Source organism: Streptomyces sp. NPDC086989, assembly GCF_044745505.1.
In the GTDB taxonomy this organism is placed as follows: Bacteria; Actinomycetota; Actinomycetes; order Streptomycetales; family Streptomycetaceae; genus Streptomyces.
This window is the reverse complement of sequence record NZ_JBIVAL010000004.1, coordinates 1-50,167: the sequence shown is the minus strand read 5'-3', so window position 1 is coordinate 50,167 and position 50,167 is coordinate 1. Positions and strand designations below refer to the sequence as shown.

Annotated in this window: 49 protein-coding genes, 1 other RNA gene and 1 riboswitch; of the genes, 26 read left to right on the top strand and 24 right to left on the bottom strand. The window is 74.1% G+C overall.

What is annotated here, in order from left to right:
- Positions 1-151 precede the first annotated feature (151 nt).
- The 3 genes from ACIPK4_RS09960 to ACIPK4_RS09950 form a co-directional block, all read right to left on the bottom strand.
- Positions 152-712, bottom strand: coding sequence for a GNAT family N-acetyltransferase (locus ACIPK4_RS09960; protein ID WP_402310747.1), 561 nt, complete (start codon positions 710-712; stop codon positions 152-154).
- A gap of 28 nt (positions 713-740) precedes the next feature.
- Positions 741-1,598, bottom strand: coding sequence for a PhzF family phenazine biosynthesis protein (locus ACIPK4_RS09955; protein ID WP_402310744.1), 858 nt, complete (start codon positions 1,596-1,598; stop codon positions 741-743).
- Between the two features lie 133 nt (positions 1,599-1,731).
- Positions 1,732-2,493 carry an SDR family oxidoreductase gene (locus tag ACIPK4_RS09950; RefSeq protein ID WP_402310741.1) on the bottom strand — a complete coding sequence of 254 codons (762 nt, stop codon included), beginning with the start codon at positions 2,491-2,493 and terminating at the stop codon, positions 1,732-1,734.
- Between the two features lie 108 nt (positions 2,494-2,601).
- On the opposite strand from ACIPK4_RS09950, the gene ACIPK4_RS09945 reads away from it, so the two are divergent.
- Positions 2,602-3,906 carry a multidrug effflux MFS transporter gene (locus tag ACIPK4_RS09945; RefSeq protein ID WP_402310738.1) on the top strand — a complete coding sequence of 435 codons (1,305 nt, stop codon included), beginning with the start codon at positions 2,602-2,604 and terminating at the stop codon, positions 3,904-3,906.
- Between the two features lie 175 nt (positions 3,907-4,081).
- A complete protein-coding gene (locus ACIPK4_RS09940; RefSeq protein WP_402310735.1) occupies positions 4,082-5,089 on the top strand; it encodes a small ribosomal subunit Rsm22 family protein in 1,008 nt (335 codons plus the stop codon).
- Between the two features lie 14 nt (positions 5,090-5,103).
- On the opposite strand, the gene ddaH is transcribed toward ACIPK4_RS09940, so the two are convergent.
- Positions 5,104-5,913, bottom strand: a complete 810-nt coding sequence (gene ddaH, locus ACIPK4_RS09935) for a dimethylargininase (protein WP_402310733.1) — start codon at positions 5,911-5,913, stop codon at positions 5,104-5,106.
- Positions 5,914-6,044: 131 nt separating this feature from the next.
- On the opposite strand from ddaH, the gene ACIPK4_RS09930 reads away from it, so the two are divergent.
- Both ACIPK4_RS09930 and ACIPK4_RS09925 read left to right on the top strand, forming a co-directional pair.
- The gene (locus ACIPK4_RS09930; RefSeq protein ID WP_402310731.1) at positions 6,045-6,674 is read left to right on the top strand and encodes a TetR/AcrR family transcriptional regulator; all 630 of its coding nucleotides are present in this window, start codon (positions 6,045-6,047) and stop codon (positions 6,672-6,674) included.
- Between the two features lie 183 nt (positions 6,675-6,857).
- A complete protein-coding gene (locus ACIPK4_RS09925) occupies positions 6,858-7,604 on the top strand; it encodes a bifunctional DNA primase/polymerase (RefSeq protein ID WP_402310728.1) in 747 nt (248 codons plus the stop codon).
- 97 nt (positions 7,605-7,701) lie between these two features.
- Here ACIPK4_RS09925 and yaaA read toward each other — a convergent pair whose 3' ends face one another.
- Positions 7,702-8,502: a peroxide stress protein YaaA gene (yaaA, locus tag ACIPK4_RS09920; protein WP_402310725.1), complete on the bottom strand. Its 801-nt coding sequence runs from the start codon at positions 8,500-8,502 to the stop codon at positions 7,702-7,704.
- A gap of 102 nt (positions 8,503-8,604) precedes the next feature.
- Between yaaA and ACIPK4_RS09915 the strand changes: the two genes are divergently transcribed.
- The 3 genes from ACIPK4_RS09915 (at position 8,605) to rnpB (ending at position 11,036) form a co-directional block, all read left to right on the top strand.
- Entirely contained in the window at positions 8,605-10,047 is a 1,443-nt protein-coding gene (locus ACIPK4_RS09915; protein ID WP_402310722.1) for an RNB domain-containing ribonuclease, read from the top strand.
- A gap of 152 nt (positions 10,048-10,199) precedes the next feature.
- Entirely contained in the window at positions 10,200-10,466 is a 267-nt protein-coding gene (locus tag ACIPK4_RS09910) for a hypothetical protein (RefSeq protein WP_402310720.1), read from the top strand.
- A 169-nt stretch (positions 10,467-10,635) separates the two neighbouring features.
- Positions 10,636-11,036: RNase P RNA component class A (gene rnpB, locus ACIPK4_RS09905), an RNA gene on the top strand.
- Between the two features lie 86 nt (positions 11,037-11,122).
- Here rnpB and ACIPK4_RS09900 read toward each other — a convergent pair.
- Genes ACIPK4_RS09900 through ACIPK4_RS09890 form a run of 3 tightly spaced genes read right to left on the bottom strand, consistent with a single transcriptional unit; the run spans position 11,123 to position 14,084 of the window.
- Entirely contained in the window at positions 11,123-12,487 is a 1,365-nt protein-coding gene (locus tag ACIPK4_RS09900; protein ID WP_402310717.1) for a bifunctional RNase H/acid phosphatase, read from the bottom strand.
- Positions 12,487-13,230 carry a zinc ribbon domain-containing protein gene (locus ACIPK4_RS09895; RefSeq protein ID WP_402311765.1) on the bottom strand — a complete coding sequence of 248 codons (744 nt, stop codon included), beginning with the start codon at positions 13,228-13,230 and terminating at the stop codon, positions 12,487-12,489. The genes ACIPK4_RS09900 and ACIPK4_RS09895 overlap by 1 nt, the downstream gene beginning before the upstream one ends.
- Positions 13,227-14,084 carry a Nif3-like dinuclear metal center hexameric protein gene (locus ACIPK4_RS09890; protein ID WP_402310715.1) on the bottom strand — a complete coding sequence of 286 codons (858 nt, stop codon included), beginning with the start codon at positions 14,082-14,084 and terminating at the stop codon, positions 13,227-13,229. Before ACIPK4_RS09890 ends, ACIPK4_RS09895 begins: the two co-directional genes overlap by 4 nt.
- 255 nt (positions 14,085-14,339) lie before the next feature.
- Between ACIPK4_RS09890 and ACIPK4_RS09885 the strand changes: the two genes are divergently transcribed.
- Positions 14,340-15,434 carry a hypothetical protein gene (locus tag ACIPK4_RS09885; RefSeq protein ID WP_402310713.1) on the top strand — a complete coding sequence of 365 codons (1,095 nt, stop codon included), beginning with the start codon at positions 14,340-14,342 and terminating at the stop codon, positions 15,432-15,434.
- Here the strand turns inward: ACIPK4_RS09885 and ACIPK4_RS09880 are convergent.
- Positions 15,328-16,665: an ROK family protein gene (locus tag ACIPK4_RS09880; RefSeq protein WP_402310711.1), complete on the bottom strand. Its 1,338-nt coding sequence runs from the start codon at positions 16,663-16,665 to the stop codon at positions 15,328-15,330. The two genes, ACIPK4_RS09885 and ACIPK4_RS09880, sit on opposite strands and share 107 nt — an antisense overlap.
- A gap of 125 nt (positions 16,666-16,790) precedes the next feature.
- Between ACIPK4_RS09880 and ACIPK4_RS09875 the strand changes: the two genes are divergently transcribed.
- Complete coding sequence (locus tag ACIPK4_RS09875) at positions 16,791-17,072, top strand: hypothetical protein (RefSeq protein WP_402310709.1); 282 nt, start codon at positions 16,791-16,793, stop codon at positions 17,070-17,072.
- On the top strand, positions 17,069-17,662 hold the full coding sequence (locus tag ACIPK4_RS09870) for a hypothetical protein (RefSeq protein WP_402310708.1): 594 nt from the start codon (positions 17,069-17,071) through the stop codon (positions 17,660-17,662). Before ACIPK4_RS09875 ends, ACIPK4_RS09870 begins: the two co-directional genes overlap by 4 nt.
- Positions 17,663-17,783: 121 nt before the next feature.
- On the opposite strand, the gene ACIPK4_RS09865 is transcribed toward ACIPK4_RS09870, so the two are convergent.
- The 3 genes from ACIPK4_RS09865 to ACIPK4_RS09855 are packed head-to-tail and all read right to left on the bottom strand — an operon-like array spanning position 17,784 to position 20,726.
- The gene (locus ACIPK4_RS09865; RefSeq protein WP_402310706.1) at positions 17,784-18,725 is read right to left on the bottom strand and encodes a 3-oxoacyl-ACP reductase; all 942 of its coding nucleotides are present in this window, start codon (positions 18,723-18,725) and stop codon (positions 17,784-17,786) included.
- Between the two features lie 14 nt (positions 18,726-18,739).
- On the bottom strand, positions 18,740-19,819 hold the full coding sequence (locus ACIPK4_RS09860; RefSeq protein ID WP_402310704.1) for a Zn-dependent alcohol dehydrogenase: 1,080 nt from the start codon (positions 19,817-19,819) through the stop codon (positions 18,740-18,742).
- 34 nt (positions 19,820-19,853) lie between these two features.
- Positions 19,854-20,726, bottom strand: a complete 873-nt coding sequence (locus ACIPK4_RS09855; protein WP_402310702.1) for a MaoC/PaaZ C-terminal domain-containing protein — start codon at positions 20,724-20,726, stop codon at positions 19,854-19,856.
- Between the two features lie 291 nt (positions 20,727-21,017).
- On the opposite strand from ACIPK4_RS09855, the gene ACIPK4_RS09850 reads away from it, so the two are divergent.
- Positions 21,018-21,434, top strand: a complete 417-nt coding sequence (locus ACIPK4_RS09850) for a DNA-binding response regulator (RefSeq protein WP_402311763.1) — start codon at positions 21,018-21,020, stop codon at positions 21,432-21,434.
- Between the two features lie 162 nt (positions 21,435-21,596).
- On the opposite strand, the gene ACIPK4_RS09845 is transcribed toward ACIPK4_RS09850, so the two are convergent.
- The 3 genes from ACIPK4_RS09845 to ACIPK4_RS09835 are packed head-to-tail and all read right to left on the bottom strand — an operon-like array spanning position 21,597 to position 25,503.
- The gene (locus ACIPK4_RS09845) at positions 21,597-22,112 is read right to left on the bottom strand and encodes a YcxB family protein (protein WP_402310700.1); all 516 of its coding nucleotides are present in this window, start codon (positions 22,110-22,112) and stop codon (positions 21,597-21,599) included.
- 43 nt (positions 22,113-22,155) lie between these two features.
- Entirely contained in the window at positions 22,156-23,349 is a 1,194-nt protein-coding gene (locus ACIPK4_RS09840; protein ID WP_402310698.1) for a lipid-transfer protein, read from the bottom strand.
- Between the two features lie 12 nt (positions 23,350-23,361).
- Positions 23,362-25,503, bottom strand: a complete 2,142-nt coding sequence (locus ACIPK4_RS09835; protein WP_402310696.1) for an acyl-CoA dehydrogenase — start codon at positions 25,501-25,503, stop codon at positions 23,362-23,364.
- A gap of 161 nt (positions 25,504-25,664) precedes the next feature.
- Here ACIPK4_RS09835 and ACIPK4_RS09830 point away from each other — a divergent pair, with 161 nt between their 5' ends.
- On the top strand, positions 25,665-26,063 hold the full coding sequence (locus ACIPK4_RS09830; protein ID WP_402310695.1) for a hypothetical protein: 399 nt from the start codon (positions 25,665-25,667) through the stop codon (positions 26,061-26,063).
- A gap of 68 nt (positions 26,064-26,131) precedes the next feature.
- On the opposite strand, the gene ACIPK4_RS09825 is transcribed toward ACIPK4_RS09830, so the two are convergent.
- Both ACIPK4_RS09825 and ACIPK4_RS09820 read right to left on the bottom strand, forming a co-directional pair.
- On the bottom strand, positions 26,132-26,392 hold the full coding sequence (locus tag ACIPK4_RS09825; RefSeq protein WP_402310692.1) for a DUF397 domain-containing protein: 261 nt from the start codon (positions 26,390-26,392) through the stop codon (positions 26,132-26,134).
- Positions 26,352-27,200 (bottom strand): helix-turn-helix domain-containing protein, encoded by an 849-nt coding sequence (locus ACIPK4_RS09820; protein WP_402310690.1) that lies wholly within the window; start codon positions 27,198-27,200, stop codon positions 26,352-26,354. The genes ACIPK4_RS09825 and ACIPK4_RS09820 overlap by 41 nt, the downstream gene beginning before the upstream one ends.
- A 135-nt stretch (positions 27,201-27,335) precedes the next feature.
- Between ACIPK4_RS09820 and ACIPK4_RS09815 the strand changes: the two genes are divergently transcribed.
- The 6 genes from ACIPK4_RS09815 to ACIPK4_RS09790 all read left to right on the top strand — a co-directional run bounded on the left by ACIPK4_RS09815 (position 27,336) and on the right by ACIPK4_RS09790 (position 32,976).
- On the top strand, positions 27,336-27,752 hold the full coding sequence (locus tag ACIPK4_RS09815; RefSeq protein WP_402311761.1) for an ATP-binding protein: 417 nt from the start codon (positions 27,336-27,338) through the stop codon (positions 27,750-27,752).
- Positions 27,753-27,826: 74 nt separating this feature from the next.
- Positions 27,827-28,840, top strand: coding sequence for a polyprenyl synthetase family protein (locus ACIPK4_RS09810; RefSeq protein ID WP_402310688.1), 1,014 nt, complete (start codon positions 27,827-27,829; stop codon positions 28,838-28,840).
- A 277-nt stretch (positions 28,841-29,117) separates the two neighbouring features.
- Entirely contained in the window at positions 29,118-29,759 is a 642-nt protein-coding gene (locus ACIPK4_RS09805) for a class I SAM-dependent methyltransferase (RefSeq protein WP_402310687.1), read from the top strand.
- 179 nt (positions 29,760-29,938) lie between these two features.
- Positions 29,939-30,922, top strand: a complete 984-nt coding sequence (locus tag ACIPK4_RS09800) for an N-acetylmuramoyl-L-alanine amidase (RefSeq protein WP_402310685.1) — start codon at positions 29,939-29,941, stop codon at positions 30,920-30,922.
- A 136-nt stretch (positions 30,923-31,058) separates the two neighbouring features.
- Complete coding sequence (locus ACIPK4_RS09795; RefSeq protein WP_402310682.1) at positions 31,059-31,862, top strand: hypothetical protein; 804 nt, start codon at positions 31,059-31,061, stop codon at positions 31,860-31,862.
- A gap of 103 nt (positions 31,863-31,965) precedes the next feature.
- Positions 31,966-32,976, top strand: a complete 1,011-nt coding sequence (locus tag ACIPK4_RS09790) for an LLM class F420-dependent oxidoreductase (protein ID WP_402310680.1) — start codon at positions 31,966-31,968, stop codon at positions 32,974-32,976.
- Here the strand turns inward: ACIPK4_RS09790 and ACIPK4_RS09785 are convergent.
- Together ACIPK4_RS09785 and ACIPK4_RS09780 are read right to left on the bottom strand one after the other, a co-directional pair.
- A complete protein-coding gene (locus tag ACIPK4_RS09785; protein WP_402310677.1) occupies positions 32,973-33,401 on the bottom strand; it encodes a hypothetical protein in 429 nt (142 codons plus the stop codon). The genes ACIPK4_RS09790 and ACIPK4_RS09785 overlap by 4 nt on opposite strands.
- A gap of 150 nt (positions 33,402-33,551) precedes the next feature.
- Complete coding sequence (locus ACIPK4_RS09780) at positions 33,552-34,199, bottom strand: hypothetical protein (protein ID WP_402311759.1); 648 nt, start codon at positions 34,197-34,199, stop codon at positions 33,552-33,554.
- Between the two features lie 133 nt (positions 34,200-34,332).
- Here ACIPK4_RS09780 and ACIPK4_RS09775 point away from each other — a divergent pair, with 133 nt between their 5' ends.
- On the top strand, positions 34,333-34,635 hold the full coding sequence (locus ACIPK4_RS09775; RefSeq protein WP_054223238.1) for a hypothetical protein: 303 nt from the start codon (positions 34,333-34,335) through the stop codon (positions 34,633-34,635).
- A 73-nt stretch (positions 34,636-34,708) separates the two neighbouring features.
- Here the strand turns inward: ACIPK4_RS09775 and ACIPK4_RS09770 are convergent, their stop codons facing one another.
- The 3 genes from ACIPK4_RS09770 to ACIPK4_RS09760 form a co-directional block, all read right to left on the bottom strand.
- Positions 34,709-35,791 carry a prenyltransferase gene (locus ACIPK4_RS09770; RefSeq protein WP_054223237.1) on the bottom strand — a complete coding sequence of 361 codons (1,083 nt, stop codon included), beginning with the start codon at positions 35,789-35,791 and terminating at the stop codon, positions 34,709-34,711.
- Positions 35,788-36,522: a class I SAM-dependent methyltransferase gene (locus ACIPK4_RS09765; protein ID WP_054223236.1), complete on the bottom strand. Its 735-nt coding sequence runs from the start codon at positions 36,520-36,522 to the stop codon at positions 35,788-35,790. Before ACIPK4_RS09765 ends, ACIPK4_RS09770 begins: the two co-directional genes overlap by 4 nt.
- Before the next feature lie 123 nt (positions 36,523-36,645).
- A complete protein-coding gene (locus ACIPK4_RS09760) occupies positions 36,646-37,962 on the bottom strand; it encodes a glycosyltransferase family 4 protein (protein WP_376205024.1) in 1,317 nt (438 codons plus the stop codon).
- Positions 37,963-38,235: 273 nt separating this feature from the next.
- On the opposite strand from ACIPK4_RS09760, the gene ACIPK4_RS09755 reads away from it, so the two are divergent.
- Complete coding sequence (locus ACIPK4_RS09755; protein ID WP_402310673.1) at positions 38,236-38,880, top strand: TetR family transcriptional regulator; 645 nt, start codon at positions 38,236-38,238, stop codon at positions 38,878-38,880.
- A 1,334-nt stretch (positions 38,881-40,214) separates the two neighbouring features.
- Here ACIPK4_RS09755 and ACIPK4_RS09750 read toward each other — a convergent pair.
- Complete coding sequence (locus ACIPK4_RS09750) at positions 40,215-40,448, bottom strand: ferredoxin (RefSeq protein ID WP_054223178.1); 234 nt, start codon at positions 40,446-40,448, stop codon at positions 40,215-40,217.
- A complete protein-coding gene (locus ACIPK4_RS09745) occupies positions 40,448-41,911 on the bottom strand; it encodes an aldehyde dehydrogenase (RefSeq protein WP_402310670.1) in 1,464 nt (487 codons plus the stop codon). Before ACIPK4_RS09745 ends, ACIPK4_RS09750 begins: the two co-directional genes overlap by 1 nt.
- Positions 41,912-42,128: 217 nt before the next feature.
- Between ACIPK4_RS09745 and ACIPK4_RS09740 the strand changes: the two genes are divergently transcribed.
- The 6 genes from ACIPK4_RS09740 to ACIPK4_RS09715 all read left to right on the top strand — a co-directional run bounded on the left by ACIPK4_RS09740 (position 42,129) and on the right by ACIPK4_RS09715 (position 50,121).
- Positions 42,129-43,268 carry an MBL fold metallo-hydrolase gene (locus tag ACIPK4_RS09740; RefSeq protein WP_402310668.1) on the top strand — a complete coding sequence of 380 codons (1,140 nt, stop codon included), beginning with the start codon at positions 42,129-42,131 and terminating at the stop codon, positions 43,266-43,268.
- Between the two features lie 97 nt (positions 43,269-43,365).
- Positions 43,366-43,445: riboswitch (cobalamin riboswitch) on the top strand.
- Between the two features lie 131 nt (positions 43,446-43,576).
- Positions 43,577-44,851: a prenyltransferase/squalene oxidase repeat-containing protein gene (locus tag ACIPK4_RS09735; RefSeq protein WP_402310665.1), complete on the top strand. Its 1,275-nt coding sequence runs from the start codon at positions 43,577-43,579 to the stop codon at positions 44,849-44,851.
- A complete protein-coding gene (locus ACIPK4_RS09730; protein ID WP_402310662.1) occupies positions 44,851-45,510 on the top strand; it encodes an SCO2322 family protein in 660 nt (219 codons plus the stop codon). The genes ACIPK4_RS09735 and ACIPK4_RS09730 overlap by 1 nt, the downstream gene beginning before the upstream one ends.
- Positions 45,511-45,953: 443 nt before the next feature.
- The gene (locus ACIPK4_RS09725; RefSeq protein ID WP_402310660.1) at positions 45,954-47,078 is read left to right on the top strand and encodes a CbiQ family ECF transporter T component; all 1,125 of its coding nucleotides are present in this window, start codon (positions 45,954-45,956) and stop codon (positions 47,076-47,078) included.
- Positions 47,075-49,321, top strand: a complete 2,247-nt coding sequence (locus ACIPK4_RS09720; protein WP_402310657.1) for an ATP-binding cassette domain-containing protein — start codon at positions 47,075-47,077, stop codon at positions 49,319-49,321. Before ACIPK4_RS09725 ends, ACIPK4_RS09720 begins: the two co-directional genes overlap by 4 nt.
- The gene (locus ACIPK4_RS09715; protein WP_402310656.1) at positions 49,318-50,121 is read left to right on the top strand and encodes an ECF transporter S component; all 804 of its coding nucleotides are present in this window, start codon (positions 49,318-49,320) and stop codon (positions 50,119-50,121) included. The genes ACIPK4_RS09720 and ACIPK4_RS09715 overlap by 4 nt, the downstream gene beginning before the upstream one ends.
- The last annotated feature ends 46 nt before the right edge of the window (positions 50,122-50,167 follow it).

Here is a 50,167-nt window from a genome sequence, read left to right as displayed (position 1 = left end):
CGCGATGCGCTCGGCCACGGTCTTCGAGGAGGACCTCCTCCAGGGGCGGGGGGGGGGGGGGGGGGGGGGGGGGGGGGCGGCCGCCCCCCCCCCCCCCCGCCCCGCCCCGCCCCCCCCCCCCCCCCCCCCCCCCCCCCCCCCCACGTCCGGGTCACCAGAGCCGGTCGACGGCCCCCGGGTACAGGGCGATCCGTACGCCCGTGAACGCCCGGGCACCGGTGTCCGGGCCGGGGAAGTCGGCGAGGACCTCCTTGTCGAAGCCGGGCGCGTCCGTGGCCAGCGGCTGCTGCGGCGTCCCGCCGACCAGGACCGTCCCGGGCAGCCGGGTGAAGCCGGCCGCCTCGTAGAAGGGGACGAGCGGACGGTCACAGCTGAACAGGACGAGGTCCACGGCCGGATCGGCGGCCAGGGCCGCACGGGCCGCCGCCACCAGTCGCCCGCCGTGCCCGCGGCCCCGGGCGGTGTCCCGGGTGACCACCGCGCTGAGCCCGGCGGCGCGGTGGGTGCGCCCCGCGTGCCGGATCTCCTTGAACAGCAGGGCGAGGGAGGCGGCCACCGCGCCGTCCTCGTCCAGCAGCACCATCACCCGGGGCGCCAGTGCCGGGTCGTGCCCGCTGCGGGCGCCCGGCCAGGCCTGCGCCTCGAGGGCCGCGACCTGCTCGGCGAGCCCGGCCGGAAGCTCGGCCTCCGCGTACGTCAGCACCCTCGTCACGCGCGGGCCTCCCCCGGCAGGCCGTGGCTCATCCGATCCGGACCCCGCTGCCGCCCACCCGCACCCGCGGGTCGCCGGCCTGCAGTTCGACCGTCAGCACTCCGGGCCGGCCCATGTCCTCGCCCTGGCGCAGGGTCAGCACGGCGTCCGCGGGGACCAGGCCGAGCTCGCGCGCGTACGCCCCGAAGGCCGCCGCGGCGGCTCCGGTCGCCGGGTCCTCGACGACACCGCCGACCGGGAACGGGTCCCGGACGTCGAACAGCGCCGGACCCGCCCGGTGCACCAGCTGGACCGTGGTCAGGTCCAGGCGCCGCATCAGCGCCTCCAGCCGGGGGAAGTCGTACGCGAGGTCCGCGAGGCGGGCCCGGGTGCCGGCGCCGAGCACCAGGTGGCGGTTCCCGGCGTAGGCGATCCTGGGCGGGACGGCCGGGTCCAGGTCGGCGGCCGGCCAGTCCAGTGCGGCCAGGGCCTCGGCGAGGTCGGCCGGGTCGATGTCCTCGACGTGCGGCTCGACGCTGGTCAGGACGGCCCGCAGGCCCGTCTCGGTCGCGGTGACCGAGACGGGCACCGTCCCGGCCGGGGTGGCGAACACGAGCTCGCCCGGGCCGATCCGCTCCGCCAGCGCCACCGCGGTGGCCACGGTGGCGTGCCCGCAGAAGGAGACCTCCGCCTTCGGGCTGAAGAACCGCAGGGTGAAGGCCCGTCCCGGCTCCCCGCCGAGTCCCTCCGGCGGCGCCGTCAGGAAGGCCGTTTCGCTGTAGCCCAGTCCGGCGGCGATCTCCAGCATCCGGGAGTCGTCCAGGCCGGCGGCGTCGAGCACGACCCCGGCGGGGTTGCCTCCCGCCGGGTCCTCCGAGAAGGCGGTGTAACGCAGCACGTCAGTCATGATCAGCCCAACTCCCCGCCCGCCGCCCGCATTCCCGCGGCTCCGGCACGCTCCCCGGCGCTCCGGGCCCGGCCTCCGAGGCGCTCCCCCGGGCCTGGGCCGCCTGCCGGATCCGTCGAGCCCCGGCCCGGGGTCAGCCGCGTCCGATGTACGGCATCGCCGTCGCCATCACCGTCGCGAACTGCACGTTCGCCTCCAGCGGCAGCTCCGCCATGTGCAGCACCGTGCGCGCCACGTCGGCGGCGTCCATCACCGGCTCCACCGCCAGCTGCCCGTTCGCCTGGAGGATCCCGGTCTGCATCCGCTCGGTCATCTCGGTGGCCGCGTTGCCGATGTCGATCTGCCCGCAGGCGATCCGGTACGGGCGCCCGTCCAGCGAGAGCGACTTCGTCAGGCCCGTCATCGCGTGCTTGGTCGCCGTGTAGGCGACCGAGTTCGGCCGGGGCACGTGCGCGGAGATCGAGCCGTTGTTGATGATCCGGCCGCCCTGCGGGTCCTGCGCCTTCATCTGCCGGAAGGCCGCCTGCGCGCACAGGAAGGACCCGGTGAGGTTGACGTCCACCACCTGCCGCCAGGCCTCGTACGTGAGGTCCTCCAGCGGGACCCCGCCCGGGCCGAAGGTGCCGGCGTTGTTGAAGAGGAGGTCGAGGCGCCCGTACTGCTCGCGTACGGCGGCGAACAGGGCGGCCACGTCGTCCGGGGCGCTCACGTCCGCCGGTACGCACAGCACGTCCGCGTCGGCACCGGCCGCCTTCGCCGTCTCCCGGAGCGGTTCGCTGCGGCGGCCGGCCGCCGCCACCGACCAGCCGGCGGCGGCCAGGGTCAGGGCCACGGAGCGGCCGATGCCGGAGCCCGCACCGGTGACGAGGGCGATCTTCTTCCCACTTGCGTTCATGGGGCCGCAGGGTACGTCACATGTCGCGCTGCTCCACGGACGTTCCGACAGCTGAGAGCATGGGTCGGTCGGGGGTGTGAAAAGACGACGAAAAGACTGGAGTTCCGCATGCCGGAGAGAGGCCCCGCGACGGCCCCCTCGCACGAGCCGTCACCCGAGACGCCCTCCGCACCGCAGACCGCTTCCACGACGAAGATCACGTCCGCCCGCCGTACCGGACTGCTCGTCACCTTCATACTGGGCGGGCTCAGCGCCCTCCCCCCGCTGTCCATGGACATGTACCTGCCGGCCCTGCCGGAGGTCACCAGCGCCCTGGACAGCCCGGCCGCCACCATCCAGATCACCCTCACCGCCTGCCTCGCCGGCATGGCACTGGGCCAGGTCGTCATCGGTCCGATGAGCGACAAGTGGGGCCGCCGCCGTCCCCTGCTCTTCGGCATGGTCGTCTACGTCCTCGCCACCGCGATCTGCGCCCTCGCCCCGACCGCCGAGCTGCTGATCGGTTTCCGCCTGCTCCAGGGGCTGGCCGGATCGGCCGCGGTCGTCATCGCCCGGGCCGTCGTGCGCGACCTGTACGACGGGGTCGAGATGGCCCGGTTCTTCTCCACGCTGATGCTCATCTCGGGCGCCGCCCCGATCATCGCCCCGCTCATCGGCGGCCAGATCCTCCGCTTCGCCGACTGGCGCGGGGTGTTCGTCGTCCTCACCGGCGTCGGCGCCGTGCTCACCCTCGTCGTGTGGCGCAGCCTCGGTGAGACCCTGCCGCCCGAGCGGCGCCAGACCGGCGGGGTCGCCGCCGCGCTGCGGACCATGCGCGGGCTGCTCGCCGACCGCGTGTTCGCCGGGTACACCCTGACCGGCGGCTTCGCGTTCGCCGTGCTCTTCTCGTACATCTCCGCCTCGCCGTTCGTCGTGCAGGAGATCTACGGGGCCTCGCCGCAGGCCTTCAGCCTGCTGTTCGGCCTCAACTCGGTCGGCCTGATAGCCGCCGGACAGGTCAACGGCAAGCTGCTGGTCGGCCGGGTCCGCCTGGACAAGGTGCTGGCGGGCGGGCTCGCCGTCATCACCACGGCCTCGGTGTCACTGCTGCTGATGTCCTCGGGGGTGTTCGGGGAGGTCGGCCTGGTCCCGGTCGCGGCCGCGCTGTTCGTGCTGATGTCGGCGATGGGCGTGGTCCTGCCGAACACCAACGCGCTGGCGCTGATGCGCACCCCGCACGCGGCCGGTTCGGCCTCCGCGCTGCTGGGGACCTCCTCGTTCCTGGTCGGGGCGGTCGCCTCGCCGCTGGTCGGGATCGCGGGCGAGGGCACGGCGGTGCCGATGGCGGTGGTCCAGCTGGTGTGCTCGCTGCTGGCCGTGGGCTGCTTCACCGCGATGTGCCGGCCGTGGCAGAACCGGGAGTCCGCGGTCTGAGCCAGCCGGGACCGGGCGGAGCCCGGGTCCGGACCGGGCCGGACCCGGCGGCCGGCCCGGGCCGTCGGCGGGCGGAGTCGGCGGCGGGGCGGAGTCGGCGGCCGGCCCGGGCCGTCGGCGGCGGGGCAGGGGGCGCTCGGTGCTCGGGGTGCGCCGGGCGCCGTAAACTTCGCTGGTGAACGCCTCCGCCTCCGTCCCCGCCTCCGCCGAAACCCTCCGGTCCGCGCTGGGCGGGCTGCTCGACGGGCTCCCGCCGAAGCAGGCCGCCTCCGCCGTAGAGCGGCTGATCGCCAACTACCGCGGCCGGACCCCGACCGACGCCCCCGTCCTGCGCGACCGCTCCGACGTGGCGGCGTACGCGGCGTACCGGATGCCGGCCACCTTCGAGGCCGTGCGGTCCGCCCTGGACGCCCTGGCCGAGGCCGCCCCGCAGTGGTCCCCGGGCTCCCACGTCGACGTGGGCGGCGGCACGGGCGCGGCGACCTGGGCGGTGGACGCGACCTGGGACGGCCCGCGCGGCACCACGGTGCTGGACTGGGCGGAGCCGGCGCTTGCGCTCGGCAGGGAGCTCGCGGCGTCCTCCGGCTCGGAGGTGCTGCGCGCCGCCGAGTGGCGGCGGGCCGTGATCGGATCCGGGCTCGCGCTCCCGGAGGCGGACCTGGTGACGGTGTCGTACGTCCTCGGCGAGCTGACGCCGGAGGCCCGCCGGGCCGTGGTCGCCGAGGCGGCCCGCGCCGGGCAGGCGGTGGTGCTGATCGAGCCGGGCACGCCCGAGGGGTACCTGCGCATCCGCGAGGCCCGCGACCAGCTGATCGCGGCGGGGCTGAAGGTCGCCGCGCCGTGCCCGCACGACGGCACCTGCCCGATCGAGGTCGGACAGGACTGGTGCCACTTCTCGGCGCGGGTCAGCCGGTCCTCCCTGCACCGGAAGGTCAAGGGCGGCTCCCTCCCGTACGAGGACGAGAAGTTCAGCTACGTGGCCGCGACCCGTTTCCCGGTGGAGCCGGTCCCCTCCCGGATCACGCGGAAGCCGCAGATCCGGAAGGGGCTCGTCCTGCTGGAGCTGTGCGGTCCGGAGGGCGAGGGCCTGACCCGGGCCACCGTGACCAAGCGCCACGGTGACCTGTACAAGGCGGCGCGGGACGCCGACTGGGGCCAGGAGTGGCCGCCGGCCACCCGATAGGGATCCCGTGGCCGTTACATCCGCAGCTCCTGGGTGCAGCACTTCACGCTGCCGCCGCCCTTGAGCAGTTCGCCCAGGTCCATCGGGACCGGTTCGAAGCCCCGGTCCCGCAGCGGAGCGAACAGTCCGGCCGCCCCCTGCGGGAGCAGGACGTGCCGGCCGTCCGAGACCGCGTTCAGGCCGAGGGCCGCCGCGTCCTCGTCACCGGCGATCAGTGCGTCCGGGAAGAGCCTGCGGAGCACGGACTGGCTGCCGGGCGAGAAGGCGGGCGGGTAGTACATGACCTCGTCGCCGTCGAGCACGCAGAGCGCCGTGTCCAGGTGGTAGTAGCGCGGGTCCACCAGGTCGAGGCCGATGACGGGCCGTCCGAAGAACTCCTGGGCCTCGTCGTGCGAGAGCGGGCTGGAGCGGAAGCCCCGGCCGGCCAGGATGTAGGTGGCGGTGACGGCGAAGTCGCCCTCGCCCTCGTTGACATGGGACGGCTCGTGGAGGTCCGCGAAGCCGTGGGAGCGGAACCAGTCGAGGTGGATGGCGGCCTCGGCGGCGCGTTCGGGGTGGGCGAACCGGGCGCCGAGCACCCGGCCGTCGACGACGAGGGCGCCGTTCGCGGCGAAGACCATGTCGGGGAGCCCGGGGTCCGGTACGAGCGTCTCGACCGTGTGGCCGAGCGAGCGGTAGCGGTCCCGGAGGTCTTCCCACTGGGCCAGGGCGAGGGGCAGGTCCACCGGTTTCGTGGGATCCATCCACGGGTTGATGGAGTACGTGACCTTGAAGTGTGCGGGTGGGCACATCAGGTAGCGCCGGGGTGTGGCGTCTCTGCGCAAAGAAGGCTCCTCACGACTCACGGAGATGTGGAGAGAATCGTCTCTCCTCGAGGGAAACCGCGCAGTGAACTGAGCGGGTGGTTTATGGAATGACACGAAGACGAGACATCTCTCGTTGATAATTTGTCCGAATGAGCAGCAGAACCCCCGTGGGGAAGGCCCCCGACCCCGCCCGCCGCAGCGACCGGTCCCGGCGGGCCATCTTCGACGCGGCCCTCGCGCTGGTCGGTGAGGTCGGCTACAACAAGCTGACGATCGAGGCGATCGCCGCCCGTGCGGGCGTCGGCAAGCAGACGATCTACCGGTGGTGGCCGTCGAAGGCCGCGGTCCTGCTCGACGCCTCGCTCGCGCTCTTCGGCGAGGTGGAGGAGGAGGTCGGCTGGAGCGGCTTCCCGGACACCGGGGACCTCGCGGCGGACCTCAAGCTGGTGCTGCGGGCGACGGTCGACCAGTTCAACGACGCGAAGTACGAGGCCCCCACGCGCGCCCTGACCGCCGCCGGGGCCACCGACCCCGAGCTGAGCGCCCGCTTCACCGAGCAGCTCCTGATGCCGCAGCTCGCCCTGTACGAGGCGCGGCTGCGGACGGCCCGGGAGGCCGGCCAGCTCGATCCGGAGGTGGACCTGCGTCTGCTGGTGGAGATGCTGGTCGGGCCGCTGACGTACCGCTGGCTGATGCGGACGGCGCCGCTGACGCACGCCTACACGGACGCGCTGGTGGACCGGGTGCTGGGCGGGGTGGCGAAGGTCACCGACGTCTGACGGCGGTCGCCGGGCGGGGACAATTGGCCGAATTTCAGCGGTATGTGACGGTATTCCGCCTCCCCTTCCGCACGCTCCGTGCACCGCTTCCCCACCCCCGGTTGGGGAGTGCGGTCACCCGGACCGCAGGATGGTGGGACCATGTGAAGGTCTGCCGGGGAAAACGGTGAGGTGAGGGGATAGATGGGGTCTGAGTCCGGCCGCGTCAAACGCGGCGAGCAGAGCAGGATTTCCCAGTGGCTGCGTCGGCGGCCCAAACCCTCCCCCGAAGACCCCGAGCGCGTACGCGAGGACCTCCTGCTGGCCGTGGCCGCCGCGGGCCTGCCGCTCGCCCCCGCCGCCCACCCCGCCGGCTACCGGTGCTCGTGCGAGCGGATCGGCTGTCCCACCCCCGCGCGCCACCCCCTCTCCTTCGCCTGGCAGACACAGTCGACGACCGACCGCGCGCAGATCGAACGCTGGGCGCGCAACCAGCCGCAGGCGAACTTCATCACCGCGACCGGCATGGTCCACGACGTACTGGACGTCCCCCTCGAAGCCGGGGAGAGCGCGCTGGCCCGCCTGCTGGCGGCGGGCGTCGAGGTCGGCCCCGTCGCCGCATCGGGCGGAACGGGCGACCAGGCCCGGATGCTCTTCTTCACGGCGACCCGCGGAACCCCCGAGGACGAGGACGAGTGGTGGCCGTGCGAGCTGGACTGCCACCCCGAGACGATGGACGAGCACCCGGGTCTGCGGTGGCACTGCCGCGGCAGCTACGTACTGGTGCCGCCGGCGGCCCTCCCGGGTGACCTGGCCGTGACGTGGATCCGCGGCATGGAGCACGCGCTGCCGGACCCCCTCACCCTCCTCGAAACCCTGACGGACGCCTGCGCCACGTACGCGGTCGCGGCCACCGAATCCCCCACGGCGGCCTGGCCCCTGAGCCGCTGACCGGCCCCCGGGGCCCGGCCCCGGGGTCGGAAACGGACCTGCGCCTCATACGCCGGCGGGCCGGGGAACGCTCCCGCCGGCGTCCGCACCGCGGCCGTCAGTGGATCTGGGTGACCACCACGTCCAGGGACCATGCCTTCGCCGGCTTCGCCGGGGCCTGCGCCTCGACCGTGTAGCCCAGGTCGCGCAGCGCCACCACCAGATCGGCGGGGGTCGCCGGCTCCGCGCCCGCCACCAGCAGGTCCCGGACCAGCCGCCCCTTCGTCGCCTTGTTGAAGTGGCTCACCACCGAACGCTTCTCCACGCCGTCCACGACCTGCGCGTGCAGCACCCGCACCGTCGCCGTCCGCCCCGCCACCTCACCCTTGGGCTTCCACGCGGACGCGTACGCCGAGGACCGCAGGTCCAGCACCAGCCCGTCGCCCGCCGCATCCGGCAGCACCGCGGCCATCGGCTCCCGCCAGTACGCGCCCAGCGCGCCCAGCCCCGGCAGCTTCACCCCCATCGAGCAGCGGTACGAGGGGATCCGGTCCGTCACCCGGACCGCCCCCCACAGGCCCGAGAACACCAGCAGCGACCGCTCCGCCCGCGCCCGCGCCGCCTCCGGGAGGTCCGCCAGACCCAGCGCGTCGTACAGCACGCCGGTGTAGGTCTCCCCCGCCGGCCGGGCCGGCGCCGACCGCAGCCCGGCGTTCTTCGCCACCTCGCCGCGCAGCCCCTCGCTCAGCCCGAGCACCTCTCGGGCCTTGTCCTCGTCCCCCGCGCACAGCTCGACCAGTTCCTCCAGCACGGCCGCCCGCGCCTCGGCCAGTCCCGGCAGCGACAGCGTCTGCGGCTCCAGGGGCGCGCCAGAGCCGCCGGCGGCCTTTCCCTCGGACGGCGGCAGCAGCACGAGCACGGTGGTTCTCCTTCGGTACGACACGGCGCAGGGGGTGCGGCCCCCGGCCCAGGGTAAGGCTCTCACCGCGCCCCCCGGACCCACCCGCTCTACGCTCGATCCATGCCACGCCGTCATATGCACATGACCGGCGCAGACGGGGCTGCCCTGCGGGCCGCGCTGCGTGAACTGCGGACCGGCCTGGGCGTGCCCGGGGAGTTTCCGGCGCCGGTGCTCTCCGAGGCCGAGGAGGCGGCCCGCAGTCCTCGGCTCCCGGACCTGGACGCCACCGACCTCCCCCTGTTCACCGTCGACCCGCCGGACGCGCGCGATCTGGACCAGGCCATGCACCTGGCGAAGCGGCCGGGCTGCGGCTACCGCGTGCACTACGCCATCGCCGACGTCGCCGCCTTCGTCACCCCCGGCGGCGCCCTCGACGCCGAGGCGCACCGCCGCGTCACCACCCTGTACTTCCCCGACGGCAAAGTCCCCCTGCATCCGCCCGTGCTCTCGGAGGGCGCGGCCAGCCTGCTGCCCGGCCAGACCCGCCCGGCGCTGCTGTGGCGGTTCGACCTGGACTCCGCAGGCCGGGTGGAGACCACCGAGGTCCGCCGGGCCCTGGTCCGCAGCCGGGCCAAGCTCGACTACGACGGCCTCCAGCGGAGCATCGACTCCGGGACCGCCGACGAGCCCCGGGCCCTCCTGCGGGACATCGGCCGGCTCCGCGAAACCCTGGAGCAGGAGCGCGGCGGCGTCTCCCTCAACGTGCCCGAGCAGGAGATCGTCGCGCAGAACGGCTCGTACACCCTCGCCTACCGGGCCCCGCTCCCCGTGGACGGCTGGAACGCCCAGATCTCCCTCATGACCGGCATGGCCGCCGCGGACCTGATGCTCGCGGCCGGCGCCGGCATCCTGCGCACCCTGCCCAGCGCCCCCGACGGGGCGGTCGGCCGGCTCCGGCGGACCGCCACCGCCCTGCGGATCGACTGGCCGCACCACATGCCGTACGCCGAACTCGTCCGCACCCTCGACCCGCACCTGCCGGCCCACGCGGCGTTCCTCCAGGAGTGCACGGCCCTGCTGCGCGGCGCCGGCTACACGGTGTTCACCGGCGGCGCGACCCCGGACCCGGTGCTGCACGCCGCGGTGGCGGCCCCGTACGCGCACTGCACCGCGCCCCTGCGCCGGCTCGTCGACCGGTACGCCGGCGAGCTGTGCGTGGCGGCGGTGGCGGGGGCCGAGCCCCCGCGGTGGGCGCTGGACGCGCTGGAGGCGCTCCCGGAGCGGATGGCGGAGGGCGGCAGGCTGGCCAACACGGCCGAGCGGGAGTGCGTGGACCTCGTCGAGGCGGCCCTGCTGAAGGACCACGTCGGCGAGACCTTCGAGGCGACCGTGATCGACGTGAAGGACCACGAGCCGCTGGTGGGCACGGTCCACCTGGAGGAGCCCGCGGTGGTCGGCCGGGTCGAGTCGCGGTCCGCGCGGCTGCCGCTCGGGGACCGGATCCGGGTCCGGCTGACGCAGGCCGACCCGGGCCGGGCGAAGGTCCTCTTCGCCCCCGCCTGAGCGGCGTCCGGCGCCGCGGGGGTCGCCGGGGTGCGGGCGGCGGCGGGCCGTCCTAGCGTCGGAAGGAGAGGGGCCGTCGTCCGGCGCCCCGAACGGGTCCGTGCATGAGCGGATCCGCGAGTCCCCGACCGCCCGGAGAGCAGGTGCCTCCCATGCGCACGTCGGTCCGTATCGCCGGTGTCCTCACCGGCCTGACCCTCGCACTCGGCGGCGGGTCCTTCGCCGCCCACGCGGACATCCCGGCCTGCACGAACCTGGTCGAGCAGTCGGGCGTCACCGTCACCGAGGCCGTCACCTCGGCCTGCACCCGGGGTGTGCACGGCGACCTGCAGGGCTGTGCGAGCGCCCTGGCGGCAGCCGGAGTGGCGGGCGGCGCCGCCAACGGCGCCTGCCGGATGGCGGCCAACCCTCCCGCCTGACCGGCCGCCCCACGGCGGCGCGGGCCCCGGCGCCACCGCGCCGCAGCGGCCCGGTGCGGCCACGACGGCGCGGCGATCTCTCCGCTCCGCACGCAGCCCCGGGGAAACCCTGTCGCTGCGTCAAGGTCGAGCGTGCTGCCCGGCGCGGGTAGCATGGTCACTCGCAGAACAACCGGAGCGGGCGGCCGCGTCGGGATCCCCGGATCCCGCCGAGGAACGTCCGGGCTCCACAGGGCAGGGTGGTGGCTAACGGCCACCCGGGGTGACCCGCGGGACAGTGCCACAGAAAACAGACCGCCGGGGCTTCGGCCCACGGTAAGGGTGAAACGGTGGTGTAAGAGACCACCAGCGCCTGGGGTGACCCAGGCGGCTAGGTAAACCCCACCCGGAGCAAGGTCAAGAGGATCCGTCCCCGGACGGGTCTGCGCGAACGATTGAGGGCTGCCCGCCCGAGTTCGCGGGTAGACCGCATGAGGCCGGCGGCAACGCCGGTCCTAGATGGATGGCCGTCTCCCCGGCGATCGCGAGGTCACCGGGCGACAGAACCCGGCGTACAGCTCCGGTTGTTCTGCACTCGACGAAGCCGAAGGGCCCGTCCCCGTCAGGGGGCGGGCCCTTCGCCGTACGTCCTTGCGGTGCGCCCTGGCACCGGCCCGCTAGCGCAGGTGCGAGGTGTCGTTCAGGAGGCGGACCGAGGCGTTGCCGTCGGCGTAGTAGGCCACCGCGGAGAGGGAGGCCGCGGAGAGCTCCATCCGGAACAGCGATTCCGGCGGGGCGCCCAGTGCGAGGCGCACCAGGATCTTGACCGGGGTCACGTGGGTGACCAGCAGCACCGTGCGGCCCGCGTGCGCGGCCAGCAGCCGGTCCCGGGTCGCGGAGATGCGGCGGGTGGCGGCCGTGAAGCTTTCGCCGCCGCCCGTCGGGGACGCCTTCGGGGAGTCCAGCCAGGCCTGGAGGTCGTCCGGGAACCGCTCCTGCACCTCGGCGAAGGTCAGGCCCTCCCAGGCGCCGAAGTCCACCTCGCGCAGGCCCTCCTCGACGGTGACCGTCAGCCCGAGGCGGTCCGCGACGGCCTGTGCGGTCTCCCGGCAGCGGCGCAGCGGGGAGCTGACGATCGTCTGGACGGTGCCGCGCGCGGCCAGTGCCTCGGCCACGGCGGAGGCCTGACGGCGGCCGGCCGGGGACAGCTCGGGGTCGGTGCCGCCGCTGCCGGAGAAGCGCTTCTGCGGGGTGAGGGCGGTTTCGCCGTGACGCAGCAGGACGAGGGTCGCCGGGGCGCCCATGTCGGGGCCCCAGCCCTGGCCTGCGGCGGGGGGCTGCGGCGCCTCCTGCGCGGCGGGCTCCGCGACCAGGGTGGCGGAGCCGGCGGGTGCCTCGAACAGCGCGCCGTCGGCCGCCGGCCCGGGGGCTTCGGCCGGGCGGGCTCCGGCTGCGCTGCCGGTCGCTGCGGTGGACGCCGCCGCGGCCCTGCCGGTGGCCAGGGCGGCCCGGGCGGCCGCGGCTCCGGCCGCGGCGTCGCCGGGCGGGCCCGAGGGGGCGGGCGCGGCCGCCGCCGAGCGGGCCGCGGACCGGTCCAGTGCCGCCGTGGAAGCCGAGGGCTCCCACTGCCTGCCGTGCCTGCCCGCGTCCATCGCCTCGTTGGCGAGCCGGTCCGCGTGCTTGTTCCGCTCGCGCGGGATCCACTCGTACGTCACCTGCGCGCGGGGCAGGATCGTCGCCGCCTCCGCCGCGAGGGGCTTCATGTCCGGGTGCTTGATCTTCCAGCGGCCCGACATCTGCTCGACGACGAGCTTGGAGTCCATGCGGACCTGGACCTGGGCGTCGGCGGCCAGTTCGCGGGCGGCCTTGAGGCCGGCGATCAGGCCCTTGTACTCGGCCACGTTGTTCGTCGCGACGCCGATGTACTCGGCGCGCTCGGCCAGCGTTTCGCCCGTCGCCGGGTCGAGGACGACGGCGCCGTAGCCGGCGGGCCCCGGGTTGCCCCGGGAGCCGCCGTCGGCCTCCACGACAAACCGGGGCATCAGATGCCCGAGTCGGCCGTACGAACCAGGATGCGGCCGCAGTTCTCGTGGCGTACGACCTGGTCGCGGGCCGCGGCCTTGATCTCGTTCACCTCGGCCATGTCCAGCTCCAGGCGGCAGCCCTCGCAGCGGCGCTGGTACAGGCGGGCGGCGCCGACGCCGCCCTGCTTGACGCGGATCTTCTCGTACAGGGTCATCAGGTCGGCCGGCATCGAGGCGACGATGACCTCGCGGTCCTTGGTGACCCTGGCGGCCTCGGCGTCGAGTTCACCGGTGGCCGCGTCGCGGCGGGAGGTGGCGTCGGCCAGCTTGGCTTCGAGGGCGGAGACCCGCTCGGTGAGCTCGGTGACCCGCTCCTGTGCGCCCTCCAGGCGCTCCATGACCTCCAGGACGACGTCCTCCAGGTCGGCCTGGCGCTTGGCGAGGGAGACGACCTCGCTCTGCAGGTTCGCCAGGTCGCGGGCCGAGATGCCCGCGCCGGAGTCGAGCCGCTGCTGGTCGCGGGCCGCGCGCTGGCGCACCTGGTCGACGTCCTGCTCCGCCTTGGTCTGCTCGCGGGCGGCGTCGCTCGCCTGGGTCTGGGCCGCCACGAGCAGGTCGCGCTGCTGCGTCAGGTCCTTGGTGAGGGACTCGACCTCGGTGTGCTCCGGCAGGGACTTGCGCTTGTGGGCGAGCTGAGACAGCCGGACGTCCAGGGCCTGGACGTCGAGGAGTCGGATCTGGTCGGCGGGCTCGGCGTTCAGTTGGGGGCTCCAGAGATAGAAGGGGGTGTGACGGACGGCGCGTGCGCCGTCCACGGGTCGGTGACCGTGCGCGAGACGTGGGTGCGCAGACCCCAGCCGTGGCGCTCGGAGATCGCGTCGAGTTGCGCGGCGGCCTGCTCGCACCAGGGCCACTCGGTGGCCCAGTGCGCGGCGTCGACGAGGGCGAGCGGGCTCTTCTCGCGGGCCTCGGACACCGGGTGGTGGCGCAGGTCGGCGGTGAGGTAGGCGTCCACGCCGCAGGCGCGGACCTGCTCGAAGAGGCTGTCGCCGGAGCCGCCGCTGACGGCGACGGTGCGGACGAGCGCGTCGGGGTCGCCGGCGACGCGGATGCCCTGGGCGGTCCGCGGCAGCCGGGCGGCGGCGCGGGCGGTGAACTCCCGCAGGGTCTCGGGGTGGTCCAGCTCGCAGATCCGGCCGAGACCGCGGCGGCCCGCGGGGTCGCTCGCGTCGGGGACCAGCGGTCCGGTGATGCGCAGGCCGAGGGCGCCGGCGAGGGCGTCAGAGACGCCCGGGTCGGCGGTGTCCGCGTTGGTGTGGGCGACGTGCAGCGCGATGTCGTTCTTGATCAGCGTGTGCACGACGCGGCCCTTGAAGGTGCCGGCCTCGACGGTGGTGGTGCCGCGCAGATAGAGGGGGTGGTGGGTGACGACCAGGTCGGCGCCCAGCTTCACCGCCTCGTCGACGATCTCCTGGACGGGGTCGACGGCGAACAGCACGCGGCCGACCTCGGCGTCGGGATCGCCGCAGACGGTTCCGACGGCGTCCCACTGCTCGGCCCGCGAGGGGGGCCAGAGGACGTCCAGCGCGGCGATGACTTCGGAGAGACGGGGCACAGGCCAAGGCTACCGTCCGTACGGGAGCGGCAGAGTCCGCGCGGGGCCCCGGGCAGCCGGGGCCGTCCGTCGGGAACGCCCGGACCGGACGGACCGCCCGGAAGGGCCCCGTGCGCTCCTGGTACCGCACAGCACAACCGTCCCCGTCGTCACGGCCGAACCGCCCGGCGGCCACCCGTACGTGTGAAGCCCGGAAGGTCGCGCCGTTCGGGCCGACGTGCGAAAACTAGCTTCCTCACCGGAGGTGACGCACGGATGACTGTCTGTGCCATCGAGATCACGATGACGGCCCGGTTCACCATCGCGGCGGACGGGTCGTACGCGGCCCGGCTGGCCGGGGACGGCGAGGCCCGCTACCCCGAGCGCTGGACCCTGGCGGGGCCCGAGCCGTACGCGGTGCCGCTGCCGCTCGGGCAGCCCGAGGAGGCCGACAGCGAGGTGCTGGCCCTGGCCGACGGGCGGGTGCTGATCCACCGGCGGGTCGCCGAGCGGCACGCCTTCGCGCTGCTGTACCCGACGGGCGGCGCCGCGGCCGGCCCGCGCACCGGGGAACTCCCGCTGGGCTCGGTGACGCCGGAGGACGACCGCGTACGGGTGTCCCTGCTGCCCCCGTCGCCGGACGGATGCAGTGCCTTCGCCCTGGCCTCCTCGGACACCGGGACCACCGTCTGGCAGGTCGCCGGCGGCCCCTTCGGGCAGGTCGCCCGCGTCCCCGGCCGGTGCACGGGCGGCGTCTGGCTGGACCGGACCGGCCGGATGCTCTCCCTGGACCGCGAGCTCGGCGGCACCACCAAGGCCGTCGCCGTGGACCTGGGCCGCGGCGGCGAGGTCTCCCCGCTGCTCCAGATCGCGGACGGCAGCGACGACCGGCTGCTCCTCGCCGACCCCGACAGCGGCCTGCTGCTGATCCGCTCGGACGCCCCGGGCGAACCGCGCCTGGGCTGGGGGGTGCTGGGCAGCTCCCGCCCGGTGCGCTTCCCCGAGTGCCTGCGCGGGGCGGCGGGGGTCCCGTTCGCGGTGCAGCCCGGCCAGGCCCTGATGCCCGAGACCTGCGGGGTCGCGATCCGGCTGGAGGACGGTGGGGGCACCCCCGGCGGCAGCTGGGGGAGGATCGGCCTGTGGCGCCCCGCCGACCGGCACGTCTTCCGGCTCCCCGCGCCCGAGGGCTGGCTCGGCACGGGCCTGTGGAGCCGGGAAGGCCGCCTGCACCTCCCGTACGCCACCCCGGAGGTCCCCTGCGGGATCACCGGGCTGACCCTGCCGGTGTCCCCGCCGCCCCCGGTCCGGCTGGACCCTCCGGCTCCTGCCGTGCCCCGGCCCGTACCGCTCCAGCAGGCTCCGCTGCGCTGACGCGGGGCGCGCCGTCCGGCCGGGCGGCGGGCCCCTCCTGCGGGCGGCGGCCTTCGAAGGCCAGGTCGCGGGCCGCGCCGAGCGCCGTGGCGACCGCGCCCAGCAGGACCGCGTCCTCCCCCAGGGCGCCGGCCGCCACCTTGGGCCGCAGCGGTGTGAGCGTGCGCAGCGACCGGCGGACCGTGCGGAGCAGCAGGTCGGCGCCCCGGCCGATGCCGCCGCCGAGGACGACGAGGTCCGGGTCGAGGACCGCGGTGACCGCCGCGACGGTGTGGGCGAGGCGCTCGCCCTCCTGCTCGACGGCCCGGGCGGCGGCCGTGTCCCCCGCCCGGGCGGCGTCGAAGACGTCCTTGGCGGTGAGCGGCCCGGTCATGCCGTGCCCGCGGGCCGCCCGGACCACGGCCTGCGCGCAGACGGCGTCCTCCATGCCGCCGGGCGGGCCGTCGGTCCGGGCGGGCTCCCGGCGGCCCGGCCACGGCAGGAAGCCGATCTCGCCGGCTCCGCCGTGCGCCCCGGTGAACAGCCGGCCCTCGCTGACGATGCCCATGCCGAGGCCGGTCCCGATCGAGACGTAGACGAAGAGCCTGCTGCCCGCGCCGACGCCGTACGCGTACTCGCCGAGCGCGGCGAGGTTGGCGTCGTTCTGGACGGCGACGGGCAGGCCGAGCCCGTCGCGGATCCGGTCGATCAGGCCGGGGCGGCCCCAGCCGGGCAGTTGCCGCGCGTGCCGGACCCGGCGCTCGTCCTCGTCGTAGACGCCGGGCGTGCCGACCACGGCCCGGGTGACCTTGTGCGCGTCCACCGCGCTGTCGGCGACGAGCCCGCGGGCGGCGGACACGGCGAGATCGGCCACGGCGTTGGCGGTCCGGGCCCGGTTGCGGACGTCGGAGCGGGCCACGACGGTGCCGTCGAGGTCGGCCAGCGCCACCCGCACCCAGCTGCGTCCGATGTCGAGCCCGAGGGCGTACCCGGCCGTCGGATCGGGGGCGTACAGCACGGCGGCGCGGCCCCGCTCGGGTGCGTGCGTACCGGCCTCCCGGACCAGGCCGGCCTGTTCGAGGGCGGCGAGGGCGCTGGAGACGGTGGGCTTGGAGAGCCCCGTCTCCCGGGCGAGCTGGGCCCGCGACGCGGCCCCTGCGGACCGCAGCCGGTCCCACAGCAGCCGCTCGTTGGCACTGCGCTGCCGCTGGGGCCTCCAGGGCTGCTCACTCCCGTCGTCGCTGCTGGTCATCCGGCCATTCTCGCCCAGCGGACCCTCGGTGCGGCGGCATCTCCCGTGCCCTGCGAGGGGACTCCCGCCCCAGCCACTGTCAAGGAATCCTTGACAATGCGATCATGTCAAGGTTTCCTTGACACATGTCGATCTTGAACTCGAAGGCCCGGCAGCGGGACCTCTTCCCCGCCACCCCGTCGATGGCCGCCGCACTGCCGCTCGCCGTGAGCCTGCCCGCCCTGACGGTGGTGTTCGGTGACCGGTTCGGCACCTCCGCCACCATCGCCCTGATCGTGGTGGGCCTCGCGCTCATCGCCTGCACGGCCGGCCTGGCCGCCCGGACGGCCCGCGGCGCCGCCGAACAGGCCGCCCGTGACGCGGCCGTCCAGGGCGCCCTCGAACCCCTCGAAGGACTGCGCCGATGAACGACGAACCGCTGCTGCACCCGGCAGAGATCGACCGGATCCGGGAAGCGATCGCCGCGGCCGTCCTCGGCTCCCCCGAGGGGCTGGCCGATTCGCTCGAACACGACGCCCACGGCTACCTGCGCCTGCTGGACGCCTCGCGCATCGGCGCCGAGGAGGCGAGCCGGCTGCTGCGCGAGGCCGTCCAGGGCGCCAGGGCCGCCGGCCACAGCTGGGACACGGTGGGCCGCGTCCTGGGGGTGAGCCGCCAGGCCGCCCAGCAGCGCTTCACGGCCAAGGCCGCGGCCGCGGGCTCGTCGGCACCGCCCGCGCAGGGCCCGGACGCCCCCAAGCGCCGCATCCTCGGCGGGCTGACCGCGTTCAACGAGATGGCCGCCCTGGACGAGGCCGGGCGCGACGGCTGGCACATGGTGGGCTACGGCCCGTTCTTCCACGAGGTGGAGGCGTCCGGCCACCCCTGGGAGCACTGCCGGATGACGCTCCCCTCCGGCGCGCGCCACCGGCGGATGGAGGCGGAAGGCTGGATCCCGGTGGGCGCGGGCTGGTTCCCGTGGCGGTACTACAAGCGGCCCGTCACCCCCGCCGGCTAGTGCTGTGACCGGCCCGGCGGCCGGACCGCTGCCACCCGGCCGCCGGAGCGCGGCCGGCCGGGCACGAGAGCGCGGCGGGCCCGGCGGTGTGCGCCGGGACCGCCGCGGTCGTGCGCCCGCGTCAGTCGTGCTTGAGGCCCAGGACCTCCGCCGCGGCGAAGGTCTCGCCCGCCGGGCGGGAGTCGTAGTGCGGGGTGAGCAGTCCGTCCAGCTCCTCGTAGGAGAAGGCCTCCTTGGCGGTGTCGAACTTCGCGGCCACCTTCGGGCGGTCCATCACGACCACGATCCCGCCGTGCACGACGAACAGCTGCCCGTTCGCCTTCGCCGAGGCCGGCGCGGCCAGGTAGCCGACCAGCGGGGCGACGTGCTCGGGGGCCAGCGGGTCGAGCTTGCCGTCCTCGGGGACCTGGAATCCCGCGAAGACGTCCTCCGTCATCCGGGTCCGGGCACGCGGGCAGATGGCGTTGGCCGTGACCCCGTACTTCGCGAGCGCGAGCGCGGTCGAGGTGGTCAGCCCCACGATGCCGCCCTTGGCCGCCGCGTAGTTCGGCTGACCGGCCGAACCGCCGAGGAAGGCCTCGGAGGAGGTGTTGACGATCCGGCCGTACACCGGCCCGCCCGCCGCCTTCGACCGCTCTCGCCAGTGCGCGGAGGCGAAGTGCGTGGTGTTGAAGTGGCCCTTGAGGTGGACCCGGATGACCGAGTCCCATTCCTCCTCCGACATGGAGAAGACCATCCGGTCGCGCAGGATGCCCGCGTTGTTGACCAGGACGTCGAGCTTCCCGAAGCTGGACACGGCCAGCTCGACCAGCTCGCGCGCCTGCTCGAAGTCGGCCACGTCGCCCAGGTGCGCCACCGCCCGCCCGCCCGCGGCGCGGATCTCCGCGGCCACCTCCTCCGCCGGGGCGGCCGAGGCCTCGCCGGAGCCGTCCCGCCCCGGCTGGCCGAAGTCGTTGACGACCACGCTCGCGCCGAGCCGTGCGAGCTCGATCGCCTCGGCCCGGCCGAGCCCGCGGCCGGCGCCGGTGACGATGGCGGACAGCCCCTCAAGTGGGAGTGACATCTACCGGATTCCTCTCAGAGTTCGATGCAGGTGCGCAGGGCCACGCCCGTGCGCATCTGGTCGAGGGCGTCGTTGATCTCGGCGAGGTGCACCCGGTGCGTGATCAGGCTCTCCAGGTCCACCCGGCCCGCCCGCCAGAGCGCGATGGTGCGCTCGTACGAGCGGAGCACGTCCCCGCCCCCGTACATCGACGGCAGGATCTTCTTCTCGTCGAAGAACAGCGAGAACATGTTGACCGAGTAGTTGTCGTCGAGCGCGCCCGCGCCGACCACGACGACGGAGCCGCCGCGCCGGGTCATCTCGTACGCGGTCTGCGTGGTGGCGGACTTGCCGACGACCTCGAAGACGTAGTCGAAGCCCTCACCGGCCGTGATCCGGTTCTTGGCGTCGGCGAAGGCCTCCGGTGCGACGGCCTCGGTGGCGCCGAAGCGGAGCGCCGCCTCGCGCCGGGAGGCCACCGGGTCCACGGCGACGATCTGCGCCGCGCCCTGCACCTTGGCGCCCTGGATGACGGAGATGCCGACGCCGCCGCAGCCGATGACGGCGACCGAGGACCCGGCTTCCACCTTGGCGGTGTTGATGGCGGCGCCGAGGCCGGTGGTGACCCCGCAGCCGATCAGCGCGGCGATGTCGTACGGCAGGTCGTCCGGGATCGGCACGGAGCAGGAGGCGGGCACCACCATCTCCTCGGCGAAGGTGCCGGTGCCCGCGAAGCCGAAGACGTCCCCGGCGCCGGCACGCCGGAAGTTGGGCGTGGCCACGTTCGCGAAGGATTCCAGGCACAGGTGGCCCTGGCCCCGCTTGCAGGCGGGACAGTGTCCGCACGGCGGCAGCCAGCAGACGAGGACCCGGTCGCCGATGGCGTGGGTGGTCACCCCGTCGCCGACGTCGACGATCTCACCCGAGCCCTCGTGGCCGGGGACGAAGGGGGCGGGCTGGGGCAGCACGCCGCTCATCGCGGAGAGGTCCGAGTGGCACAGGCCGGTGGCCTTGATGCGGATCCTGACCTTGCCGGGGCCGAAGCCCACGGCCTCCATGTCGTCGACGACCTCGAGCTTGTCCTGGCCTATCTCGCTCTGCAGTGCTGCGCGCACGGTGCGGCTCCTTGTGTGTCGCGAAGGTCGGGCGTTACGCGTGTTCGACGACGGTGTCGGCGAGGACCGGCGCGTCGTCCCGTTCGACGGCGGTCACCGACACCAGGACCCGGCCGGGCTCCTCCCACATCCGGATCCGCAGGGTCTCGCCCGGGAAGACGATCCCGGCGAAGCGCGTGCGGTAGGCGCGGACCCGCGAGACATCCCCGCCCAGCGCCGTGTCGACGACGGCCTTGAGGGTCATCCCGTACGAGCACAGGCCGTGCAGGATCGGCCGGTCGAAGCCGGCCAGCTTGGCGAACTCGGGGTCGGCGTGCAGGGGGTTCCAGTCACCCGACAGCCGGTACAGGAGCGCCTGCTCCTCGCGGATGTGCCGCTCCTCGACCCGGTCGGGGGCGCGCCCGGGCAGTTCCTCCGACACGGAGGGCCCCCGCTCACCGCCGAAGCCGCCCTCTCCCCGTACGAAGATCTGCGCGTCGCTGGTCCACAGCGGCCCGTCGGCGTCCTCGACCTCGGTGCGCAGGACGATCACGGCCGCCTTGCCCTTGTCGTAGAGGGCGGCGACGCGGGCGCTGGAGGAGGCCCGGCCCTTGACGGGGATGGGCCGGTGCAGCTCGATGGACTGGCCGCCGTGCAGGACGTTGGCCAGGTTGACGTCGATCCCGGGTGCGGCGAGGCCGCCCAGCATGGCCATGCCGGCGCCGGCGACGGTCGCGAAGCTGGGCAGGACGTGGAGCTTGGACTCCAGGGTGTAGCGCAGCTCGTCGGGGTCGGTGGCGGGGCTGGCTTTGCCGGGGTTCGTGCCCGCGCCGAGTCCGAGGTGGTAGAGCTGGATGTCCTTGTGGTCCCAGGCGATCTCCCCCTGGCGGGGTTCTGCGGCGAGGGCCCTGGCGGCATCGATCGGCATTGAGGATGCTGCTCCTTGTTCGGTTCCCGTTGCTTGGAAGAGCGTGGAAGACCCCGGTGCGGCCGTCCGCACCGTCGGCCGCACCGAGGTCGTATGCGGGACCGGTTCCGGAAACGCGTAGTTCTAGAACGCGTTCTAGGATCGGTGAGGCATGTATAACGCACGCCCCACCCATTGGGAAGACTCCTGACTCCACGTCAGAGTGGCTTCGGCCGAGGCGTGTTGCCGGACCGCCGAGGCGTGTTGCCCGCCCCTCGCAGGGCGGGGCCCTACGCTGGCGGGGTGGACGAGATGCCCCGGAATTTCCGTACGGCGAGGTCGCTGCGGGTCCTGCTGGCGGAGGGCCCGGGCGTGTCGGCCGGCGCGCTGGCGGTCCTGCTCGGGCTGGAGCCGGACCTCGCCGTGGTCGCCCGGGTCTCCCCCGGTGCGGACGTGGGCGCGGCGGCGCTGACGGCCCGTCCGGCGGTGGCGCTGGTGGACGCGGACCGCCCGGACGTGCTCGCGGAGGTGGCGGCGGTGTGCCGCGAGGCCCCGGAGTGCCGGGTGCTGCTACTGGCCGGGTCGGCCCGGCCGGGCCTGGTCGAGGGGGCGCTCGCCGCGGGCGCGGCGGGGGTGGTGCTGCGGGACGACGCCCCCGCGGCACTGGCCGACGCCGTCCGCCGCGCCGTGACGGGCGAGGCGGTCACGGACCCGACGCTCGAACCGTAGGGCTGCGGGGCGCAACGGCCCTTCCCGGCCACCGATGTGACCGCTCAAGATGTGGCCGCTCAAGATGTGACCGCTCACAGTGTGCCCGGCTGCGGACCACGGCACGGACGTCGTGCACCAGGACATCGACAACCTCTGACCGAGGGCGGCCGGGCCCGGTCGCTACGAGCCGTCGCCCGCGCGCGCGTGGGCGAGGGCGGACAGGCGGTCGCTCTCGCCCGGGGCGGTGAACAGCCGCTTGGGCAGCGCCACGAGGCAGGTCCGGCGGCGCGAGCGGCCCATGAACACGTGCACCCGGGACGTCTCGTGGTACGAGCGCACCTCGTCCCAGGTGATCCGCAGGGACTCCGCGCCGCGGGACACCTCGATCCCCGCACCGTCCACCACGGCCTGCTTCTCCTCGCCGGCCCGCCCGGTGCGAAAGCCCCGGGCGACCGCCCACCGGGGGAGCACCAGCAGTGCGACGAGGCCGTACGCCAGCGCGACGGCGAGGGGGACGGGGTGCACGGTCAGGCCGTGCGGGGACGGCGACACGCCCGCCGCGGCCAGGAACACCGTGCCGAGAGCGGCCACCGCCCGCCCCCTGCGGAACAGTCCGGCGGCCCTGGCGGCCTCGGTGTACTCGTCCCGCGTCACGTCGCCGGTGGCCCGGAAGCACGTCTGTCGTATGTCGCTCACGGGGGCGGAGCCTATCCCTCCGCGCCGGGGCCCCCGAACGGGGTCAGTCCCGCCGCAGGAGGGTGACGACGGCCGCCCCGCCGAGGCCGATGTTGTGGGCGAGGCCGACGCGGGCGCCCGCGACCTGCCGCGGACCGGCGGCGCCGCGCAGCTGCCAGACCAGTTCCGCCGCCTGCGCGAGGCCCGTCGCACCCAGCGGGTGGCCCTTCGAGATCAGGCCGCCGGAGGGGTTCACCACCCACCGCCCGCCGTACGTCGTCGCGCCCGACTCCACCAGCTTCCCGCCGCCGCCCTCCTCGCACATCCCCAGCGCCTCGTACGTCAGCAGCTCGTTGATCGAGAAGCAGTCGTGCAGCTCGATCACGTCCACGTCCTCGATGCCGAGTCCGGACGCCGAGAACACCCGCCGTCCGGCAGCCGCCGTCATCGGCCTGCCGACCACGTCGATGCACGACCCCGATGCGAAGGACGCCTCCGTGTCCGTCGTCATCGCCTGCGCGACGATCTCCACCGCCTTGTCGTGCAGCCCGTGCCGCACGACGAACCGCTCGGACACGACCACCGCGGCCGCCGCCCCGTCCGAGGTCGGCGAGCACTGGAGCTTCGTCAGCGGCTCGTGGATCGGCTTGGCCGCCAGGATCTCCTCGACCGTGTACACGTCCTGGAACTGCGCGTTCGGGTTGTTCGCCGAGTGCCGGTGGTTCTTCGCCCCCACCGCGGCGAGCTGCGCGGCCGTGGTCCCGTACCGCTCCATGTGCTCGCGCGCCGCGTTCCCGAAGATCTGCGCGGTCGGCGGCGACATCTCGAAGCCGTGCCCGGCGGCCATGATCCCGTAGTGCCGGGCGACCGGCGAGGTCTTGAAGTCGGAGCCCGCGTCGGCGCCGCCGCCCAGCGCGCCCCTCTTCATCTTCTCGAAGCCCAGCGCCAGCACGCAGTCGCTGATCCCGCCCTCCACGAACTGCCGGGCCATCATCAGCGCCGTGGACCCGGTGGCGCAGTTGTTGTTCACGTTGTAGACGGGGACCCCGGTCAGCCCCAGTTCGTAGGCGGCCCGCTGGCCTGCCGTGGAGGCCTGGAAGCAGTACCCGACCGGTACCTGTTCGACCAGGTCGTAGCCGATGCCCGCATCGGCCAGCGCCGCCGTCCCGGCCTCCTTCGCCATGTCCCAGTACTGCCAGTCCCTCGACTCCGGCTTCTCGAACTTCGTCATGCCGACGCCCACGATGTACGACTTCATGCCCGACAACTCCTAGTCCCTGGGAAGGCCGAGGATCCGCTCGGCCACGACGTTGAGCTGGACCTGCGTGGTGCCCCCGGCGATCGTCAGGCAGCGGGACATGAGCATCCCGTGCACCGCCCGCTCCCCCGCCCCCTCCCGCACGGCGCCCGCCGGGCCCAGCAGTTCGAGCGCGAGCTCGGCGGTCCGCTGCTGGTGCGGGGTCTGGACGAGCTTGCGCACGGACGCACCGGCCCCCGGCTCCAGCCCCGACACCTGCTGGAGGGTGGTGCGCAGTCCGATGCAGGCCAGGGCGTGCGCCTCGGCGGTGAGCGCCCCGATCCGGGCCCGGTAGGACCCGTCGAGTTCGGCGGAGCGGGCGATCAGCGCTTCCAGCCCGGACGCGAAGGTCATCTGGTCGGCCATGTGGACCCGCTCGTTGCCGAGGGTGTTGCGGGCGACCTTCCAGCCGTCGTCGGGGGCGCCGACGAGGGCGTCCGGGGGCAGCAGGACGTCGTCGAACCAGACCTCGTTGAAGAGGGCGTCGCCGGTGATCTCCTTGAGGGGGCGCACGTCGATGCCGGGGCTGTTGCGCATGTCGACGACGAAGTAACCGAGCCCCTTGTGCTTGGGTGCGGCCGGGTCGGTCCGGGCCAGCAGGATCCCGAAGTCGGCGCTGTGCGCGGAACTCGTCCACACCTTCTGCCCGTTGATCTTCCAGGAGCCGTCCGGTGTCCGCTGCGCCCTGGTGCGCAGCGAGGCCAGGTCGGAGCCGGCCCCCGGCTCGGAGAAGAGCTGGCACCAGGTGACGTCCCCGCGCAGGGTCGCCAGGAGGTACCGCTCGCGCTGCGCGTCCGTCCCGTAGGCGAGCAGTGAGGGCACGACCCAGGTGGCGATCCCGAGGTCGGCGATCTTGACCCCGGCCGCCGCCAGCTCCTGCTGGACGACGAGCTGTTCGACGGGACCGGCGCCGAGCCCGTACGGCGGCGGCAGGTGGGGGGCCGCGTAGCCGGTGGGGGCCAGGATGCGGCGGGCGGCGGCCGGGTCGAGGCCGCGCACGTCCTCGATGGCGGCCTTGGCCCGCTGCCGGTACGTCTCGGCCCGCGCCGGGAGTTCGAGGCGCAGCTCGCGCCGCGCGCCGGCGGCCGCGAGCCGCACGGCCCGGATCCGGTGCCCGTCCCCGGCGCCGAGCAGCTGGCGGGCGACGATCGCGCGCCGCAGGTGGATGTGGGCGTCGTGCTCCCAGGTGAAGCCGATCCCGCCGAGGATCTGGATGCAGTCCTTGGCGCAGGAGTAGGCGGCGTCGAGCGCGGTCCCTGCGGCCAGGGCGGCCACGAGCGAGCGGACCTCGGCGGGCTCGTCCGGCCCGGCCGCCGCCCGGGCGGCGTCCCAGGTCAGCGCCCGGGCCTGTTCGAGGCGCACCAGCATGTCGGCGCACAGGTGCTTGATCCCCTGGAACCGCCCGATGGGCCGGCCGAACTGCTCGCGGGTCTTGGCGTACTCGGCGGCGGTGTGCAGCGCCCAGGCGGCGGTGCCGCAGGCGTCGGCGGCGAACAGGGTGCAGGCCAGGTCCCGGACGAGCGCCGCGTCGAGGTCGAGGAGACGGCCGGGGGCCACGGTGACACCGCGGGCCCGCACCTCGGCGGTGGGCCGGGTGGGGTCGGCGCTGTCGTGGGTACGGATGTCCAGTGCGGCGGCGTCCACGGCGAACCAGCACGTGCCGTGCGCGGCCTCGGCGGCGAGCAGGACCAGGTCGGCCTCCCCGGCGCCGAGCACCGGTGGCGCGAGGCCGTCCAGGAGGTGTCCGCCGCCCTCGACGGCGACGGCGCTCAGGGTGCCGGGGCCGAGGGCGACCGCGCCGACCCGCCCGGCGAGGGGCTCGGCCCCGGCCCGGTCCAGCAGTACGGAGGCCAGCGCGCTCGGCAGGTACGCCCCGGGCAGCGCCGCCCGGCCGGCCTCCTCGATCACGACGGCGAGGTCGAGCAGGGTGCCGCCGTCCAGGTGGGGCTCCAGCAGCCCGGACTCCGCCAGCGCGTCCCACCAGGCGGGCCGCACGCCGGTCCGCGGCGGGCTGTCGAGCAGCTTGCGCACCTCCTCGGGCGGCACGGTCCGCGCCACCCAGCCGCGTACGGCCTCGGCCAACTCCCGCTGTTCCCCAGTGATTCCGATGCCCATGGGCAGGCAGGCTAGAACACGTTCCATTCTGACGGAAGGTCGGAACGAGAACGTGTTCTCCCGGGCCCGCCGACAGCTGTCCCGGGGCCGGGGGATGCCGCACCGGGTGGGTGCGGTGTGATGGACTGCGCTCCGTTCACCGTTGGCCACGAGGGGGAGACATGACCGCTGACGCCGCGGCACCGCACACGCCCGGGCCCGCACCTGCGGCGCCGGCTCAGGCCGAGAAGAAGCGCCGGGAGGCGAGCCGCATCGAGGGGTGGTCGGTCGCGTGGATGCTCCTGGCCTTGGCCCTCTGGGGAGGGTTCGCCTTCCTGATGCTGGCCGACTACGGCCCCGAGTCCGGGGGCCGGGCGGTCTGCCGGGGCCCGCTGGCCGGCGGCCCGTCGACCAGGGACGCCGTGTGCCGCGACGACGTACTGCGCCAGTGGCCCGCCCTGCTGGGCGTCCTCGCGCTGACGCTCGTCGCCACCGTGATCGCGGCGGCGACCATGGTGTACGCCAAGGTCCTCGCGCGCCTGGCACCGGAGGAGGGGCCCGCCGTACGGCCGCAGGACTGAGCCCCGCCCGGCCGGTCACGGCCCGCAGGCGCACCGACCGCCCGGAACGGCCCTGTGCACTCCGCCCGTTACAGGGCCCCCACGAAGGCGGCGAAGGCGGCAGGGCTCACGGTGAAGACGGGCCCGCCGGGGTTCTTGGAGTCCCGCACGGCGATCAGGCAGGGCTGAGCGGCGACCTCGACGCAGTTGCCACCGGTGTCACCGCTGTACGAGGCCTTGCGCCAGGCGACGGGGCCGAGGGGGGCGCACTCGACGCAATCACCGCCGGTGTCGGAACTGTACGAGGACTTACGCCACCGCGCGCTCGTCAGGTCCTGGATGGTGTCCATAACGCTCCTCCATTACGCGGGCGATCAGCGCCGCCGAGTCCTCCACGGAGAGAGCGGCGGCCTGCAAGTGATCGTAACGGAGCGAACCCTCCCTGAGAGCCTGCGGATTGGCCGTCATATGGCCCTGGACGAAGTCCTCCGTATAGACGAGGTCCGGATCGTCATCGAATCGCAGGAGACTGAACTCGCCCATCAGTCCGGCATGGGCGCCCGCCTCGAAGGGCAGGATCTGCACCTGCACCCACTCCCGCCTCCGCAGAGCCAACAGGTGAGCGAGTTGGTTCCACATGATCTCCCGGCCGCCGATCTCCTGGTGCAGCACGGCCTCACTCATCACCACCCACATCAGTGGCGGGTTCTCTCGGTCCAGGATCCGCTGCCGCTCCATCCGGGCGGCCACCTTCGCATCGAGGTCCCCCTCGGTCCGCACCCTCAGCACCGCCCGTGCGTACTCCTCCGTCTGCAACAGCCCGTAGACCAGCTGCGCTTGAAACGAAGAGATGTAGGCCGCCTTCGCCTCCATCTCCGCATACGGCTGGAACCACGTCGGCAGCTGGCTCCTCAGCACCAGCCCCACCAGCCGGGAGAACGCCCCGTTCGTGTCGAGCGCCGCGTCCACCCGCTCCGAGAAGTCCCGGGTCGGGACCTTCCTGGCGGTCTCGATCTGCCCGATCAGCGAGGCCGTGCAGAAGACGATCTCCCCCAGCTGCCCCTGTTTCAGCCGGGCCTCCTCCCTCAGGCGGCGCAGTTCCGAGCCGTAGTAGTCCAGCGGAGAGGCGCTGGGGTCGAGATCGCGGATGTTGACCATGAGGAGGTCACCCCCAAGTACACGCCGTGCGGCGTTCGTTTCGGTCCGTAGCCGAGCGTAACCACCTCGCTTCACGCTGGTGACGTGAATCACGTAACTGAGCACTCAGCAACCGGGGTTGGCGAGAGCTACCGGATGGGCTTCACCGTCGGTGAGCATTCGGCCCGGCACATGCGCCGCATCCTCCGCATCTACCTGACCAGTTGGGGCCTCGCCGGGCTGACGCACGCCGCCGAACTGGCGCTGACGGAGCTGGTCGCCAACGTCGTCCGGCACGTGCCCGGACGGTCCTGCTCGGTGCTCATCCTGTGCGGGCCGGAGGGCTTGCGGGTGGAGGTGACGGACTGCTGTCCGGACCCGGTGCGCACGGCGCGCTGCGACGACGGAGCGCTCGGCGAGGGCGGACGCGGGCTGCTCCTGGTCGAGGCCGTGACCGACCGGTGGGGCGTGGAGCCGACGACCGGAGGCAAGACGGTGTGGTTCGAGTGCGACGCACCACTCCGCCGCGAAACAACAAGGAGGCGAACCGGACATGGCCGGAAATCGCTCTAGATACCCTCGGTATCAAATGATCCAATCTGGGGCGCTCACGCCACCCCAATTCACCTCCGGGAAGGAAATCATCCGTGAATTGCCTCACGTACGTGGACCTGCACCGACAAGTCTCCTTCGACATCGACAAGGAAATGGAGACCGCCCTCCTCAGGCTCGCCCCCGCCTCGGGGTCGAGCGCCGCCAAGAGCGCGGTGGGCAAACTCCTCCGGCATCAAAAAATGCGGCACCCCCTGTCGGTGCTCCCGATGATGGTGCACGCCATCGAGACGGGTGAGCACGGCCCGGCCGTCCCGCTGTCCGTCGTGCACCTGCTGTGGTGGACCTCGGCCTGCTACCTCGATGACCTGGCAGACGGCCACGGAACGACCGCTTCCGACAGCCTGGACCAGAACGAGGCCCTCCTGGCTTCCGTACTCGGCGGAACGGTCCTCCCGATCCGGATCATCCAGTCGCTGCCGGTTCCGGTGACGGTCCGCGGCGCACTGACGGCGGAGATCGCGACCGGCTGGGCGGTGGGCGCCGAGGGACAGCTGATGGATATGGCGGGGGACGTCCGGAACGCCACCCGGAACTCCGTGATCGCGGCCTATCGCGGGAAATCCGGCGGCCCCTACTCGATGATCACGGCGATGGCGGCGATATTGTCGGGCGCGAGTGACGAGAGAGTGGAGTTGTGGCGGGAGTTCGGCTTCATATTCGGCATACTTTGGCAAATATTCAACGACCAGGAGGACATCCTGTCGGGCCGCAACGAAGACCTGCTCAACGGGACGGTCACGTATCTGCTCGCCTGCGCCCTCGACGACGCCCCCGACCTCAGGGCCCGCGCGGAGCTGCTCGACCGGTGCGCCGCCGCCCGCCATGCGGAGCAGGCGCGCACGGAGCTCACCCGCCACCTCCTCGCGCCGGAGGTGCTGCACCCGTACTCCGCGGAGCTCGACGCCTTCCGCAGGGAGGCCCACCGCCTGCTCACCGTCCTGGGCGGGCACGAACAGCACGTCCCGGTCATGCGGCACCTGGTGGACCACGCCGCGCAGATGCTGCTCCGGCCGGCCCTCGCCGCCGCGGTCCCGGCCACCGTGTAGGCCTCCCGCCGCACGCCGGGTCCCCGCCCGCCGTTGCTCCCCGCCTCGGGCGAACGCCCGCTTCCGCCCGAGCCGACGCCGCCACCGGAGCCGGTCCCGCCGGCCTTCGGGGCACGGGGGGGCGTGGGCAGGACCACCTGCAGCGGCCCCGCACACCGCCGCACCCGCCCCGGAGGGGCCCCGACCTGCCGCGCTACCAGCGGGTAGGGCACCATGGGCCGCCCACCTGCACCACGCACCCCACCCCACCCCACCCCACCCCACCCGGGAGGAACACATGGCCACCCCCAAGCCGGAGATCCTGGCCGCCTTCGAGGCCGCCAAGGGGTTCATGCCCGTACGGGAAGGGCTCGCCCTGTACGAGGCGGCCGTCGCCGCGGCGGGGCTCGGGCTGCCCCTCCTCGAAGTCGGCACGTACTGCGGGCGCTCCACGATCCTGCTGGCCGACGCCGCCCGTGAGGCCGGGGTGGCCGCGATCACGGTCGACCACCACCGGGGCAGCGAGGAGCAGCAGCCGGGCTGGGAGTACCACGACCCGTCCGTCGTGGACCCGGAGGTCGGCCTGATGGACACCCTCCCGACCTTCCGCCGCACCCTCCACACGGCGGGTCTCGAAGAGCACGTCATCGCGATCGTGGGCCGCTCCCCGCAGGTCGCCGCGGCCTGGGGCGGCAAGCTCGGCTTCGTCTTCATCGACGGCGGCCACACCGACGAGCACGCCGGCGGCGACTACGAGGGCTGGGCCCCGCACGTCGCCGAGGGCGGCACGCTCGTCATCCACGACGTGTTCCCGGACCCGGCCGACGGTGGGCAGGCCCCGTACCGGATCTACCTGCGCGCCCTGGCCTCCGGCGCCTTCGAGGAGGTCTCGGTGACCGATTCCCTGCGCGTCCTGCGCCGCATCGCCCCGGGCATCTGACCCCCATCGCCCGGCCCCGCCACGGCACGGGACGCCACGGCACGGGACGGGGCCGGGCCGCGGCCGGGCCCAGGGTGGGCCCTTCCGGGCGATGCGGGCACATAAGCGGATAACCGCACCACGCCCCCGGATGGCCCACGGTCCGCTCCGGCGGGAGGGCCCCGGTCTAGGCTCGCGGCGTGCGCTACGACGACAGACCCCCATCCCCCGAGTCCGCCTCCTCGGTCAGCCCGGAGCGGCGGTGGTTCGTGCGCCGCTCCGGCCTCGCCGTCGGTGCGGCCGTGCTCGCCCCGACCGCCCTGGCGGGGTGGGTCCTCGTGCAGCTGACGACCGGGGCGGGGGCGGACGACGCCCGCCCGCCCCGGATCGTGATGCCGGCCGCCTCGGCTTCGACCACCGCCTCCACCTCGGCCTCCACCTCCGCCTCGCCCTCCGCCTCGCCCTCGGCCGCCGCCCCGCAGAGCGACCCGTCCCCCTCCAAGGGCCCGCTCGCCGGCCGGACCGTGGTCATCGACCCCGGCCACAACACCGGCAACTTCAAGCACACCGACGAGATCGACCGGCAGGTCGACATCGGCACCAACCGCAAGGAATGCGACACCACGGGCACCACCACCAACGCGGGTTACATGGAAGCCGAGTTCACCCTCGACGTGTCCCGCCGGCTGCGTACGGTGCTGGAGGCCAAGGGCCTCAAGGTGGTCATGACCCACGAGGCCGGCACCGCCCGCCCGTGGGGCCCCTGCATCGACGAGCGCGCCCGCATCGGCAACGAGGCCGCCGCCGACGCCGTGGTCTCGGTCCACGCGGACGGCGTCTCCGCGGGCAACCGCGGATACCACATCATCCTCCCGGCCAAGGTCAAGGGCGGCGCCGCGGACACCGCCGCGATCGTCGGCCCCTCGCGTGACCTGGGCGAGCGGATCGGCTCGAACTTCGCCCGTACCACCGGTTCCGCCCCCGCCAACTACCTCGGCAGCGGAACCGGATTGGTCGTCCGCGACGATCTCGGCGGACTCAATCTGTCGACCAGGCCCAAGGTGTTCATCGAATGCGGCAACATGCGTGACGCCAAGGACGCGGCGCTGCTGACGAGTCCGGAGTGGCGACAGAAAGCGGCCCAGGGCATCGCGGACGGCATCGTCGGCTTCTTGGGCGGGTAGTCCCCCCGGGACAGCCTGCCGCCCCGATCCTCTCGGCCGCCGGGAACCTCCGTACCATGGTCCCGCCCGCCCCGCTCCTGCACGTGCGCGACCGCGGCACCACGAGACGACCGAGACCGAGAAGGACACCTAAGACGTGAACATCCGCTCCCTCACTCGAGGCGACGGCGTGGTGATCGGAGCAGCGGCGCTGCTGTTCATCGCCTCGTTCCTCGATTTCTACTCCGCGACCGGCATCGACATGCCGGGCGCGTGGGACACCGACGCATACGGTCTGGTGCTTCCCTCGATCTTCCTGCTCGGCTTCATCGCGGCCGGCCTGCTGATCGCGGGCCGGTTCCAGCCGGAGAGCCGCAAGGTCGCGGGCCTGCCGCTGCCGGCGTGGGGGACGGTGCTCGCGATCGCGTCCGCCTGGTCCTCGCTCTGGGCACTGATCACCATCCCGAGCCGGCTGGACCTCGGCCCGGGCTGCATCATCGCCTTCCTCGCCGCCCTCGCGCTGGCCGGCGTGGCCGTCGCGGGCGCGAAGGTCCCGGCGCTGGCCGGTGCGCTGATGCCCGAGCCGCGGCCCGCGGCGCCCGCGCCGTACGGGGCCCAGCCGCAGCCCGGCGCCGGGTACGGCTACCCGGGCGGCCAGCAGCAGACGCCGTACGGGTCCACCCCGCAGCCGGTCCCGCCGTACGGCGGCACCCCGGCCCCGGCGCCGGCCCCGCAGGACGCGACGCCCGCCCCGGCGGCGGACTTCACCCCGTTCTGGTTCGCGGTCCCGGTGGCCCGCCCCCTCTTCCCCGAGGACGGCTCCCCCACGCCCATCGCCGAACTCGCGCCCGGCACCTGGTACCTGGCGGTGGACCAGCGCGGCCCGGCCACGCTGATCGCCCAGACCCAGGACGGCCGCCGCGGCGTCCTGAACGACACCTCGGGCATCCAGCGCGGCTGACCCGCCCCGCACCCGCCGACGGCCCCCCGCCCTTCCGGGCGGGGGGCCATTGCCCTACAGTCACCTGACGGAGCGTCAGATATGGCTGGAGGGGACGACGTACATGCGCCTCGGACTCGCACTCGGCTACTGGGGCCGCGGCCCCGACCGCGCCCACCTCGACCTCGCCACCGAGGCCGAGCGCCTCGGCTACCACTCGGTCTGGACCGCCGAAGCCTGGGGCTCGGACGCCTTCACCCCGCTGACCTGGATCGCCGCGCACACCTCCCGGATCCGCCTCGGCACCGCCATCGCCCAGATGGCCGCCCGCACCCCCACCGCCACCGCCATGCACGCCCTCACCCTGGACCACCTCTCCGGCGGCCGGATGATGCTGGGCCTGGGCCTGTCCGGTCCCCAGGTCGTCGAGGGCTGGTACGGGCGCCCCTTCCCCGCGAGCCCGCTCACCGCGACCCGGGAGTACGTCGACGTCGTCCGCCAGGCGCTGCGCCGCGAAGGGCCCGTCACCCTCGACGGCCGCTTCCACCAGCACCCGTACCGCGGCACGGACGGCACCGGCATCGGCAAACCGCTCAAGCCCATCACGCACCCGCTGCGCCCGGACCTGCCGGTGCTGCTGGGCGCGGAAGGCCCGAAGAACATCGCCCAGACGACCCGCATCGCGGACGGCTGGCTGCCGCTGTACTGGTCACCGGCCCGCACCGACGTCTACCAGGCCTCCCTGACCGGCCTGCCCGAAGGCTTCATGATCGCCCCTATGGCCAGGGCGAAGGTCTGCGACGACGTCGCCGAGGGCCTGCTGCCCGTCAAGGCCATGCTCGGCTTCTACATCGGCGGGATGGGCCACGCGGCCCGCAACTTCCACGCCGACCTGATGGCACGGATGGGCTACGAGGCGCAGGCCCGCCGCATCCAGGAACTGTTCCTCGCCGGACGCAAGGAGGAGGCCGTGCTCGCCGTGCCGGACGCCTTCGCCGACGAGATCTCCCTGATCGGGCCGCGCGAGCGGATCGCCGAACGCCTCGACCTGTGGCGCAAGGGCCCGGTCACCGACCTCCTCGTGACGGCCCCGGACCCCCACACCCTGCGCGTCCTCGCCGAGCTCAACGCCTAACCCGGCTCCGCCCCGGACGGCGGGACGGCCTCCAGCAGCTCCCGAAGGTCCAGCGGCATCACCGCGATCTCGATGGTCCCGCCGCCCGCGCCGTCCGCACCGCTCCCGTCCGCACCGCTGCCGTACGTGCAGGCCACGATGCGCGAGCCGGGGTTGATGGAGATGCCCTCCTTCACGGACGGCGCCCGCACCCCGGTCGCCCGCCCGCCGGGCAGCGGTACGGGCTCACCGCGCCGGGGCACCCAGCACGGGGCGCCGGGACCGGTGAACACCCGGCCCATCCGCCAGCGGCCCGCACCGGCAGGGTGCCGCGCCATGCACGGGATCCCGTCCGGGGAACCGGCGGCGAGACGCTGCCGCTGCTTGCGCCGCACCAGCCACCCCACCCCGACGACGGCGGCCGCGGCCACCAGGAACTCGATCATCCGCTCATTGAAGCAGGCAGGCGGGCGGGCAGGCCGGACGGGCGACGCTGCCCGTCCGGCCTGCCCCCTGCCTGCCTGCCTGCTCAGCTACCTGACTGGCTGCCTGCCTGGCCGCCTGCCTGGCCGCCTTTCCGGCGTGGAATCCGCGGTCTAACCGCCGCTCAGCTGGCCCGCGCTCGGCACCTTGTCGGTCACCGGCGCGCCCGCGCTCTTACCGGCGTCCTTGACCCCGCCGATGACGCCCTCCAGCGAGCCGATGTCGCCATCGCCGGCATCACCCTTGCGTAGTTTGGTGCCCAGCCCCTTGAGGGACGCGATGCCCGCCGTCAGCGGAGCCATCGCCTTCGACAGCAGCGGGTCGCCCTTGGCGTTGTCCGCCGCCGCCTTCAGCCGGTTGTACGCGAAGGCACCGGCGAGGCCCGCCTTGATCAGCGCGAACGTACGCCCCTTGGCGCCCTTCTTGAACTTGCCCGCACGGTACGGCTTGATGATCCACTGGTATGTCGCCCCCGCCGCGAGGCCCGCGTTGGCGACGAAGCGCGTCTTGGCGAACTTCTGCTTCTCCGCGCTGGTGCTCGGTGAGGGCTCGGCGAGGGCCGCGACCTCCGCCGCTTCCGTCGCCTGCCAGGCCTCGGGCGCCGCCACTTCGGCGGCCGGCGCCGCGGGCACGGACAGGGCCACGTCCTCGCCCCGGCCCCTGCCACCGCCTTCGCTGCCGCAGGCGGCGGCGCCGGCGACCAGTGCGCCGGACACGAGCAGGGCGGTGAGGGCACGTCGGAATCGGGTGGCACTGGGTATGGAAACGCTGCGTTCGGACACGTGGGCCTCCGGGGAGTGAGGTGTCTCCCGCAGCGTCACCCGGGCCCCGGCACTGCGCCACTCGGATGACCCATTCGGGTTTGCCTCACCCCGACGGGGCAAGACGCGCTGCATGCGCACACACACCGGAGTACACGCCCGTGGAGGCGTTCAGGCCGGCCGGGTCGTCGCCGCGGTGGCGGACGTGCTGGCCTTCACGATCGGCCTGTGGATCCTGCTCTACTTCCTCGAAGCCAACCGGGGCAACGGCCTGGTGGAGTTCATCCACGACGCCGCCACATGGCTGGCCGGCTGGTCCTACGACCTGTTCACCTTCGACCACGAATGGGTCCAGGTGGTGGTGGGCTACGGCGTGGCGGCCGTGGCGTACCTCGTCCTGGGCCATTTCATCGCGGGCCGGCTCTACCGCCGCTGACCGCGAGCCCCCTACGGGCAGGCCGCCTCCCCGGGCGGCCTGCCCCCTCACGTCCGTCCCGGCCCTGCGCGGGCTAACCGCAGCAGTCCGGCTCCAGTCCCGACGGCAGCTCCAGCCCCCCGAACACCGCCCCGGTGGCCTCGTCCCCGCCCAGCGCGGCCACGGCCAGCAGCAGCGACCCGGCCGTCCAGGTCGTCTGCTCGACCGGCCACACCGCCTTGTCGTCGAAGACGTAGCCCGTCCAGTACATGCCGTTGTCCGCCCGCAGGTGCGTGATGGACCGCAGGACGTCCAGCGCCCGGTCCGACTCGCCGATCGCCCACAGGGCCAGGGCCAGCTCGCAGGACTCCCCGCCCGTCACCCACGGGTTCGGCAGCACGCAGCGCACGCCCAGCCCCGGGACGACGAACTCGGCCCAGCGGCTCTCGATCCGCGCCCTCGCCTCCGCGCCCGTGAGCGCACCGCCCAGCACCGGGTAGTACCAGTCCATCGAGTAGCGGGACTTGTCCAGGAACCGCTCCGGGTGCCGGCGGATCGCGTGCCCCAGGGAGCCCGCCGCCAGCTCCCAGTCCGGCTGCGGCTCCTCACGGTGCTCGGCGATCGCCAGCGCGCACCGCAGCGCCTGGTGGATCGAGGAGGAGCCGGTGAGCAGCGCGTCGGTGACGGGCGTGCCGTCGGCCTCCCGCTTCCAGCCGATCTCGCCGCCCGGCTGCTGCAGGCCGAGGACGAACTCGACCGCCGCGTAGACGACGGGCCACATGCGGTCCAGGAACGGGTCGTCGCCGGTGGCCAGGTAGTGGTGCCAGACGCCGACGGCTATGTACGCGACGAAGTTGGACTCCCGGCTCGCGTCCTGCGGCTCGGCGGTGTCCACCCCGTCCGGCCGGTCGGCGTACGCCGCGTACCAGGAGCCGTCGGCGTTCTGGTGCCGGGCCAGCCACTCGTAGGCCCGCTCCGCCGCCTCGTGCTCGCCCGCCGCGTCCAGGGCCATCGCGGCCTCGGTGTGGTCCCACGGGTCGAGGTGGTGCCCGCGGAACCACGGGATGGCCCCGTCGGAGCGCTGCGCGGCGAGGATGCCGGCCACCGTCCCGGCGGCCTCCTCGGCGGTCAGCACCCCGTCCAGGACCAGGCGTTCGGTGCGCCCGGGCGAGCTCACTTCGCCGCGCCGACGGGAAGGTGCGGCTTCGTCGCGTACGCCACGAAGCTCTTGCCGATGACCGGGTTCAGCGCCTGCTCCGCGAGCCGCGTCGCGAGGGGCTTCTTCATGATGTCCCAGACCAGGAGCTTGTGGTACGCCTTCACGGGCAGCGCCTTGTCGTTGTCGACGCCGAACGCGCACTTGAGCCACCAGTACGGGGAGTGCAGGCCGTGCGCGTGGTGGGTGCCGTACGTCTTGAGGCCGGCGGCCGCCATCTTCCCGAGCAGTTCGTCGGCTTTGTAGATGCGGATGTGCCCGCCCTCGACCTCGTGGTAGGCGTCGCTCAGCGCCCAGCAGATCTTCTCCGGGCCGTAGCGCGGCACGGTGATGGCGATGCGGCCGCCCGGCTTGAGGACGCGGACCATCTCCGCGAGCACGCCCTTGTCGTCGGGGATGTGCTCCATCACCTCGGAGATGATCACGACGTCGAAGGACTCGTCCGGGAAGGGCAGGGCCAGCGCGTCGCCCTCCATGGCGGTGGCGGTGGCCCCGGCCGGCGCCTCACCAGCCTCCTTCATGGCGGCGAACCACTTGGCGACCTCGCGGATCTCCTCGCCGTTGCGGTCGACTGCGACCACCTGGGCACCGCGCCGGTAACACTCGAAGGCGTGCCGGCCGGCGCCGCAGCCCAGATCGAGCACACGGTCGCCTGCGGCGAGCGGGAACCGGGAGAAATCGACGGTCAGCACGGGGTCCTGCCTTCGCAGTCGCGGGGGTGGAGGGGGTGGAACGGGAGCCGGGAGCACCCGGGGCGGCGGGGGTGCCGCGGGTCCCGGGAGTGCCCGGAAGGCATCGACGTCATGGAGCGCAGGTCACCGGGCGCTGCGGGTACGGGCCGCATGCCGCTCGATGGCGGCGCGGTAGTGCGCGGCAGTGCCCTCGGCGGCTCTGGCCCACGTGAACCGGGACAGCACCCGCTCACGTCCGGCCGCACCGAGGCGCGCCCGCAACTGCGGGTCGCCGAGCAGCCGGCCCAGCGCGGCGGCCAGCGCGCCCGCATCGCCGGGCGGCACCGCGAGGCACGTCTCGCCGTCGGGACCCGCGACCTCGGGGATGGCACCGCCGGTGGTGGCGACCAGCGGCGTGCCCGTGGCCATGGCCTCGGCGGCGGGCAGCGAGAAGCCCTCGTACAGGGAGGGCACGCAGGAGACCTGCGCGCTGCGCACCAGGTCCACGAGCTCGGCGTCGGTGATGCCCTTGACGAAGCGGACCGCGTCCTGGAGCCCGTACGACTCGATCGCGCGGGCGACCGGCCCCTGCTCGGCGCGCTTGCCGACGACGACGAGGTGCGCGTCGGGCTGCTCGGTCCGCAGCTTCGCGAGCGCCTCGACGAGGTGGACCAGGCCCTTGAGCGGGACGTCGGCGCTGGAGGTCGTCACGATCCGGCCCGGCACCTCGGCGACGGACGCGTCGGGCGACCACAGATCGGTGTCGGCGCCGATGTGGACGACGTGGATGCGCTCGTCCCGCACGCCCAGGTGCTCGGCGATCTCCTGCTTGGAGGAGCCGGACACGGTCAGCACGGACGGCAGCCGGCGGGCGACCCGCCCCTGCATCCGCGTGAACCCGTACCAACGCCGCACCGAGAGGCGCTTCTTGTAGTCCCGGGCGGCGTCGAGGTCCAGCTGCCGGTCGACGGTGATGGGGTGGTGGATGGTGGTGACCAGCGGCGCGCCGAGGCCGGCCAGCAGGCCGTAGCCGAGCGTCTGGTTGTCGTGGATGACGTCGAACTGGCCCGCGCGGGCCGCGAGGTGACGCCGGGCCCGCAGCGAGAAGGTCAGCGGCTCGGGGAATCCGCCGGTCCACATGGTGGCGACTTCCAGCGCGTCGATCCAGTCCCGGTACTCGCCGCGCCCCGGCGTACGGAACGGGTCGGGCTGCCGGTACAAGTCGAGACTCGGCAGTTCGGTCAGGGTGGCACCGGTGTCGAGGACGGGGTACGGCTGCGCGCCGATGACCTCGACGGAGTGCCCGAGCCTCACGAGCTCCCGCGAGAGGTGCCGGACGTAGACGCCCTGGCCGCCGCAGAACGGGTTCCCCTTATAGGTGAGGAGTGCGATGCGCAACGGGCGGTCGCCGTCGGTGGCGGAACCCGCGAAAGGGCTCGTCACCATGGCCTCAGCGGTCACTCTCGGCCCCCTTCTCCCTGCAACTTTCGCCGGAGCGTAACCGCTCGCATAATGTAGAACAAGTTTCAGACTTGATCCGTCGAAGACCATTGAATCTACCGGCCGGAAACCACACCGTAAGAGGCGGAGCAGGTGATTCGCGCCACGGCTCGGGCGCCTGCCATGCTGACCGCCGATCACCTGACCATCACCCGCCGGATCACCACCGAACAGCGACGTGAACAGCCCGGAAGTCAGCACCGCAACGACACGGAACGCCATGGAACGGGACAGATGACAGCGGAAGCGAAAGCCGTCGAGAAGGCCGTCGCCGCGACGGCGTCCCCTCCCCTGACGGAGCGCCAGGAGGCGCGCCGCCGCAGGATCCTGCACGCCAGCGCCCAGCTGGCCAGCCGGGGCGGTTTCGACGCCGTCCAGATGCGGGAGGTCGCCGAGGCGGCCGGGGTCGCGCTGGGCACCCTGTACCGGTACTTCCCGTCCAAGGTGCACCTCCTCGTCGCCACGATGCAGGATCAGCTCCAGCACATGCACACGACGCTCCGCAAACGCCCCCCGGCGGGCGAGGACCCGGCGGCCCGGGTCGCGGAGACCCTCATGCGGGCCTTCCGCGCGCTCCAGCGCGAACCCCACCTCGCGGACGCCATGGTCCGCGCCCTGACGTTCGCGGACCGGAGCGTGAGCCCCGAGGTGGACACGGTGTCCCGGCTGACCACGGCGATCATCCTGGACGCGATGGGCCTGGAAGCCCCGCCGACGGCGGAACAGCTCTCCGCGGTCCGGGTGATCGAGCACACCTGGCACTCGGCACTGATCACCTGGCTCTCGGGCCGCGCCTCGATCGCCCAGGTAAAGATCGACATCGAAACGGTCTGCCGCCTGATCGACCTGACGACACCCCCACCCCGAGAAACGGCCTGAACCGACGGTTCGGGCGGGGAGGTAAGGCGGGGGGAGCGGGTCGGGGTCGGTGGGGCGGGGCGGGGGGGAGGGGCGGGGCGGGGCGGGGTTGCAAGCGCGGGGCGGGAGCCACGGGGCGGGATCCGGGTGGGGCGGGGTCGGTGGGGTGGGGCCGGAGCCGAGGGGCGGGGTGTGGGCGGGGCGGTGTCGGGGTGGGTTCGGGGGCGTCCCGTCAGTCCACTGTCCTTCCGTGCCGTGCCGGCCCGTCAAGGGCGCTCCTTCGTCGCGTCGCTTCGCGATGTCGCTGCGCTCCACCCTTGACCGCCCGTCCCGTCCCGGAAAGACAAAGACTGACGGGAAGCCCCCGAAGGATGGCCGGGGGGTTCATGTCCAGGGGCGGCCCGATCAGAGATCCGGGACAGGGGCCCCCGTCCCTCCGGAGCCGGCTCACCGGGACCGGCCAGCCAGCCCGTAATGGCGGGCACGGCCCCCTTCGGGCCCCCTATCCCAGTAGCGCTGGGCCGGTGGACGCCTCAGATCGCTACGCGCTTCTCCCTGCTCAGCGTCCACCGGCCGTCTGTGGCCGTTCATAGGCCGCCCGAACATGGGATATTGGCGACCTTTTGGGGCGTCTGCGGTCTGTCTGTGGTGAAAAACGGCCGAGAGGGAGTCTGATGCCGGACTTTCCAACCTCCCACTCCACCAAGCCGCTTCAAGGTCCTTAATGGTCGACCAAAAGGGACAAACGACCCGCTGTCGCGTGCTTGGTGATGGAGTGCTGGCCGTGGGCGGCTTATGAACGGCCCCAGACGGCCGGCGGACGCTATGCCGGGAGAAGCGCGTAGCGATCTGGGGCGTCCTCGGGCCCACTCCGCCCCTGGTGGGCTTCTCGCTGCCTGGTGCGGGCTGCGCCCCAGCGTCGTCTGACTGGCCGGTCCTGGTGGGGCCGGCTGCGGATGGACGGGGACCCCTGTCCAGGATCCGTGATGGGGCCGCCCCTGGACACGTGCCCCCCGGCCATCCTTCGGGGGCTTCCCGTCAGTCTTTGTCTTTCCGGGACGGGACGGGCGGTCAAGGGTGGCCGCAGGCCATCGCGAAGCGACGCGACGAAGGAGCGCCCTTGACGGGCCGGCACGGCACGGAAGGACAGTGGACTGACGGGACGCCCCCGGACCCACCCCGACACCGCCTCGCCCGGACCCCGCCCCTCGGCTCCCGCCCCGTGCTTCCGACCCCGACCCGCCTCTCCCCGCCCCTGGGAATCCCGCCCCACCCCACCGACACCGCCCCGCCTGTCCCCCACCCCCAACCCCCCGCCCCACCCCACCGACCCCGCCCCGCCGGCCCCCACCCCCTCACTCCTCCGGCGGGAACACCGCCTCGCCGCTGCCCGCCAGGGTGATCAGGATCGCCTCCACCGGGCAGCCCTCCGCCGCCGTCAGGATCGGCTCGTTCGCGTCCGTCTCCGGGTCGCGCGGGTGCGACTGGCGCGCCGAGTCCAGGGCGAAGCCCTCCGGTGCGTGGTTCACGCACATGCCCGAGCCGATGCAGACCCCGCGGTCCACCTCCACCACCCAGCGGTCACCCATCAGGCACCCGCCGCGTAGCCCGCCGGCAGGTGGATCATCTTGTGCTCCAGGTACTCGCTCAGCCCCTCGGGCCCGAACTCCCGCCCCACACCGCTGTTCTTGTAGCCGCCGAACGGCCCCAGCATGTCCAGGCTGAAGGTGTTCACGTTGAAGGTGCCCGTCCGTACCCGCCGGGCGAAGTCGATGCCGTGCTCGACGTCTCCCGTCCAGACGCTGCCGCTGAGGCCGAACTCCGAGTCGTTGGCGATCCGTACCGCCTCCGCCTCGTCCCCGTACGGGATCAGGCAGACGACCGGTCCGAAGATCTCCTCGCGGGCGATCCGCATCGAGTTGTCCACGTCCCCGAACAGCGTCGGCTCCACGTACCAGCCCTGCTCCAGGCCCGCCGGGCGGCCGCCGCCCGCCAGGACCTTCGCGCCCTCCTCCTGGCCGATCCGGATGTAGTCCAGCGACCGCTGTTGCTGCCGCCTGGCGACCAGCGGTCCGAGCTGCGTCGCCGGGTCCAGCGGGTCGCCGACCACGAGCGCGCCGGCCGCGGCCGCGAGCGCCTCGGCGACCTCCTCGTACCGGCTGCGCGGCGCGAGGACGCGGGTCTGGGCCACGCAGGCCTGCCCGTTGTTCATCCAGGCCGCGGGGACGATCCCGGCGATGGTGGTTTCGAGGTCGGCGTCCGGGAGGATCACGGCGGCGGACTTGCCGCCGAGTTCGAGGGTGACCCGGGTCAGGTTGCGGGCGGCGACCTCCATCACGCGCCTGCCGGCGGCGACCGAGCCGGTGAAGGCCACCTTGTCGACGCCGGGGTGGCCGACCAGGTACTCGCTGACCTCCCGGTCGGCGGGCAGGATCGACAGCACGCCCTCCGGCAGCCCGGCCTCCCGGGCGATGTCGGCGAGGATGTAGGAGTCCAGCGGTGACTCGGGGGACGGCTTGAGGATCACCGTCGACCCGGTGAGCAGCGCGGGGGCGAGCTTGGCGGCGGCCACGAACTGGGGCACGTTCCACGGGATGACGGCCGCGACCACGCCCACCGGCTCGCGGCGCACCAGGATCGGCCCGAGCGCCCCCTGGCGGTGCTCCTCGTACGGGTAGGCGCGCGCGACCTGGATCGCGGCGTCGTAGACCATCATCGGGCCGAGCGCCTGCGCGAGGACGCTCCAGGAGTACGGGGACCCGTTCTGCGAGCTGATCGAGCGGGCGATCTCCTCGTGGCGGACGGCGATCGCGTCCTTGATCCGGGTGATGACGGCGATCCGCTCGTCCAGGGAGGTCCGGGGCCAGGGTCCCTCGTCGAAGGCCTTGCGCGCGACGGCGACGGCGCGGTCCACGTCCGCGCGGGAGGCGTGCGGGACGCTGCCGATGACCTGCTCGGTGTGGGGGGAGACGATCTCGATCGTGTCGGTGCCCAGCGGATCCGTCCACTCCCCGCCGATGAACAGGTGTCCGTGTTCCACGAGCTCGGTCATGGCTGCTGCCTCCTGCGGCTTGGCTTTCCCGAACTGATACCAGTTCTAGTTCTAGGAGTCCACGGCCAGGACGGAACGGTCCGGAAGATCCATCGAGCGGTTACGACTAGTCAGGACGGGCCGCAGATGGTCGACTTGGGCGACTACTGCAACACGTTCTCGTGAGAGGGAGCCGGGCGGCGCAGACGCGGCGGCCAGGCCCAGACAGGGAGCCCCCATGCCGCAGGACACGCCCCGCCGGACCGTCCCGCACACCCCTCCGGACCCGGCACGCAACCAGGACCCGGCACGCAACCCGTCACCCGCCACCGCCCCACACGTCAGCGACCACGGCGGCGGCGTCCGCGGCATCAGGGTCCCGATCCCCGACAACCCGCTCGGCCACACCCTCGTCCACGTCCTCGACACCGACCGCGGGCCCGTCCTGATCGACACCGGCTGGGACGACCCGAAGTCCTGGGACACCCTCGTCGCCGGCCTCGCCGCGCTCGGCACCTCCGTCGCCGACGTCCACGGCGTGGTCATCACCCACCACCACCCCGACCACCACGGCCTGTCCGGCCGGGTCCGCGAGGCCTCCGGCGCCTGGATCGCCATGCACGCCGCCGACACCGAGGTCGTCGTACGGACCCGGTCCGCCGAGCCCGGCACCTGGTTCGACTACATGAGCGAGAAGCTCGCCGCCGCCGGAGCCCCCGAGGAGCACGTCGCCCCCCTGCGCGCGGCCCGCGCGAGCGGCCGCCTGCGCACCCTGCCCGGGCTGCGGGCCGCCGTCCCGGACCGGGAGATCGTCCCCGGCGAGCTGCTCCCCCTCGCCGGGCGCCGGCTGCGCGCCGTCTGGACCCCCGGGCACACCCCCGGCCACGTCTGCCTGCACCTGGAGGAACGGCACCCGGCGGACCTCCCCGGCAACGGCCGCCTCTTCTCCGGGGACCACCTGCTGCCCGGGATCTCCCCGCACATCGGCCTGTACGAGGCCCCCGACGAGAACGGCGTCACCCAGGTCACCGACCCCCTCGGCGACTACCTCGACTCCCTCGAACGCATCGGGCGCCTCGACCCGGCCGAGGTCCTCCCGGCGCACCAGCACGCCTTCACCGACGCCCCGGCCCGGGTCCACGAGCTGCTGCGCCACCACGAGGAGCGGCTGAGCGGGCTGTGGCGGCTGCTGGCCAAGCCGCTGACCCCGTGGGCGCTGGCGGAGCGCATGGAGTGGAACCGGCCCTGGGAGCAGATCCCGTACGGCTCCCGCAACATCGCCGTCTCGGAAGCCGAAGCGCATCTGCGGCGCCTGGTGAAGCAGGGCCGGGCCGAGGCGGTCCCGGGCAGTGACCCCGTCGCGTACCGCGCCGTGTGACGGCGGGCCCGCCGGTAAGGGGCGCTGGGCCTGGGCGCCCCCCATCCGGACTGCTACGGGCCGGTACAGTGAACCCGTCGTCCACCCTTCCGTACGGGGGGAAGCCGGTGCGATTCCGGCGCTGACCCGCAACCGTGACCCGCCCCGGCCCCGCCCGGGCGGGAAGCCGGACTGCCCCGTACGCGAGGTGCGCGGCTCGCGCCGCCGGAGCCCCGGCGGCCGGCACCGTCGAGGTAAACGGAGCCGGAGCCCGGTGCCCTTGTGCGCGCCTGCCTCCCGGCTCCCCAGCACGAGAGGCACCCGCCCCCATGAACGTCCGCCGCAGCGCCGCCGCGCTCGCCGCCTCCGCCGTGCTCTGTGCGGGCGCCGCCCCTGCAGCCCTCGCCGCGCCGTCTCCGTCCGCCCCGGCGGCGCCGGTGATCCCGTCGGGTCTGTTCGGCAAGAAGGACCCGACGTACGACGGCGTGTGGCGGCAGTCCTTCGCGCTGCTGGCCCAGCAGACGGCCGGTGTGAAGCCGGCCAAGGAGGCCGTCGCCTGGCTCGCCGGCCAGCAGTGCGCGAACGGCGGCTTCGCCTCGTTCCGTGCGGACGCGTCCGCGGCCTGCGACGACAAGACGATGTACGACACGAACGCCACCTCGATGGCCGTGCAGGCGCTGAAGGCGCTGGGCGGCCAGGACGCGGCGGTGAAGAAGGGCGTGGACTGGCTGAAGTCCGTCCAGAACGAGGACGGCGGCTGGGCCTTCGTCCCCGGCACCCCCAGCGAGGGCAGCTCCACCTCCCTCGTCATCAGCGCGCTGGCCGCGGCGGGCGAGAAGCCGGCCGAGGTGAAGTCGAAGGCGGGCAAGTCCGCGTACGAGGGCCTGCTGGCCTTCCAGCTGGGCTGCGCCGCCGAGCCGGCCGCCGACCGGGGCGCCTTCGGGTACCAGCCGGCCGACGGCAAGCTCGCGGCCAACGCCGATGCCACGGCCGCCGCGGTCCTGGCCGGGCTGGGCCAGGGCTCGGTCGTGGCCCCCGCCGCGACGGACACCCCCGCAGCCGCGCTGGCCTGCCCGGCGACGGACGCCGCCGACCCGGCGGCCGCGGCGCAGGGCGCGGCCGGCCACCTGGCCGAGACGCTGAAGAAGGACGGCCACCTGACGGCCGTCACCCCGGGCGCGGACCAGCCGACCGCGGACACGGGCAACACCGCGGACGCGGTGATCGCCCTGGCGGCGGCCGGGCACAAGCAGTCGGCGGCGGGCGCGCTGGAGTGGCTGAAGGCGAACTCGGCGCAGTGGTCGAAGGACAGCCCGGCGGCGCTCGGCACCCTGGTCCTGGTCGCGCACGCGACGGGCACGGACCCGAAGTCGTTCGGCGGCACGGACCTGGTGACGGCGCTGAACGCGACGGGCCCGGCGTCGCAGACGGGTGACGCGGCCGCGTCGAAGTCCGGGAAGCCCGAGAAGGGCGAGAAGGACGAGAAGGACGAGTCGGACACCGACTCGAACGCGAACGTCTGGTGGATCGTGGGTGCGGGCCTGGCGGCGGGCATGGGCATCGGCGTCCTGCTGAGCGGCCGCCGGAAGAAGAACCAGCTCTGATGCGCCGCCGCGGCCTGACACCGCTGGTCCTCGCGTTCGGTGTCCTCCTCACGCTCCTGGCGTCGTCCCCGGCGCTGGCGGCGAGCTACCGCTACTGGTCGTTCTGGGAGGGCACGGGGGGCCAGTGGCAGTACGCCACGCAGGGCCCCTCGACGGCCCGCCCGGCCGACGGCGCGGCCCTTGGCTTCCGCTTCGCGGTGAGCCGCGACGCGGCGGCCGAGGCGGCGAAGCCGCGCGCGGCGGCGGACTTCGCGGCGGTCTGCGGGGGCACCACCGCCGTGGAGGGCCGCAAGCGGATCGCGGTCGTCGTCGATTTCGGCCTCCCGGCGGACGCCCCGGCCGGGGACGCCGCGCCGCAGGACACCCCGCGCACGGCCTGCGCCCAGGTCGCCCCGGACGCCACGGCGGCCGAGGCGCTGGCGGAGGTCGCCAAGCCGCTCCGCTACAACAGTGCGGCACTGCTGTGCGCGGTGTCGGGCTACCCGAAGCAGGGCTGCGGCGAGCCGATCGCGGACGACGGGCCGCAGCCTGCGGCGGGGCCGAAGCCGAAGCCGTCGGCCCCGTCCGACGGCGGCCCGTCGACCGGCCTGCTGGCCGGCCTGGCGGCGGTGGCCGCCCTGGCAGCGGCGGCCGTCTGGCAGTCCCGCCGCCGCCGATGACCCCCACACCGCCAAGCCCCGAACCGGGCCCGGGCCCGCCCCCCGTCGATCCGCAGACGCCGACCCCCACGCCGCAGACGCAGGCCGCCCGGCCGCACACGCCCGACGCCGAGCCGCAGACGCAGGTCCCCGGGCCGCAGGCACCCGACGCCGAGCCGCAGGCGGTGGTCGGCGGGCCGCAGGCGGTGGAAGGCCCTGAATCGGACGGAGCGCCGCCGAGTACCGAGTCGGCGTGGGTCGTTGCTGCTCGGAGACCGCAGTCGGCCGCCTCCGGCGTCGCCGCAGCCGGGTCCCGCGGGGCGGAAAACGCCGGGGCTGTTCGGGCGGCAGCCGCGGGGCGGGGTGTCGTGAGGAGCCGTCGGCCCGCAGTCGACGGCCTGACCCCGCCCGGGCCCGGGGAGGCCGGGGCGGGTGGTCCCGGGTTCCGGCCGACGTACGAAAAAATGGCGGCGCCCCTGGCCCGCCGTGGCAACGCCCTGCACGCGGGGGCCTGGTGGCTGTGGGCCCTCGGCCTGGCCACCGCCGCCTCCCGCACCACCAATCCGCTCCTGCTCGGCCTGATCGTCGGTGTCGCCGGCTACGTCGTCGCCGCCCGCCGGACCTCCGCCCCCTGGGCCCGTTCCTACAGCGCCTTCCTCAAGCTCGGCCTGTTCGTCATCGGGCTGCGCCTCCTCTTCTCCGTGCTGCTCGGCTCCCCCGTCCCCGGCGCGCACACCCTCTTCACCCTCCCCGAGGTGCCGCTGCCCGACTGGGCGGCCCAAGGCATCCGCGTCGGCGGCCGCGTCACCGCCGAGCAGCTCGTCTTCGCCTTCTACGACGGCGCCAAGCTCGCCGCCCTCCTCGTCTGCGTCGGCGCCGCCAACGCCCTCGCCAATCCGGCCCGACTGCTGAAGTCCCTCCCGGCCGCCCTCTACGAGGTCGGCGTCGCCGTCGTCGTCGCCATGACCTTCGCGCCGAACATGGTCGCCGACGTGGCCCGGCTGCGGACCGCCCGCCGCCTGCGCGGCCGTCCCACCGGCGGCGTCAAGGCGGTCCTCCAGATCGGCCTGCCCGTCCTGGAGGGCGCCCTGGAGCGTTCCGTCGCCGTCGCCGCCTCGATGGACGCCCGCGGCTACGGCCGCACCGCGCAGGTCCCGCCCGCCGTCCGGCACACCACCAACGCCCTCACCCTCGGCGGTCTGCTCGGCATGTGCGCGGGCACGTACGGCCTGCTCGCCGCCGAGGGCGCCGCGTACGGGCTGCCGGTCCTGGTCATCGGCCTGGTCCTGGCGCTCGCGGGCCTGCGCCTGGGCGGACGGCGCAGCATCCGGACCCGCTACCGGCCCGACCGCTGGGGCGGGCGCGCCTGGCTGGTCGCCGGGTCGGGCGCGGCCGTAGCCGCCGCCCTCGTCCGCGCCGCGGCCGTCGACCCGGAGGCCCTGCTGCCCGGTGTGGTGCCCCTGGTGGCGCCGACGCTCCCGCTGTGGCCCGCAGCCGCGATCCTCGTCGGCCTGCTCCCCGCCTTCGTGGCGCCCGCACCACCCGTATCACCCGCACCACCCGTATCGCCCAAGGAGGCGTCGCAGTGATCCGCTTCGAGCAGGTGTCGGTCACCTACGACGGCGCCGCGCAGCCCACCCTCCGCGACGCCGATCTGGTGATCCCGGAGGGAGAGCTCACGCTCCTGGTCGGACCGTCGGGCGTCGGCAAGTCGACCCTCCTCGGAGCGGTCTCCGGCCTGGTCCCGCACTTCACCGGTGGCACGCTGCGCGGCCGCGTCACGGTCGCCGGGCGCGACACCCGCACGCACCGGCCGCGCGAACTCGCCGATGTCGTGGGCACCGTCGGCCAGGATCCGCTCGCCCATTTCGTGACGGACGTCGTCGAGGACGAGCTCGCCTACGGCATGGAGTCGCTCGGTCTGGCCCCGGCCGTCATGCGCCGCCGGGTCGAGGAGACCCTGGACCTGCTCGGCCTGAACGAGCTGCGCGACCGTCCCATCGCCACCCTCTCCGGCGGCCAGCAGCAGCGGGTCGCGATCGGCTCGGTGCTGACCCCGCACCCCAAGGTCCTGGTCCTGGACGAGCCGACCTCGGCGCTGGACCCGGCGGCCGCGGAGGAGGTGCTCGCGGTCCTCCAGCGGCTGGTGCACGACCTGGGCACCACCGTGCTGATGGCGGAGCACCGCCTGGAGCGGGTGGTCCAGTACGCGGACCGGGTGCTGCTGCTCCCGGCCCCGGGCGCGGCGCCGGTCATCGGCAGCCCGGCCTCCGTGATGGCGGTCTCGCCGGTGCACCCGCCGGTGGTCGCGCTGGGCCGCCTCGCGGGGTGGTCCCCCGTACCCCTGTCGGTCCGCGAGGCCCGCCGCCAGTCACCCCCGCTCCTCTCCCGCCTGGCACACACGGCCCCGCCCACCCCCAACACACAGCACACGACCCCGTACCCCGACCACGCAGCCCCGCCGACCTCCAACACGCAGGGCACAGGGCCGGGCCCTGACCGCGCAGCCCCGCTGGCGCTTGAGGCACGGCGCACCGGGCCGGACCCCGACCACACAGCCCCGCCGACCTCCGACACGCAGGGCACAGGGCCGGGCCCCAGCTATGCAGCCCCGCCAGCCCCCGATACGCGGCGCACCGGGCAGGACCCCAACCACCCAGCCCCGCCGACCCCCGACCCGCGACGCACCGGGCCGGGCCTCAACCACCCAGCCCCGCCGGCGCTTGAGGCGCGGGGTCCGGGGCGGAGCCCCGGTTTCGGGAAGGGGCGGGGCGGGGAAGAGGCCCCGCGCAGCGGCCCCAGCCCCAGCCCCCGCGTCGGCGTCCCCGGAGTCCTGCTCCGCCTGTTCCGCCTGCTCCGCCGGAGCGAGCCGCCGGCCCCCGCCCCCGCCCCCGAACCGGACACCGGCAACGGCACCGGCACCGGCACCGGCACCGCCTGTGTGGCCCGCCTCACCTCGCTCTCCCTCCGCCGTGGCCGCGCCGAGGTCCTCCACGGCATCGACCTCGCCGTGGCGCCCGGCGAGACCATCGCCCTCATGGGCCGCAACGGCGCCGGGAAGTCCACCCTCCTCGCCACCCTCATCGGCACGCTGGCACCCACCACCGGCTCGGTGTCCGTCTGCGGCCGCACCCCGCACCGCACCGCACCGCAGGAGATGGTCCGCCGGGTCGGCCTGGTCCCGCAGGAGCCCCGTGACCTCCTCTACGCCGACACCGTGGCCGCCGAGTGCGCCGCGGCCGACGCCGACGCCGGCCGGCCGCCGGGCACCTGCCGGGCCCTGGTCCGGGAGCTGCTGCCCGACGTCCCCGACGGCACCCATCCGCGGGACCTCTCCGAGGGGCAGCGCCTGGCGCTGGCCCTGGCCCTCGTACTCACCGGCCGGCCCGCCCTGCTCCTGCTCGACGAGCCGACGCGCGGTCTGGACTACGCGGCCAAGGCCCGCCTGATCGAGATCCTGCGGGCGCTGGCCGCCGACGGGCACGCCATCGTCCTGGCCACGCACGATGTGGAGCTCGCCGCCGAGCTTGCGCACCGGGTCGTGATCCTGGCGGGCGGCGAGATCGTCGCGGACGGGCCGACCGCCGAGGTCGTCGTGTCGTCGCCGGCGTTCGCACCGCAGGTGGCCAAGATCCTGGCCCCCGGCCACTGGCTCACGGTGACCCAGGTCGCCCGTGCCCTGGCCACCTCCACCACCCCCGACTCCAACCCCGACCCCGCCCCCGCCACCACCTCCGACTCCAACCCCGACCCGGACCCCGACCCCGCCACCTCCGCCGCCGCCGGCCCCGCCGGCCCTGCCGCCGCCGACACTCCCGGGGCCAAGCCGTGAACCACCGCCCCGTGCGCGTCGGCCCCCGCGCCGCCGTCGCGCTGCTCCTCGTGACCCTGATCGGTGTCGCCGCCTTCGGCTGGCCGCTCCTGGCCGACGGCCAGTCCGGACTCGCCCACTCCCGGGACGCCCCGTGGCTGTTCGCGGGGCTGCTGCCCCTCCTCGTCGCCGTGGTCGTCGCGACCATCGCCGATCAGGGGATGGACGCCAAGGCGGTGGCGATGCTCGGCGTGCTCGCCGCGGTCGGTGCCGCGCTGCGGCCGCTGGGCGCGGGGACGGCGGGCCTGGAGCCGATGTTCTTCCTGATGGTGCTCAGCGGCCGGGTCCTCGGCCCGGGCTTCGGCTTCGTCCTCGGTTCGGTGACGATGTTCGCGTCCGCGCTGCTCACGGGCGGGGTCGGGCCGTGGATGCCGTTCCAGATGCTGGCGATGGGCTGGTTCTCGCTGGGCGCGGGCCTGCTGCCCGGTGCGCAGAGGCTGCGGGGCAGGGCGGAGCTGCTGATGCTGGCGGCGTACGGGTTCGTGGGCTCGTTCGCGTACGGCACGGTCATGAACCTGCAGGGATGGGTGCTGCTGCAGGGCATGGGCCAGGGCATCTCGTTCCACCCCGGGGATGCGGTGGCCGCGAACCTGGCGCGGTTCGCCGCGTACTGCGCGGCGACGTCGCTGGGCTGGGACCTGGGCCGGGCCGTGCTCACGGTCGTGCTGACCCTCGCGGTCGGCGGGCCACTGCTGAGGGCGTTGCGGCGGGCGGTGCGAAAAGCGGCGTTCGAGGCGCCCGTTTTCTTCGGTTCGGGTTGAAAGTGGCCCCGCACACACCCTATTTCGTGTAGCGAACCGCCACATA

Excerpts from the sequence above, each read along its gene's own strand:
- ACIPK4_RS09955 (WP_402310744.1), bottom strand. The coding sequence starts at position 1,598 with ATGACTGACGTGCTGCGTTACACCGCCTTCTCGGAGGACCCGGCGGGA.
- ACIPK4_RS09950 (WP_402310741.1), bottom strand. The coding sequence starts at position 2,493 with ATGAACGCAAGTGGGAAGAAGATCGCCCTCGTCACCGGTGCGGGCTCC.
- ACIPK4_RS09945 (WP_402310738.1), top strand. The coding sequence starts at position 2,602 with ATGCCGGAGAGAGGCCCCGCGACGGCCCCCTCGCACGAGCCGTCACCC.
- ACIPK4_RS09930 (WP_402310731.1), top strand. The coding sequence starts at position 6,045 with ATGAGCAGCAGAACCCCCGTGGGGAAGGCCCCCGACCCCGCCCGCCGC.
- ACIPK4_RS09925 (WP_402310728.1), top strand. The coding sequence starts at position 6,858 with ATGGGGTCTGAGTCCGGCCGCGTCAAACGCGGCGAGCAGAGCAGGATT.
- ACIPK4_RS09915 (WP_402310722.1), top strand. The coding sequence starts at position 8,605 with ATGCCACGCCGTCATATGCACATGACCGGCGCAGACGGGGCTGCCCTG.
- ACIPK4_RS09910 (WP_402310720.1), top strand. The coding sequence starts at position 10,200 with ATGCGCACGTCGGTCCGTATCGCCGGTGTCCTCACCGGCCTGACCCTC.
- ACIPK4_RS09900 (WP_402310717.1), bottom strand. The coding sequence starts at position 12,487 with ATGCCCCGGTTTGTCGTGGAGGCCGACGGCGGCTCCCGGGGCAACCCG.
- ACIPK4_RS09885 (WP_402310713.1), top strand. The coding sequence starts at position 14,340 with ATGACTGTCTGTGCCATCGAGATCACGATGACGGCCCGGTTCACCATC.
- ACIPK4_RS09880 (WP_402310711.1), bottom strand. The coding sequence starts at position 16,665 with ATGACCAGCAGCGACGACGGGAGTGAGCAGCCCTGGAGGCCCCAGCGG.
- ACIPK4_RS09875 (WP_402310709.1), top strand. The coding sequence starts at position 16,791 with ATGTCGATCTTGAACTCGAAGGCCCGGCAGCGGGACCTCTTCCCCGCC.
- ACIPK4_RS09870 (WP_402310708.1), top strand. The coding sequence starts at position 17,069 with ATGAACGACGAACCGCTGCTGCACCCGGCAGAGATCGACCGGATCCGG.
- ACIPK4_RS09865 (WP_402310706.1), bottom strand. The coding sequence starts at position 18,725 with ATGTCACTCCCACTTGAGGGGCTGTCCGCCATCGTCACCGGCGCCGGC.
- ACIPK4_RS09855 (WP_402310702.1), bottom strand. The coding sequence starts at position 20,726 with ATGCCGATCGATGCCGCCAGGGCCCTCGCCGCAGAACCCCGCCAGGGG.
- ACIPK4_RS09850 (WP_402311763.1), top strand. The coding sequence starts at position 21,018 with ATGCCCCGGAATTTCCGTACGGCGAGGTCGCTGCGGGTCCTGCTGGCG.
- ACIPK4_RS09840 (WP_402310698.1), bottom strand. The coding sequence starts at position 23,349 with ATGAAGTCGTACATCGTGGGCGTCGGCATGACGAAGTTCGAGAAGCCG.
- ACIPK4_RS09835 (WP_402310696.1), bottom strand. The coding sequence starts at position 25,503 with ATGGGCATCGGAATCACTGGGGAACAGCGGGAGTTGGCCGAGGCCGTA.
- ACIPK4_RS09830 (WP_402310695.1), top strand. The coding sequence starts at position 25,665 with ATGACCGCTGACGCCGCGGCACCGCACACGCCCGGGCCCGCACCTGCG.
- ACIPK4_RS09825 (WP_402310692.1), bottom strand. The coding sequence starts at position 26,392 with ATGGACACCATCCAGGACCTGACGAGCGCGCGGTGGCGTAAGTCCTCG.
- ACIPK4_RS09820 (WP_402310690.1), bottom strand. The coding sequence starts at position 27,200 with ATGGTCAACATCCGCGATCTCGACCCCAGCGCCTCTCCGCTGGACTAC.
- ACIPK4_RS09815 (WP_402311761.1), top strand. The coding sequence starts at position 27,336 with ATGGGCTTCACCGTCGGTGAGCATTCGGCCCGGCACATGCGCCGCATC.
- ACIPK4_RS09805 (WP_402310687.1), top strand. The coding sequence starts at position 29,118 with ATGGCCACCCCCAAGCCGGAGATCCTGGCCGCCTTCGAGGCCGCCAAG.
- ACIPK4_RS09790 (WP_402310680.1), top strand. The coding sequence starts at position 31,966 with ATGCGCCTCGGACTCGCACTCGGCTACTGGGGCCGCGGCCCCGACCGC.
- ACIPK4_RS09785 (WP_402310677.1), bottom strand. The coding sequence starts at position 33,401 with ATGATCGAGTTCCTGGTGGCCGCGGCCGCCGTCGTCGGGGTGGGGTGG.
- ACIPK4_RS09775 (WP_054223238.1), top strand. The coding sequence starts at position 34,333 with ATGCGCACACACACCGGAGTACACGCCCGTGGAGGCGTTCAGGCCGGC.
- ACIPK4_RS09755 (WP_402310673.1), top strand. The coding sequence starts at position 38,236 with ATGACAGCGGAAGCGAAAGCCGTCGAGAAGGCCGTCGCCGCGACGGCG.
- ACIPK4_RS09750 (WP_054223178.1), bottom strand. The coding sequence starts at position 40,448 with ATGGGTGACCGCTGGGTGGTGGAGGTGGACCGCGGGGTCTGCATCGGC.
- ACIPK4_RS09745 (WP_402310670.1), bottom strand. The coding sequence starts at position 41,911 with ATGACCGAGCTCGTGGAACACGGACACCTGTTCATCGGCGGGGAGTGG.
- ACIPK4_RS09740 (WP_402310668.1), top strand. The coding sequence starts at position 42,129 with ATGCCGCAGGACACGCCCCGCCGGACCGTCCCGCACACCCCTCCGGAC.
- ACIPK4_RS09735 (WP_402310665.1), top strand. The coding sequence starts at position 43,577 with ATGAACGTCCGCCGCAGCGCCGCCGCGCTCGCCGCCTCCGCCGTGCTC.
- ACIPK4_RS09730 (WP_402310662.1), top strand. The coding sequence starts at position 44,851 with ATGCGCCGCCGCGGCCTGACACCGCTGGTCCTCGCGTTCGGTGTCCTC.
- ACIPK4_RS09725 (WP_402310660.1), top strand. The coding sequence starts at position 45,954 with ATGGCGGCGCCCCTGGCCCGCCGTGGCAACGCCCTGCACGCGGGGGCC.